The following is a 55923-nucleotide window of genomic DNA, read 5'->3' as shown; positions in this document are numbered from 1 at the left end:
GCCGGGGCCTTTTCCACCCGCGACGTGCTGGCACTGATTGTGGCCGGCCTGCGCGGTGGCGGCTGGCAGGGGCGGCCCGAGGACCTGATGCAGGCCGAGATCGAGGGCGGGCCGATGCAGGCCGCGCGCAAGGCGGCCGAACTGATGGCCCGTGCCTTTGCCCTGCCGGAGGGCGCGGGGTGAGCGGGTTGGACTGGCCCGCCTTGATGCAGGCCGGTCTGCGCGGCCTGGGTCTGCGCCCGGCAGAGTTCTGGGCACTGACGCCTGCCGAGTTGCGCCTGATGCTGGGAGAGCGGCAAGGGGCGGCCGCAGCCTTGGGCCGGTCGCGTCTGGACGAATTGCTGGCCGCCTATCCGGATGGCACGTCCGCCATGGGCAAGGGAGAGCGAGATGAGTGATCAACTGAACGGACTGGAGGCGCTGCAGGCGCAGGTGGACAGTCTGGACGACAGCCTGGGCGGTGCCGCCGACATGGCGGCCGGGTTCGACAGTGAGCTGCGCCGGATGCGTGCCGCCCTGGCCGAGACCGGCAAGGATGTGCAGACCCTGGAGCGGGGCCTCAGCCGGGGGCTGCGCCGGGCGCTGGACGGCGTGCTGTTCGACGGGATGAAGCTATCGGACGCCATGCGGACCGTCGCCATGTCGATGTCGAATGCGGCCTATTCGGCGGCTGTGAAACCGGTCACGGACCACTTCGGGGGAATGATCGCCCAGGGGGTCGGCAGTCTGGTGCAGGGCGTGCTGCCCTTTGCGAAGGGCGGCGTCGTTTCTTCCCCCACCTATTTCCCAATGCGCGGGGCCACCGGCCTGATGGGCGAGGCGGGGCCGGAGGCGATCATGCCGCTGTCGCGCGGAACTGACGGGTCGCTCGGCGTGCGGATGGAAGGTGGCGGGCGCCCGGTGAACGTGGTGATCAACGTGACCACCCCGGATGTCGAGGGCTTCCGCCGGTCCCAGAGCCAGATCGCCGCACAGATGGGCCGGGCGCTGTCGCGCGGCCAGCGCAACCGCTGAGGAGGTCGCCATGTCCTTTCACGAGGTCCGCTTTCCCGCCAACCTGTCCTTCGGATCCACCGGGGGGCCTGAGCGGCGCACCGAGGTGGTGACGCTTGCCAACGGCTTCGAGGAGCGCAACACCCCCTGGGCCCATTCCCGGCGGCGCTATGATGCCGGGGTTTCCATGCGTTCGCTCGACGATGTCGAGGTGTTGATTGCCTTTTTCGAGGCGCGTCAGGGCCAGCTGCATGGGTTCCGCTGGAAGGACTGGGCGGATTTCCGGTCCTGCCTGCCGAGTGCGGAAGTGGATTTCCGCGACCAGGTCATTGCCCTGGGCGACGGCGAGACGCGGGCCTTTCCGCTGATGAAGGTCTATCGTTCGGGCGCGCAGAGTTACGCCCGGCCGATCACCAAGCCGGTGGCCGGGACGGTGCGCGCGGGCGTCGAGGACGACGAACTGCAGGAGGGGATCCACTACGAGGTCGACACGACGACCGGGAGCGTGACCTTCGCCGAGCCGCCCAAGCTGGGCATGGAGGTCACCGCCGGGTTCGAGTTCGACGTGCCGGTGCGGTTCGACACCGACCGCATCCAGACCTCGGTCGCCTCCTTCCGGGCAGGCGACGTGCCGAATGTGCCGGTGGTGGAGGTGCGGGTCTGATGTCCTTTGATGCTGCGCTTTCAGCCCATCTCCAAAGCGGTGCCACGACCACCTGCCACGCTTGGGCGATCACCCGGCGCGACGGCCCGGTGATGGGGTTCACCGACCATGACCGCGACCTGAGTTTCGATGGGATCGCCTTTCGTGCCGATACCGGGTTGTCGGCCTCCGCACTGCAACAGGGCACGGGCCTGTCGGTCGACAATAGCGAGGCCATCGGCGCGCTCAGCGACGCAGCCCTCAGCGAGGAGGACATCGAGGCGGGCCGGTTCGACGGCGCGGAGATCGTCGCCTGGCTGGTCAACTGGGCCGCCCCGGAGGAGCGCCAGCAGGTGTTTCGCGGGACGATCGGAGAGATAACCCGCGCCGCCGGTGCCTTCCGCGCCGAGCTTCGCGGGTTGTCGGAGGTGCTGAACCAACCGATGGGCCGGGTCTATCGCAAGCCCTGCGGAGCGGTGCTGGGCGGGGCGGGCTGCGCCGTGGATCTGGATCACCCCGGCTACCGCCTGGAGGTCGAAGCAGTGGAGGTCACGGACCTGTCGACCCTGCGCTTTCCGCCGCTGGCAGGGTATGCCGAGGGGTGGTTCACCCATGGGCGGCTGGAGGTCCGAAGCGGACCGGCCGCCGGGTTGATGGTGCCGATCAAGGGTGATCGTGACACCGGCGAGGGGCGGGAGATCGAGCTGTGGACCCCGCTGGCCACGTCCCCGGGCGACGGGGCGAGATATCTGCTGGAGGCGGGCTGCGACAAGCGGTTCGACACTTGCGGCGCCAAGTTCGACAACATTCTGAACTACCAGGGGTTTCCGGACATCCCGGGCGAGGACTGGCTGACCGTTCACCCCGCCCGTAGCGGCGGCTCCGGCGGCGGGTCGCGGCGATGAGCCGGGGGCAGGTTTTCGTGGCCGCCGCGCGCGGCTGGATCGGTACGCCTTACCGGCATCAGGGCTCCGTTCAAGGGGCGGGGACCGACTGCCTCGGCCTCCTGCGCGGGGTCTGGCGGGAGGTCCTGGGGGCGGAGCCGGAAGAGGTGCCGGCCTATACGCCCGACTGGTCCGAGCCGCAGCGGGACGAGCGCCTTTGGCGCGCGGCCCTGCGGCACCTGCACCCGTGCCCGGGCGTGCCGGAGCCTGGCGACGTGCTTCTGTTCCGGATGCGGGCGGATGCGGTCGCCAAACACCTCGGCATCCTGTCGCAGGACGGCAAGGCGCCCCGGTTCATCCACGCCTATTCCGGCCACGCGGTGGTCGAAAGCCCGCTGAGCGATCCCTGGCGCCGACGCATCGTGGCGGCCTTCCGCTTTCCCGACCCGATCTCCTGACGAGGTACTTTCATGGCAACGGTTCTTCTTTCCGCCGCCGGTGCGGCCATCGGCGGCTCTATCGGCGGCTCCGTCCTGGGGCTCTCGGCGGTGGCCGCCGGGCGGTTCGTCGGCGCGACCCTGGGGCGTGTCATCGACCAGCGGCTCATGGGGCAGGGCGCAGAGGCGGTGGAAACGGGCCGGGTGGAGCGGTTCCGCCTGACTGGCGTGGGCGAGGGCGATCCGATCGCGCGGCTTTACGGGCGGATGCGCGTGGCCGGTCAGGTCATCTGGGCTTCGGAGTTCCGTGAGACCGCCGAGACCTCTGGCGGGGGCGGCGGCAAGGGCGGGCGCCCGGCCAGCCCGAAGGTGACCCGCTATTCCTATTCTGTCAGCCTGGCTGTCGCGCTCTGCGAGGGTGAGATCTCGGGCGTGGGGCGGATCTGGGCCGACGGGGCCGAGGTCGCCCCGGCGGACCTGGGCATGCACGTCTACACGGGCAGCGCCGACCAGTTGCCGGACCCGAAGATGGAGGCGGTCGAGGGCGCCGGCAAGGTGCCGGCCTATCGTGGCACGGCCTATGTCGTCTTCGAGGACCTGGAGCTGGAGCAATTCGGCAACCGGGTGCCGCAGTTCACCTTCGAGGTGATCCGGCCCGCCCCGCTTTCGCTGCCCGAGGCGGAGGAGGAGGTGGCCCATGCTGTGCGGGCCGTGGCCCTGATGCCGGGCAGCGGCGAATATGCGCTGGCGACCCGCCATGTGACCTATGACTATGGCGCCGGGAACGTCGGCCAGGCCAATCTGAACTCCGCCTCCGGTCAAAGTGATCTGGCCACCGCGCTGGATCAGCTGGATGACAGCCTGACCGGCTGCGAGGCCGTGTCGCTGATCGTCAGCTGGTTCGGCGATGACCTGCGCTGTGGAGACTGCACGATCCGCCCCAAGGTCGAACAGCGCAAGTTCGACGGAAAGCAGATGCCCTGGCGCGTGGCCGGGCTGACCCGGGGAACGGCGGAACTGGTAGTGCGGGACGAGGCGGACGAACTGCTGTATGGCGGCACGCCCGCAGATGCCTCGGTGATCGAGTCGATCCAGGCGCTGCAGGCCCGTGGCAAGGCGGTGATGTTCTATCCCTTCATCCTGATGGACCAGGTCGCGGGCAACAGCTTGCCCGATCCCTACGGCGACGAGGAGGGGCAGGCGCATCTGCCCTGGCGGGGACGGATCACCGGATCACAGGGCCCCGGGCGGCCCGGTTCGCCCGATGGCACGGCCCTCGCCGCGCAGGAGGTCGCAGACTTCTTCGGCACCGCGTCAGCCTCGGATTTCAGCACCTGGGGCGGGCATGTCAGCTACAGCGGCCCGAACGAATGGGGCTTCCGCCGGTTCATCCTGCATTGCGCGGCCCTTTGCGCGGCAGCCGGCGGCGTCGACAGCTTCTGCATCGGGTCCGAGATGGTCGGGCTGACCCAACTGCGCGGGGCGGACAACACCTTCCCTGCCGTGGCCGAGCTGAGGGCGCTGGCGGCCGAGGTGCGGGCGATCCTCGGGCCGGAGGTGAAGATCGGCTATGCCGCCGACTGGAGCGAATATTTCGGCTACCAGCCGCAGGACGGCACCGGCGACAGGTTCTTCCACCTCGACCCGCTGTGGTCCGATCCGGAGATCGACTTCATCGGGATCGACAATTACCTGCCCCTGTCCGACTGGCGCGAGGGTGACGCGCACCTGGATGCCGCTGACCACGCCACGATCTACGATCCGGCCTACCTTGCGGGCAATATCGAGGGCGGGGAGCTTTACGACTGGTACTACCATTCGCCGGAGGCCCGGGCGGCGCAGATCCGCACGCCGATCACGGATGGCGCCCATGGGGAGCCCTGGGTCTGGCGGGTGAAGGACCTGCGGAACTGGTGGCTGAACGATCACCACGAAAGGATCGACGGGGTGCGGCAGGAGGTGCCGACCGACTGGGTGCCGCAGTCGAAACCGATCTGGTTCACCGAACTGGGCTGCGCGGCCGTCGACAAGGGCACCAACCAGCCGAACAAGTTCCTCGATCCGAAGAGCTCGGAAAGTGCCGTGCCGTACTACTCGACCGGCGCACGGGACGAGCTGATCCAGCAGCAGTACCTGCGGGTCATGCTCGACTACTGGACCGACCCGTCGCACAACCCGCTGTCGGTGGAATACGGCGGGCCGATGCTGGACATGACGCGCGCCTTCGTCTGGGCCTGGGACGCGCGGCCCTATCCCGTGTTCCCCAACAATCGCGAGCTGTGGAGCGACGGTGGCAACCATGCGGCGGGGCATTGGATCACCGGGCGGGCGTCGTCGCGCTCCCTGGCCTCGGTGGTCAGCGAAATATGCGAGGCGGCCGGGCTGCAGCATTACGACGTCAGCGGTCTCTACGGTGTTGTCAGCGGCTATCTGGACGATGAATTGCGCACGCCGCGCGCCGCGCTTCAGCCGCTGATGCTGCGCTATGGATTCGACGCGGTGGAACGCGACGGGGTGATCCGATTCATCATGCGCGACGGGCGCGTGGATGCGCGGGTTGAGCCGGAGGAACTTGCGGTCTCACCCGAGCTGGAGGGCACGCTGGAACGCCAGCGCGCGCCCGAGGCGGAGATGGCGGGCCGCGTGCGCCTGCGCTTCGTGGAGGCGGGTGGCGAGTTCGAGGCGATCACCGAGGAGGCGATCCTGCCCGATGACGACAGTCGCAGCGTCGCCGGGAGCGAGATTCCCCTGGCGATGAGCCGGGGCGAGGGCCGGCAGGTGGTCGAACGCTGGCTGGCGGAGGCGCGGGTGGCGCGGGACACGCTGCGCTTTGCGCTGCCGCCCTCGCGGCGGGAGATCGGGGCGGGAGATGTGGTCGAGGTGGCCGAGGAGACGGGCCATGCGCTCTACCGGATCGACCGGGCCGAACATGGCGTCCTGAGCCAGGTGGAGGCGGTGCGCATCGCCGCCGAGATCTACGAACCTGGAGCTCTGGTCGAAACCGTGCCCCGGGTCACGCCCTACACACCGCCGTTGCCGGTCCTGCCCCTGTGGCTGGACCTGCCGCTGATGCGCGGCGACGAGGTGCCCCATGCCCCGCATATCGCGGTGACGGCGGAGCCCTGGCCAGGGGCGGCGGCGGTCTATGCTTCGGCCTCTGACGCGGGATATCAGCTGGACCGGGTGCTGGAGGCGCGGGCAACCATCGGGGTGACCACGACCGACCTGGCGCGCGGCCCGGCAGGCCGGGTGGACCGGGGCGCCCCCCTGGGGGTCACGCTGACCTCCGGCGCGCTGGCTTCGGTTGTGGAGGAGGCCCTGCTGTCGGGGGCGAACCTCATGGCCATCGGGGACGGTCAGCCCGGCAACTGGGAGCTGTTCCAGTTCCGCGACGCCGTCTTGACCGGGGAACGCAGCTATCTGCTGAGCCACCGCCTGCGCGGGCAGTTGGGATCGGAGGCGCTGATGCCCGAGGTCTGGCCGGAAGGGTCCTGGGTGGTGCTGCTGAACGGGGTGCCGGAACAGATCACCCTGGCGCCCAGCCAGCGGCGATTGGCGCGGCACTATCGCATCGGCCCGGCGCAGCGCGGCCCCGATGACCCCAGTTACCTGCACGAGGTGTTGGCCTTCGACGGGATCGGGCTGAAACCCTATGCGCCCTGTCATTTGCGGGCGACACCGGCAGGGGGCGGCGACATCGCCTTCAGCTGGATGCGGCGCACGCGGATCGAGGGCGACAGCTGGGATCTGGCCGAGGTGCCCCTGGGCGAGGAAAGCCTGTCCTTCCTGCTGCGGATCCGCCAAGGCGGCGCCGTGATACGCGAGGAAACGGTCGAGGCGACGGGCTGGACCTACAGCGCCGCTGCCCAATCCGCCGATGGCCTCAGCGGGCTGGCGGAACTGGAGGTGGCGCAGGTCTCGGCCAGTTTCGGCCCTGGCGCAGGGGCGCGGCTGGCCTTCCAGGCGTAAAAGCTGTCATCAGCCAATCGAAAGATCCTCAGCCGTGGCATTCCCGTTCGTGATCGGGTGTGTCACGGCTTTGCATTTTCCCCGACGCGCCTATCTGCTATGGTCAAGACATATCCAGGGCCGTCCCCAGGCCCGCAACGGGAAAAGACCATGGCACATAGCAACCCCAAGCTGGCGGAGCTCGACCCCGTCTGGGACCGCATCCTGCGCGAGGCCGACGAGGCCGTGGCGGCTGAGCCGCTCCTGGGCGGGCTGGTCCACTCCACCATCCTGCACCACCCCTCCATCGAACGCGCGCTGGCCTTCCGCGTCGCGATGAAACTGGCCTCGGACGAGATGCCCGGCCAGCTTCTGCGCGAGATTTGCGATGAGGCGATCTCCTCCGATCCGGGCATCGCCCATGCGGCGCGGGCCGATATCGTGGCGATCCATGACCGCGACGCCGCCTGCCATCGCTTCATCCAGCCTCTGCTGTATTTCAAGGGCTTCCAGGCGGTGCAGGCGCATCGTATCGGGCACTGGCTGTGGAAGGAGGGGCGCAAGGACCTGGCCTACTTCTTCCAGATGCGCAATTCCGAGGTCTTCGGTATCGACATCCATCCCGCTGCCCGCATCGGCAAGGGGATCATGATCGACCACGCCCATTCCATCGTGGTGGGTGAAACCGCCGTGGTGGGCGACAACGTCTCGATGCTGCATTCGGTGACCTTGGGCGGCACCGGCAAGGAAGAGGAAGACCGCCACCCGAAGATCGAGGATGGTGTGCTGATCGGCGCGGGCGCCAAGGTGCTGGGCAACATCAGGGTCGGCCATTGCTCGCGCATTGCGGCCGGGTCGGTGGTGCTGCACGAGGTGCCGCCCTGCACGACCGTGGCCGGTGTGCCGGCAAAGATCGTCGGCAAGGCGGGTTGCGATCAGCCGGCGCTGAGCATGGACCAACTGCTGGGCAACAGCTGACCCCGGCCGGATCACGACAGCGAAGAGCAAAGGGCGCCCCGGGCGCCCTTTTTCACGCGCGATGGCCCGGCGGTATCAGTAGCCTGGCCGAAAGGTCAGGATGCGGCCCTCGGGCTTGCCCTCGGCGGCGGTATAGCTGACGCCATCGGCCTTCAGCCCGGCCGGATCCAGCAGGGTGATCGTGCCGCCGCGGTTCGACAGGCTGACACCCTTCATGGGCACCGTCAGCACCGCGCCCGGTGCCAGCCAGGCATCACCCGAAAGCACCCGGGCCTCGCCCATGGTGTTGACGATCGACCAGCCCGCCAGCGACAGCCCCTCGGCCGAGCGGTTCACCAAGTAGACGCTTTCGGGCTGATCCAGCTCCTCGGGGAAGATGTCGGACCCGCGCGGATTGACCAGCGCCCCCATGATCGCCACGCGGCGGTCGGGCAGGGCGGGCGGCGCCTCGGGCAGCCAGCCCGCGGTGCCGGCCTCAGGCGCGGCGGCCTGAAAACCCAGCAGATCGGCGAAGCTCTCGGCGCCGGGCAGGGGGTGGCCGGTACGGTCGTGGGTGTGCACGGCCTGGCTGACGAAGGCGAAGAAAAGCCCGGCATAGCGGTCTTCATGCGGGTAGTGCAGCAGCACGGCGCCGTCCTGCCACGGCCCGTTGTCCTTGCGAAAGCGGCCATGGCTGCCCTGGTTCATGTGCAGGTCGTGCAGCCCCTGAAGATCGTCATAGGGTTCCCCCAGCAGATGCACCCGGGCGCCCAGGGCGATGGCCGCGCGCAGCTCCGGCAGGACGAAGTCGATCAGGTCGTTGGGCTGCCGCCCGGGCAGGTCATGGGGCAACACGCGCCCGGCACTGAAATCGAGGATGTTCGAGCGGATGTAGTCGAGCGCCGCGCCCCCGGGCTTGCTGGTCAGCCGGCGAAAGCCATCGGGCAGTTCGGCCAGGGCCTGGGTCAGCGGGTGGCGCAGGTCGGGCAGGTGCCAGTAGACCAGTTCCGACACGGCGGTCAGCGATTTCACGTTGATCGCCGCCTGCTTGGCCCCGTCGAAACGCCCCGGCGTCCCATCCTCGAAGTAGAGGTGGATATGGGGGCTTTCGGCGTCCTGGTCGGCCCGTTCCGCATCCACCCGTACCGGTGTGCCGGTCCAGACGCCGTAGTGGGTGATGGGCATGCGGCCTCCGGGTCTTTGCGTGCCGGGCGACCCTAGGCCGCCCGGACGGGAACCGGAAGGGGGCACGGGCGAAAGCCCGCGAGGCAGCGGGGCCGCGCCGCAGGGCCCGGATCAGTCCGACAGGTCGTCCCAGGCGTCGATGGCATGACCCGCGTACATATAGGCCGGGCCGCCCCCCATCAGGACGGCGACGCCCAGGGTATCGACCAGTTCTTCGCGGGTGGCGCCGGCCTTGATCGCCGAGACGATGTGCGAGCCGATGCAATCGTTGCAGCGCATGGCGACGGCGATGGCAATCGCCTGCAGCTCCTTGTGCTTCACCGACAGCACGCCTTCGTCCAGAACCGCATTGTGCAGCGCGCCGAAGCCCTTCTGGATCTCCGGTTTCACCTTCTTGATCTCGCGCAGACCTTTGGTCGTGTCGCCGAGCATGTCATTCCAGTCCATCGTCTGTGTCCTTCGCTTGATGGGTCGCCGCCCGGGGCGGCGAAAGTCGGAGGATGGGGCGGTCAGCCCAGATCATCCCAGGCGTCGATCGCCTTGGCGCCGTACATGTAGGCGGGGCCGCCGCCCATCATCACGACGACGCCGATGGTGTCGATCAGTTCTTCGCGGGTGGCGCCGGCGCGCTGCGCGGCGCGGACGTGGAAGCCGATACAATCGGTGCAGCGTTGCGAGATGCCGATGGCCAGAGCCTGCAGCTCTTTCTCCTTCGTCGACAGGGCGCCGGGCGCCATGGTGGCCTTGTGCAGGGCGGTGAAGCCTTCGCCGATCTGGGGTTTGACCTTGCGGATACGGTTCAAAGCGTCCGACGTGTCGTCGAGGTAGTCTTTCCAGTCCATGACGGGTCCTTCGGTGCGGTTCTCCTCCCGCTGGACCGGTCTAGACCCGGGCGCGCGCCAGGGTCTGTGACTAGGTCACCAAACCGGCGTCCGGACATGAAAAAACGCCCGCAAGGATCTCTCCTCGCGGGCGTTTCATTGTTATTCGCGACGGGCGCCTGGCGTCAGGCCAGCATCACCATCGGGTTTTCCAGGTTCTCGACGATGGCCTTCAGCAGCTCGGCGCCGAGAGCCCCGTCGATGACGCGGTGATCGACCGACAGGGTGACGGACATCACCGTTGCCACTTCGATCTCGCCCTCGTCGTTCACGACCGGCTTCTTCACGCCCGAGCCGACGGCCAGGATGGCGCCATGCGGCGGGTTGATGACCGCGTCGAAGTTGTCGATGCCGAACATGCCGAGGTTGGAGACCGCGAAGGCCCCGCCCTGGTATTCATGCGGCGCCAGCTTGCGGTCGCGCGCACGGCCCGCCAGGTCCTTCATCTCTGCCGACAGGGACGAGAGCGACTTCATGTCCGCGTCCTTCAGCACCGGGGTGAACAGGCCCCCTTCGATCGCCACGGCCACGGCCACGTCCGACGGCTTCAGCTTCAGCACCCGGTCGCCGGCCCAGACGGCATTGGCATCCGGCACGGACTGCAGCGCCAGGGCGCAGGCCTTGATGATGAAGTCGTTGACCGACAGCTTCACGCCCCGGCCTTCCAGCTGCTTGTTCAGCTGGGCACGGAACTTCATCAGCGCGTCGAGCTTGATGTCGCGGCGCAGGTAGAAATGCGGGATGGTCTGCTTGGCCTCGGTCAGGCGGGCGGCGATGGTCTTGCGCATCCCGTCCAGCTTCACCTCCTCGAACTCGCGATCCTCGTACATCTTGAGGACGGCTTCGGTCGAAGGGCCGGTGCCGACAGCGGCCGGGGCCGCGGCTTCGGCCTTCGGCGCGGCGGCCTCGGACTTGGCGGTGGCGGGCTTGGCCTCCGCGGCCTCGACATCGGCCTTCACGATCCGCCCATGCGGGCCGGAGCCCTTCAGGCTGGCCAGGTCCAGACCCTTTTGCGCGGCGATGCGGCGCGCCAGGGGCGAAGCGAAGATGCGCTTGCCGTCGGCATCCTTGGGGGCTGCGGGGGCAGGGGTGTCCGGCGTCTTGCCGGTGCCTGCGGCCGCGCCGCCCTGGGTACCGGCGCCGGGAACCTTGTCCGTTGCCTTGGCACCGTCGTCGGCCTTGGCCTCGGATTTCGCTTCCGACTTGGGCGCCTCGGCGCTGTCGATGTCGTCAGCGCTTTCGCCCTCTTCCAGCAGCACGGCGATCGGGGTGTTCACCTTCACGCCTTCGCTGCCTTCGGAGACGAGGATCTTGCCGATGACACCTTCGTCGACGGCCTCGAATTCCATGGTCGCCTTGTCGGTCTCGATCTCGGCCAGCAGGTCGCCCGAGCTGACCGTATCGCCTTCCTTCACCAGCCACTTGGCCAGCGTGCCTTCTTCCATCGTCGGAGAGAGGGCGGGCATCAGGATTTCCGTGGGCATTGCTCTCTCTCCTTAGCGGTAGGTGACTTTCTTCACCGCCGCGATGACCTCATCCGTGGTCACCAGCGCCAGCTTCTCGAGGTTGGCGGCATAGGGCATGGGCACGTCCTTGCCGGTGCAGTTCAGCACGGGCGCGTCGAGGTAATCGAAGGCGCGTTCCATGATCGTGGCCGACAGGTGGTTGCCGATGGAGCCGACGGGGAAGCCTTCCTCGACGGTGACACAGCGGTTGGTCTTCATCACCGAGGCGATGACCGTGTCGTAGTCGATGGGACGCAGGGTGCGCAGGTCGATGACCTCGGCACTGATGCCATCCTCGGCCAGCTTGTCGGCGGCCTGCAGGGCATACTGCATGCCGATGCCGAAGGAGACGATGGTGACATCGCTGCCCTCGCGCCAGATGCGCGCCTTGCCGAAGGGAATGGTGAAATCATCCAGCACCGGCACCTCGAAGGAGCGGCCGTAGAGGATCTCGTTTTCCAGGAAGATCACCGGGTTCGGATCGCGGATCGCCTGTTTCAGCAGGCCCTTCGCATCCGAGGCGGAGTAGGGCATGACGACCTTCAGGCCCGGGATATGCGCGTACCAGGATGCGTAGTCCTGGCTGTGCTGGGCGGCCACGCGGGCGGCGGCGCCGTTCGGGCCGCGGAAGACCATGGGCGCGCCCATCTGGCCACCGGACATATAGAGCGTCTTGGCGGCGGAGTTGATGATCTGGTCCATCGCCTGCATGGCGAAGTTGAAGGTCATGAACTCGACGATGGGTTTCAGGCCACCGAAGGCGGCACCGACTGCTAGACCGGCAAAGCCGTGCTCGGTGATCGGCGTGTCGACGACGCGGTTCGAACCGAACTCGTCCAGCAGGCCCTGGGTGACCTTGTAGGCGCCTTCGTATTCGGCCACCTCTTCACCCATGACATAGACCAGCTCATCGGCGCGCATCTCTTCGGCCATGGCGTCGCGCAGGGCCTCGCGGACGGTCTGTTCCTTCATCTCCGTGCCTTCGGGCCAGTCGGGTGAGGCGTTGGATTTGACCTCGGCCGGGGCGCTGGCGGCGGCGGGCGCCTTGGCGGGGGCCGGGGCCTCCTCCTCGTCGCTGTCGTCGGAGCTGTCGGCGGAGGGAGCGGCGGAGACCTCGCCGATGTCGTCGGCGCTTTCGCCTTCTTCCAGCAGCACGGCGATCGGGGTGTTGACCTTTACGCCCTCGGTGCCTTCCTCGATGAGGATCTTGCCGATGGTGCCTTCGTCGACGGCTTCAAACTCCATCGTCGCCTTGTCGGTCTCGATCTCGGCCAGGATGTCGCCGGACGACACGGTGTCGCCTTCCTTGACCATCCATTTGGCCAGGGTGCCTTCTTCCATCGTCGGAGAGAGGGCGGGCATCAGAACTTCAGTAGGCATTTGCGATCCTCCCTCAGGCGTCGTGCTGCGGAATTTCATCCGCGTAGATGTCGCTCCACAGCTCCTCGAGCGCGGGCTCGGGGCTTTCCTTGGCGAAATCGGCAGAGTTGTTGACGATGTCCTTGATCGTCTTGTCGATCGACTTCAGGTCGTCCTCGGTGGCGTGCTTTCCGTCGATCAGCATCTGGCGGATGTGCTCGATCGGGTCATGCTTCTCGCGCATGTTCTGCACTTCCTCGCGGGTCCGGTATTTCGCCGGGTCCGACATGGAGTGGCCGCGATAGCGGTAGGTCTTGATTTCCAGGATGTAGGGGCCTTCGCCCGAGCGGCAGTGCGCCACGGCCTTCTCGCCCGCTTCCTTGACCGCCAGCACGTCCATGCCGTCGACCAGCTGGCCGGGGATGCCGAAGGGTTCGCCGCGCTTGTAGATCTCGGCCGAGGAGGTCGAGCGTTTCTGCGCGGTCCCCATGGCGTACTGGTTGTTCTCGATCACGAAGATCACCGGCAGCTTCCAGACGGCCGCCATGTTGAAGCTCTCGTAGACCTGGCCCTGGTTGGCCGCGCCGTCGCCAAAGTAGGCGAAGGAGACGCGGTCGTTGCCCAGGTACTTGTCGGCGAAGGCCAGGCCGGTGCCGATCGGCACCTGGGCGCCAACGATGCCGTGGCCGCCGTAGAAGTCCTTCTCCTTGGAGAACATGTGCATGGAGCCGCCCTTGCCCTTGGAATACCCGCCTTCGCGGCCCGTGAGCTCGGCCATGACGCCGTTGGGATCCATGCCGCAGGCCAGCATGTGGCCGTGGTCACGGTAGGAGGTGACGCGCTTGTCGCCTTCCTTCGCCGCGGCTTCCAGGCCGACCACAACGGCTTCCTGGCCGATGTAGAGGTGACAGAAGCCACCGATCAGCCCCATGCCGTAAAGCTGGCCCGCCTTCTCTTCGAAGCGCCGGATCAGCAGCATGTCGTGGTAATATTTCTTCAGCTCATCCGCCGAAACATTCGGCTTGGCTGCGGATTTGCGGGTCGCCATGCGGTGTCCTCCCCGTGAGTCGAAATGCAAATCTTGGATAGTTTAACGCTAAACTATCTCCTACAGCATAACCGCCCGTGATGCGAGGGTCAAAATCACCGCAGTTGGCCGGGTTGCCGTCAGTGCAAGACTAGAGGGGTTTTCGCCCTTGTCCATGGGCCTTTCGCCTCGGGCGCCGATCTGGCCGTCCGGCGCCGCGCCACTGCGCGCGTAATCTCTGAGCGCGCACGGGCGCAGGCGCGGACCCATGAGTTCTCTTTGGTAGGAGTGTCCCGGGGGGGTGTTGAACCGCAGGCTCTAGGGGCAGAGCCCCGTGGCCGTCCGATCCGGACAGCACATCAATCATGTCGATGGAGGGGAGGGCGCCTCAGCGCAGGACGAACTCGTCCACGCGCACCAGGCCCAGAACATCGCGGGCCTGCTGGTCGAGAAGGTCGAGATCCAGGTAGTCATCGGAAAGACGGGCGGTCTTGTTCGCCATCTCCTCGATGCGACTGTCGAGCCGCGCCAGCTCCGCGCTGAGATCTTCATTCGCGGCCACCACCTCTGCCCGTCGGAACAGACCGTATTCCCCCTGCACGGCGGCAAAGGTGAAATACATCCCCAACATCAGGATGGCGCCGAAATAAAGAAACAGCCCGAATGCCGGGCGCGACTCGTTGCTCATGCTTGCCTCAATGACCCGCCTCTGTCGGGCGGTGTAGGCGAATCATGCCACAGGTGATTCGCGATGTGAATCCCCAATCGTGACGATCACGCAAAAAGATTCGTGAGAGGGCCAGACAAAAGGGGCGCCCGGTGGACGCCCCTGAAATCCTTCTGGAAACCCGGGGTTAGCCGGCGACGGAGGCGTCGTAGATCGAGATGATCGAGGTGGCCAGGGTCTGGTCGAATTCCTCGTCCGACTGATCCGCCGACAGGCCTTCGGTCAGGGCGCGGCTGAAGGAGGCGATCATGCCGGTTTGGCGCGACAGCCGCTCGTTCGCCTCGTCGCGGGCATAGCCGCCCGACAGCGCGACGACACGCATCACGGCCGGATGGTCGACCAGAGGCTTGTACTGGTTGTCCTTCTCCGGAAGCGTCAGCTTCAGCATCACCTGGGTGCCCTGGGGCAGGGCGTCGAGCTGGGCCAGGATGGCATCGCGAAGCAGATCCTCGGCCTCGGCCTTGTCGGGGATGCTGATCGTCACCTCCGGCTCGATGATCGGGATCAGCCCGTGCGACAGGATCTGCTTGCCCACCTCGAACTGCTGGGCGACCACGGCCTTGATCCCCTCGGGCGCGGCGGCGCTGACCACCGAGCGCATCTTGGTGCCGAAGATCCCCTTGGCCACGGCGCGTTCGCACAGCGCGTCCAGGTCGGGCATTGGCTTCATCAGCTGCACGCCGCCCTCCTCGGCGGCCAGGCCCTTGTCGACCTTCAGCAGCGGCACCACGCGGCATTCCTTCCACAGGTATTCGGCAACCGGCGTGCCGTCGATCTCGCCGTCCATGGTGCGCTCGAACAGGATCGCCGCGATCACCTTGTTGCCGTTGAAGGCCGGCGACTTGATGATCCGGGCGCGCATCTCGTGGACCAGGGCGAACATCTCGGCGTCGTTGGAATAGGCATCCTCGCTCACGCCATAGAGCTTCAGCGCCTTCGGGGTCGAACCGCCGCTCTGGTCGAGCGCGGCGATGAACCCGTCGCCGGAGCGCATCTGTTCCGCCATAGCGGGATCGGATTTGACCATCTCGGCCTGCATCGTGTCGGACATGTGTTTCGCCTGAAATTCTTGGGTTACACCAATCGGGTCCGCGCGGTGCGGTCCCCCTCTGCCCCCTTCCTAGGCGAGCTGTGTAACGCTGGCAATTCAGGTTGCGCTAACGTGCCCGCGGCCCCCGTCCGGCGGGCGGATCACCGCGGAAAAGGACGGCGAAACGCGAAACGCCGCCCCCCGAGGGGACGGCGCTTCTGCGTGTTTCGATCGGCCCGTCTGTCGCGGATCAGGCTTCCAGCGCGGCCACCCCGGGCAGGGTCTTGCCCTCCATCCATTCCAGGAAGGCGCCGCCTGCGGTGGAGATATAGGTGAAATCATCGGCGGCGCCCGAGGCGTTCAGCGCGGCCACGGTATCCCCGCCGCCGGCGACCGATTTCAGCTTTCCCGCCTTGGTCAGCTCGGCCGCCTTCAGGGCGGCGGCATCGGTGGCGGCGTTGAAGGGCTCGATCTCGAAGGCGCCCAGGGGGCCGTTCCAGATCAGCGTATGGGCGGTCTCGAAGGCGGCGCCGATCCGGGCCACTGCGTCGGGGCCGGCGTCCAAGATCATCGCGTCGGCCGGGCAGTCGGTGACCGAGACGGTCTCGTTCTCGGCGCCCGCCTTTAATTCGCGCGCCACGACGACGTCGGAGGGCAGGATCACCTCGCAGCCCACGTCGAGGCCCTTCAGCATGATTTTCTTGGCGGTGGTGATCAGGTCGTGTTCACACAGCGACTTGCCCACGTCGATGCCCTGGGCGGCAAGAAAGGTGTTGGCCATGCCGCCGCCGATCACCAGGCGGTCGACCTTCTCGACCAGGTTGCCCAGCAGATCCAGCTTGGTGGACACCTTGGCGCCGCCGACCACGGCCACCACCGGGCGCTGCGGCTTGCCGAGCGCGCTTTCCAGCGTTTCCAGCTCGGTCTGCATCAGGCGACCGGCGCAGCAGGGCAGTTCATGCGCCAGCGCCTCGGTCGAGGCGTGCGCCCGGTGCGCGGCGCTGAAGGCGTCGTTGCAGTAGACATCGCCCAGCGAGGCCAGTTCCTTGGCCAGGTCGGGGTCGTTCTTCTCCTCGCCCGGGTGGAAGCGGATGTTTTCCAGCAGCAGCACCTCGGCCTTGTCCTGTTCGTTGGTGTGGGCCTTGGCGGCCTCCAGCGTCTCGATGAAGACGACCTTGCGGCCCAGGGCCTCTTCCAGGGCGGGCAGGGTGACGCGCAGCGACATCTCGGGCACGACCTTGCCCTTCGGGCGGCCGAAGTGGGCGATCAGCACGGGCTGTCCCCCCTTTTCCAGGATCGCCTCGACCGTGGGAACGATTCGCTCGATCCGGGTCGCGTCGGTCACTTTTCCGTTTTCCACGGGCACGTTGATGTCGACCCGGGTCAGCACCCGCTTGCCGTCAAGGTCCATGTCATCAAGCGTTTTCCAGCCCATAGAGGTTCTCCCGGATGCGTTTGGCGTCTTGGTCGGACCAGTGATGGCCGCTTCCCGGCCCATGGTCAACCAGCCCGCCTTGGCAATCGGGTCACATCTGCATAATGCTGGCGCAAACACCGGAAGGAGACTGGCACATGGCCGAGATCAAGGACCCCGAGAACACCATCGTGATGGAGCTGAAGAACGGCACCGTCACCATCGAGCTGCTGCCCGACGTGGCGCCCCAGCATTCCGAACGCATGAAGGAACTGGCCCGCGCCGGTGCCTATGACGGCGTTGTCTTCCACCGCGTGATCGACGGTTTCATGGCCCAGACCGGCGACGTGAAGAACGGCAACAAGAACGAGGGCTTCGACCTGCGCATGGCGGGCACCGGCGGGTCCGACCTGCCGAACCTGCCGGCCGAGTTCTCCAAGCTGCCCCACGATCGCGGCACCCTGGGCGCGGCGCGCAGCCAGAACCCGAACTCTGCCAACTCGCAGTTCTTCATCAACTTCAAGGACAACCACTTCCTCAACGGCCAGTACACCGTCTACGGCCGCGTGATCGAGGGAATGGAGCACGTCGACGCGATCACCAAGGGCGAGCCGCCGGCGGATCCCGACATGATGATCTCCGTGAAGGTGGCCGCCGATGCGTAAGCTGGCCCTTTCCGCGGCCCTGGTGGCGCTGGCGGGACCGGCGCTGGCCACCGGTCTGGACATTCAGATCGCGGGCCAGGCCAATGGCACCGTCCATGTGGAGCTGTTCGACGATGTTGCCCCGCAGCACGTGGAACGGATCACCACCCTGGCCGAAGAAGGCGCCTATGACGGCGTCTACTTCCACCGCGTGATCGAGAGCTTCATGGCCCAAACCGGCGACGTGCAATACGCGCGCAACCCCTCCGAGGGGGGCGACATGCGCCGCGCCGGCACCGGCGGCTCCGACTATGCGGATCTGCCGGCCGAGTTCTCCGACATCCCCTTCACCCGGGGTGTCGTCGGCATGGCGCGGTCTTCGGACCCCGACAGCGCCAACTCGCAGTTCTTCATCATGTTCACCGAGTATCCCTCGCTGAACGGCCAGTACACGGTCGTCGGCGAAGTGACCTCGGGCATGGAGGTCGTCGACCAGATCAAGCGCGGCCAGGGCCGCAGCGGGGCGGTCGCGGGCGAGCCCGACATGATGCAGACGGTCACCGTCACCGACTGAGGCGCCTGCGGGCGTGACACAGCGGCCCCGGTGGAAACGCCGGGGCCGTTCTTCATTCCGGTGTCGGCCTGTGGCCCGGTTGGGCTGCGGGGTCGGTCGGGCGGGCGCGCGTGGTCTGGCCTGGGGCGCGCGGATATGCTCTATCACGCGCGGATTTGCTGCGGAGTGCCCCCATGATCGACCTGCTGGTCTTCATCCCTGCCTGTTTCGCCCTGAACCTGGCGTTCGGGCCGAACAACCTGCTGTCGCTGACCCACGGCGCGGAACGCGGCGTGGCATTCGCCCTGACCGCCGCGATGGCCCGGCTGGCGGCCTTCGTGCCGATGATTGCCGCCAGCGCCCTTGGGCTTGGCGTGCTGATGTCGACCTCGGCGCTTCTGTTCGGGGTGGTGAAGGTGGCGGGCGCGCTCTACCTGCTGTGGCTGGGCGTGAAACTGCTGCGGACCCGTCCGACGGTGGATGCGCAGGGGCAGGGCCATGTGCCCGCCAGCCTGCGTCAGGCGGCCCGGCGCGAGGGGCTGGCGGCGGTCAGCAACCCCAAGGCGATCCTGATCTTCGCCGCCTTCTTCCCGCAGTTCGTGGACACGCAGGCCTACTGGACCAGCTACGCCACCCTCGGGGCCCTGTTTCTGGGGCTGGAGGCCTGCGCGATCACCATTTACGCCCTGGCAGGCCGTTTCGCCGCGCGCTTCGCCTCTCGTCGCATGCACTGGTTCCAGCGCGCCTCGGGCGGCGGCATGGTGCTGTTCGGCCTGCTGCTGCTGGCCAGCCGTCAGCCGGGCCAGGCCTGAGGGCGCGTCTCAGTCGGGGCGCGCGCCTTTCAGCAGCAGCGCGTCGACCACGTCGCCCGCCACGGATTTCTTTAGCTTGGAGAAGCTGCCGTCCTCGTAAAGCTCCTGCATGGCGTCGATGATGACGCGATGCGTCGCCCGCGCCAGGGCCGAGCCGAGGGAGATGCGCGCCACGCCGATACGGGCGAAATCCTCGGCCGCGTAGCTGGCCAGGTGGCCGGCGGCCAGGGCGTTGACGGGCAGGTCGGTGCTTTCGACCAGGGCCTGCAGATCCTCGAAACTGGGCGGGCCAGGCACGTAGAGGACATCGGCGCCGGCGGCCTCGTAGCCCGCGCAGCGGGCCCGCGCCTCCGCCATGTCGTAGGTGCCGTTCATCACCCCGTCGGCCCGCGCCGCCAGCACGAAGTCACCGGGCAGGGCGCGCGCCGCCGCTGCGCCCGCGCGGATCCGTTCCACCGCCAGGTCGTGATCGTAGGAGGTCGCGCCGCCCGGCGGATTGTCCTCGATCGAGATGCCGGCCAGCCCCGCCTCGGCCGCCAGGCGCACGGTTTCGGCCACCGTGTCGGGGTCGTCGCCATAGCCGTTCTCGAAATCGCCCGAGACGGGCAGGGGCGTGGCGGCCACCAGCGCCTCGGCATGGGCCAGGGCCTCGTCCCGGGTGACGTTGCCGTCGGGCCGGCCCAAAGTGAAGCCGAAGGCGGCGGAGGAGGTGCCGATGGCCTGGGCGCCAAGCGCGGCCAGCATCCGGGCCGATCCGGCGTCCCAGGCGTTGGCCAGGACGAAGGGCTGTCCCTTGCGGTGCAGGGCGCGGAAGGCGGGGGCGGGGTCGTGCATCGGGCTCTCCTGTCGGCTCTTGGGCGGAGCGTCGGGCAGAGCGGGCCGTGGTGCAAGGGTTTTTGCGCTTGTCTCGGACCGGGTCCGCGGGTCAGGCTGCTGACATGACCGGCCCGCTTCTTTCCCTGGAACCCCGCCCCGCGCTGCCCGACCGCTTCGCGGTGCTGGCCGATGTGCACGGCAACAGCGACGCCCTGCGCGCGGTGCTGGCGGATCTGCGGCTGGTGCTGCCGGCCTCGGCGGCGCTGCTGGTGCTGGGCGACCATTTCTCCGGCCCGCTGGATGCGGCCGGCACGGCCGAGCTGCTGCTGCCGCTGGACTGTCACGCCCTGCGTGGCAACCATGATCGTTACCTTCTGGAAGGGCCAGCTTCCGCCCTGGGGCCGTCGGACCGGGTCGCCCATGCGGCGCTCGACGCCGCCGCCTTCCGCTGGCTGGCCGGGCTGCCCGAGGGGCTGGATTTCGGTGACGTGCAGGCCTGGCACGCCACGCCCCGCGCCGATGACCGCTACTGGACCCATGGGGTGGATGACGACGGTCAGGTGCAGCTGCGCGCGCCGCAGGACATGGCCGAGGAGGCCCGCGGCACCACCGCGCCCCTGCTGATCTGCGCCCATACCCATCTGCCCGGTCTTTGGGCATTGTCCACGGGCCAGATGCTCCTGAACCCCGGCTCGGTCGGCTGCCCGGCCTACAACGACACGGCGCCCGTGCCCCATGTGGTGGCCGCCGGGCACCCGCTGGCCAGCTATGCCCTGGTCGAACGCCGGGCTGAAGGGTGGCAGGTCAGCCATCGCCATGTCCCCTACGACAGCACTGCCATGGCCGCCCGTGCCCGCGCCGAGGGGCGCGAGGACTGGGCCCGCGCCGTCACCCTGGGGCATCTCTGACCGCGCGGGGTGCATCATCCCCCTTGGCAGGCCCGGCCCGACAGGCTAAGGATCGGCGCATGAAGCACATGATCGCCATCATTACCGGCTGCATCATTCCCTGCTGAGAATTCTCTCGCGGGCCGCTTCCTCGTTTCCTGATCCGGAACATCCTGATAAGCCGCCCGCGGGCAAACCCCGTCACGGGACCGTCGAGGAGCGAGACATGGTCGAGATCAGGCTGCACAATTCGAAGACGCGCAAGAAGGAGCCGTTCGAGCCGATCGACGCGGCCGACGTCCGGATGTATGTCTGTGGTCCCACGGTCTATGACCGCGCCCACCTGGGCAACGCCCGTCCCGTGGTGGTCTTCGACGCGCTCTATCGCCTGCTGCGCCATGTTTACGGGCCCGAGCATGTGACCTATGTGCGCAACTTCACCGACGTCGACGACAAGATCAACGCCAAGGCCGAGACCACGGGCCGCAAGATCCGCGATATCACGGATGAGACCATCGCCTGGTATCACGAGGACATGGACGCCCTCGGCACCCTGCGCCCCACCCATGAGCCGCGCGCGACCGAATACATCGGCCAGATGATCGCCATGATCGAGATGCTGATCGCCCAGGGCCACGCCTATGCCGCCGAGGGCCACGTGCTCTTCTCCGTCGACAGCTACAAGGCCTACGGTGGGCTGTCGGGCCGCTCGGTCGAGGACATGATCGCCGGCGCCCGGGTCGAGGTCGCGCCCTACAAGCGCGATCCGATGGATTTCGTGCTGTGGAAACCCTCGGACGAGGGTACGCCGGGCTGGGCCAGCCCCTGGGGCCGGGGGCGTCCGGGTTGGCACATCGAATGCTCCGCCATGAGCTATGAGCTTCTGGGCGACAGTTTCGACATCCACGGCGGCGGCATCGACCTGCAGTTCCCGCACCACGAAAACGAGATCGCCCAGAGCTGCTGCGCCCATCCGAAGGGGAAGTTCGCCAACTACTGGCTGCACAACGAGATGCTGCAGGTCGAGGGCAAGAAGATGTCCAAGTCGCTGGGCAACTTCTTTACCGTGCGGGATCTGCTGGATCAGGGCGTGCCGGGAGAGGTGATCCGGATGGTGTTCCTCGGGACGCACTACGGCAAGCCGATGGACTGGACCGAGAAGAAGCGCGCCGAGGCGGAGGCCACGTTGCGCAAGTGGCGTGGTCTGGTCGCGGGCGTCGAGGCGGGCGAGGTTTCGGAGGCCGTCGTGGCGGCGCTGGCCGACGACCTGAACACCGCCGGCGCCGTGGCCGAGCTGCACAAGCTGGCAGGCGCAGGCGATGCGGCGGAGCTGAAGGCCTCGGCGCAGTTCCTCGGGCTGCTGACGGAGGAGCTGGGAAGCTGGGCCGAGGCGCCGCAGGCGGACCTTTCGACCTACGCTGAGGCACTGGCCGCGACCCGCGAAGAGGCCTTGCAGACCAAGGATTTCTCCAAGGTCGACGCGATGAAACAGGCGCTGATTGCCGCCGGGGTCGAGGTGCGCATGTCAAAGGCTGGGGTGGAGCTTCTGCCCGGCGCCGATTTCGACGCGGCCAAGCTGGAAGGTTTGCTGTGATGTGGCCCTGCTCAACAGAGGGCAGCGCCCGGCCCGAGGGGGGGCGTGTAGCGCCCGCCCTGGGGGGCGGCGGGTCGGGCGCTGCCCGTGATGCAGGCATCACGGGCGTTCCAATGGATGCAGGGCAAACCACCCGGGGGGGCGGCCGGGCGCGGCCCGAGCCGCTGCGCGCCTCGGTTGGGTCCTCGAAACCTGACCTCACCACTCAAAGACACCCGAGCTTCGCTCGCCAACGGGCCGGAGGAGGGCTCTGATGGAACGTCTCTATCTCTACGACACGACCCTGCGCGACGGGCAGCAGACCCAAGGGGTGCAGTTCTCCACCCCCGAGAAGATCCGCATCGCGGAAATGCTGGACGAGCTGGGGGTCGACTACATCGAGGGCGGCTGGCCCGGGGCCAACCCGACTGACAGCGCCTTCTTCGAGGCCGCACCCGAAACCCGCGCCACCATGACCGCCTTCGGCATGACCAAGCGCGCGGGCGTCTCGGCGGAAAACGACGACGTGCTGGCCGCCGTGATGAACGCCCGCACGCCCGCCGTCTGCCTGGTGGGCAAGACCCATGATTTCCACGTCTCCACCGCGCTCGGCATCACGCTGGAGGAGAACCTCGACAACATCTCCCGCTCCGTCGGGCACATGGTGGCCGAGGGGCGCGAGGCGCTGTTCGACGCCGAACACTTCTTCGACGGCTGGAAGGCCAACCGGGAGTATGCGCTGGAATGTGTCCATGCGGCGCTGAACGCCGGCGCTCGCTGGGTGGTGCTGTGCGATACCAACGGCGGCACCCTGCCGGTGGAGATCGGGGACATCGTGCGCGACGTCATCGCCTCCGGTGCGCCGGGCGACCGGCTGGGCATCCACACCCACAACGACACCGCCAATGCGGTGGCGGGCAGCCTGGCCGCCGTCGATGCGGGCGTGCGCCAGATCCAGGGCACGCTGAACGGCCTTGGCGAACGCTGCGGCAATGCCAACCTGGTAACGCTGATCCCGACGCTGCTGCTGAAGGAGCCCTATGCGTCGACCTACGAGACGCAGGTGAAGCGCGAGGCGCTGGTGAACCTGACGCCGATCTCGCGCCAGCTGGATGACATCCTGAACCGCGTGCCGGTGAAACAGGCGCCCTTCGTCGGGGCCTCCGCCTTCGCCCACAAGGCTGGCCTGCATGCCAGCGCGATCCTGAAGGACCCCTCGACCTACGAACACGTGGATCCTTCGGTGATCGGCAACGAACGCATCATCCCCATGTCCAACCAGGCCGGGCAGTCGAACCTGCGCCGCCGGCTGGAGGAGACGGGGATCACCGTGGAAAAGGGTAACCCGGCGTTGCCGGAGATGCTCTCCGAGGTGAAGGCGCGGGAGGATCGCGGCTATACCTACGACAGCGCTCAGGCCAGTTTCGAACTGCTGGCGCGCCACGTGCTGGGTCAGCTGCCCGCTTTCTTCGAGGTCGACCGCTACCGCGTCAGCATAGAACGGCGCCGCAACGCGCGCGGCGAAAGCGTGACCGTGTCGGAGGCCGTGGTCGCCACCATCGTCGACGGGCAGAAGATCCTGTCGGTGTCGGAAAGCCTGGACGAGGACGGCAATGACCGCGGCCCCGTGAACGCCCTGTGGAAGGCGCTGGCCAAGGATCTGGGCAAGTACCAGTGCCAGATCGACGACATGCGGCTGGTCGATTTTAAGGTGCGTATCACGCAAGGCGGCACCGAGGCCGTCACCCGCGTCATCATCGACAGCGAGGATGGTGAGGGCCGCCGCTGGTCCACCGTGGGCGTGTCGGCCAACATAGTCGATGCCAGTTTCGAGGCTCTGGTGGATGCCGTCACCTGGCGGTTGATGCAGGCGCCGCCCGCCCAGGCGCGGGCCGGGGAGTGATCCGTTTGGGGGACGAGAGGGCAGGGGGCTGGGCAGCCGCCTGCCGCTCTGATACCTCCCGCCGCAACGCGGCGTGCGCGCCCCGACTCCCCTGCGCCGCCGCCCGCCTGACCGGAGACCGCCCGTGACCTCTTCCTCCCCCGCCGCCCCTTGGTCCGACGACCTGACCGCCTGTGCCGAACTGGTGGAACGCGGTGACGTGCCCCGCTTCCGCGCCACCATGGCCGCGCCGGTGTCGGCCCGCCCGGCGCTTTTCGCGCTCTATGCCTTCAACATCGAGGTCAGCCGCGCCCCCTGGGTCACGCAGGAGCCGATGATCGCCGAGATGCGCCTGCAATGGTGGCGCGACGCGCTGGAGGAGATCGGCAAGGGCGAGGGCATTCGGCGGCACGAGGTGGTGACGCCCCTGTCGCATTACCTGACGCCGGAGGGAGCCGGGGTGCTGGATGGGCTGATCGAGGCGCGTCGCTGGGACATCTGGAAGGAACCCTTCGAGGATGACGCCCATTTCCGCCGCTACCTGGATGCGACCTCTGCCGGTCTGCTGCGCGCCGGGGCCGGCATGCTGGGCGGTGACCTGCCCGAAGCCGTGGCCGCCGACGCGGGCTTTGCCCTGGGCCTGGCCGCCTGGTTCCGCGCCATCCCCGAGCTGGAGAATGCACAGCGGATGCCGCTGCCTGACGGGCGCGAAAGCACGGTGCGGGATCTGGCGGACGAGGCCCTGACGCGACTGGCCGCCGCGCGGGCGCAGCGGGGGGCGGTCGGCAAGGCGGCGGCGCCGCTCTTGTCCCTCGCGCCCGAGGCGGCGATGGTGCTGAAACTGGCACGCAAGGAACCGGCGCGGGTGAAACATGCGGCGCTCGATCCAGCGCCGCTGGCGGCCCGGCTGGGCCTGCTGCGGGCCAGCCTCGGGCGCTGGTGATCCCGCGCGGGACAGGGGGCCGTCAGGCCTCGCGCGTCTCCGCGAGGACCCAGGCCTCGTAGCCCGCATTGGCCTGCACCTCATGGCGCAGCACCGCGGGCAGCTCGTAGGGATGCAACTCCACGATCGCCGCCTCGACCGCATCCGCAAGCTCGATCCGGGTCTTCACGCGCAGGGAATATTCCTCCTCCGCGCGGACCTCGCCTTCCCAGCGATAGAGGCTGACCACGGTGCGCGAGCGGTTGGCGCAGGCGATCAGCCGCGCCTCCAGCAGATGCGCGGCGATCCGGTCGGCCACGCCGCGGGCGGGACAGAGTGTTTCAACCTCTAAGATCATCCGGTCCTCCTCGCAGGGCTCGGGTTCGGGCTCGGGCGGGGCGCTCAGGCCTCCGCTTCATCCTTCGGTCGTAGCACCAGCCAGATCAGCGCGCCACCGGCAAGCGCCAGAAGTGGTGCCATGGCCAGGTTGACCGCGCTCCAACCGGCCTGGGCCGAGGCACCGGAGCAGTTCATCAGCCCGCCCGAGGCAAAGGAGGCCGCGGTCACGCCGCCGAAGACGATCAGGTCGTTGAGGCCCTGCATGCGGCCGCGCTCTTCCTTCGTGTGGCTTTGTGCCAGCATCGTCGTTGCCCCGATGAAACCGAAGTTCCAGCCGATGCCCAGCAGGATCAGCGCGCCGAAGAAGTTCTCCAGCTGCACGCCCTGAAGGGCGACGGCCCCTGCGGCGGCCAGGATCACCAGCCCCGCGCCCACGACCTTTTCCACCCCGAAGCGGGCGATCACGTGGCCGGTGAAGAAGCTGGGCACATACATGGCCAGCACGTGGGCGCTGACCACGTCGGCGGCATTAGTGGTCTCAAATCCGCAGCCGACGACGGCCAGCGGGGTGGAGGTCATCACCAGGTTCATCAGCGCGTAGGAGACCATGGCGCAGATCACAGCCACCAGGATGCGCGGCGTGGTGATCAGCTCCCACCGGCTGCGACCCGGGGCAGGGGCGGCGGTGCCGGGGGGATGCGCCTCGGGGCGCGGAATGTCGAGGAAGCTGAAGAGGACCGGGCCCAGCAGGTTCAGCCCCATCACCAGAAGGTAGGTGCCCATGAAGGGCACGATCAGCGCGTCATTGGTCAGCTTACCCAGCTGTGGCCCGATCAGCGCCGCCAGCAGCCCGCCCGCCATCACGTAGGAGATCGCCTTGGGCTGAAACTCCGGGCTGGCGGTGTCGGAGGCGGCGAAGCGGAAGAAGCCCTGCGTCGACATGTAGGTGCCGGTCAGCAGCGAGCCCAGCAGGAAGATGACGAAGCTCTGTTGGAACAATCCGAAGGCTGCGACCAGCGCGCCCAGGGCGCCGATGACGGTGCCGACCGAGAAGCCGAAGCGGCGCCCGCGTTTCTGCATCAGCGCCGACATCGGCGTGGCCGAGAGCATGGACCCCAGCACGATCATCGAGATCGGCATGGTCGCCAGGCAGGGGTTGGGCGCCAGGCTCTGCCCGGCCAGCCCCCCGATGGTGAAGATCATCGGCATCTGCGCGCCCAGGATGGCCTGGGCCGCCACCAGCACCACCACGTTGCGGCGGGCGCGGGCATCGGTATCGGGGGAGTATGTCGTCTCGGTCATGGACGAAGCCGTAGCCCGGCTTCGCGCGTGCGGCAAGTGCCAGCATGACGCGGGCCATGCGGGATCGTGTGGATGATTGTGCGCGGCGCGCGGCCGCTATCGTGCTCCGCCGTCTACGCTCGCACCCTGACGGGCCGAAGGGCACCGCCGGTGCGGATCCGGGTCAGGCGCCTTGGGTCTTGACGCCCAGCGGGTCCAGCGAGCGCGGCGCGGCGCCCTCGGCCAGCGCCTGCCAGTCCAGCGCCTCGCGCATCTTCACGTTGTGACCGATGCACAGGATCGCCGGCGGCTGCAGGTCCGACGCCTCGATGTCGTCGGCCAGGTTCTCAAGGGTCGTTTCCAGCACCTGCTGGTCCGGCGTGGTGGCGTTGCAGACCACGGCGGCCGGCTCATCACCCGGGCGGCCCGCGGCCATCAGCTCATTGGCGATATGGCGGGCGTGCTTCATGCCCATGTAGATCACCAGCACCTGCGCGCCTTCCGCCAGCGCCCGCCAGTTCAGCGAGCCGGGCGCCTGGCCGGTGTGGTCATGGCCGGTGACGAAGGTCACCGACTGGTTCACGTCGCGGTGCGTGACGGGAATGCCCGCATAGGCCAGCCCGCCGATGCCGGCGCTGATGCCCGGCACGATGCGGAAGTTGACCCCATGGGCCAGCAGCGTCTGCGCCTCTTCCCCGCCGCGCCCGAAGACGAAGGGATCGCCCCCCTTCAGCCGCAACACCCGCTTGCCGGCCTTGGCCAGTTCTACCAGCTTCAGCGAGATGTCCTGCTGCTTGGCCGAGGGCTTGCCGCCGCGCTTGCCGGCATAGACCAGCTCGGCGTTCATCGCCCAGTCGAGGATCTCGGGGCTGACCAGCGCGTCATAGACCACCACGTCGGCCTGGCGCAGCGCGTTCAGCGCATGCAGGGTCAGCAGCCCGGGATCACCGGGGCCGGCGCCGCAGAGCCAGACCCATCCGGGTTCCATGTCAGGCCAGTTCGAGGGGGGGAGCGCGATGTCTTTCATGCGCCCAATATACGCGCGCGCCCCGGCACCGGCCTAGGGGCATGCGGCAATAAGAACCCCGTCGCGCGCGCCCCTTGGCCCCCCGAACCGGCGTTCCATGGCGCGCCCGCAGACCCAAATATCGTTCCGCGCTCCTCCCCCGCCACAGGCCGCCATCGCGGCGCCAGGCAGGGCGCCGGGCGCGCTGCCGGGGCATTGCGCCGCGTTCCCGTCTTCTCTTTGCGGGGAAGATCCCGGGGGAGTCGCCCGCAGGGCGGCGGGGGCAGAGCCCCCTTTCCCTTCGCCCGGTGGACCCTATGCTGTGCCGCGAACGGGGGTGACATGGCCGAGATCCTGGAAAGCGAAGAAGTGCTGGCGCGGGGCGTGGACTGGCTGGCGGCCCGTGACGAGGGGCTGGCGCAGGTCGCCGCCAGCGGCCCGTTGCCGCCCATGAGACGCAGGCCGCCGGGCTTTGCCACGCTCTTGCTGGCGATCGTCGGGCAGCAGGTCTCGACCGCCTCGGCCGCCGCGATCTGGGCACGGCTGGAGGCGGCCGGGCTGACCGAGCCGGCCCCGATCCTGGCCGCGGGCGAGGAGGGGCTGCGCGCCTGCGGGCTGTCGCGGCCGAAGATCCGCTATGCCCTGGCCCTGGCGGGCGCGGGCATCGACTTCGACGGGCTGGCCGCGCTGGACGATCTGGCGCTGATTGACCGGCTGGTGGCCCTGCCGGGCATCGGCCGCTGGACGGCAGAGATCTACGGCACCACGGCGCTTGGCCGTGCCGATCTGATCCCGGCGGGCGATCTGGCCTTGCAGGAGGCCACGCGCCTCCTCTACGGATTGTCCGAGCGGCCGAGCGAGGCCGCGTTGCGCGCGCGGGCCGCCCCCTGGGCACCCTGGCGCGGAGTTGCCGCCAGGCTCCTGTGGAGCCACTACGCGCGAGAGAAGAAACGGGAAGGGGTCACATGACACGGGTTCTGAATGCCGAGCGGCGCGCGCCGCTCTCGGGGGATACGCGATCTGCGGTGGTGTTCCTGCATGGCTATGGCGCCAATGGCGCTGATCTGCTGGGGCTGGCCGATCCGCTGTCGGAACATCTGCCCGACACCTTGTTCGTGGCTCCCGATGCCCCCGAGGAGATGGCGGTGAACCCCGGCGGGTTCCAGTGGTTCCCGATCCCCTGGATGGACGGATCTTCCGACGAGGAAGCGGAACGCTCGATGATGGCTTCGGTCGATGACCTGAACGCCTTCCTCGATGCGCTGATGGTGGATGAGGACCTGCTGCCGGAACAGGTCTGTCTCTTTGGCTTCTCCCAGGGCACGATGATGGCCCTGCACGTGGCGCCCCGGCGCGAAGATCCGGTCGCGGGCGTCGTCGGCTTCTCGGGCCGGATCCTGAACCCGGAGCTGCTGGCGGATGAGACAGTGTCGCGGATGCCGGTGCTGCTGGTGCATGGCGATCAGGACGACGTGGTGCCGCCGCAATCCCTGCCGCTGGCTGCCGAGGCCCTGCAAGAGGCGAAGTTCCGCGAGGTCTTTGCCCATATCATGGAAGGCACCGCCCATGGCATTGCCCCCGACGGCCTGTCGGTGGCGCTGGCCTTCATGCGCGACAAATGCGGGTTCTGAGGGGCCAAGCCTGAGCCCGGACGGGGCGGCCAAGCCGCCCCGGCGCCAGCTCAGACCTCATCGAACCACAGGCGCGGTTCGGCGAACTCCAGCGAATTGCCGGCCGGGTCGCGGAAATAGATCGACCGGGCGCCGTTCGGCCAGTGGAAGTCGGCCTCGACCGGCACACCCGCGGCCTCCAGCCGCTCCTGCCAGGCGTGGATCTCGGCGGCGGAGGCGGAAAAGCACAGGTGCCCTTCACCGCGGCAACCATGGGGCGGCACCGGCAGCTCGGGGTTGCTGCCCCCGGCGGCGGTGGCCAGCGGCTGGAACAGCAGCAGCACCATGTTTCCCACGCGGAAGAAGACATGCCGGTCCTCGACCCGGGCGATTTCGGGCAGGCCTAACACATCGGCGTAGAAGCGGGCGGTGGTGTCGAGGTCCTCTGCGTAAAGCGCAGCTTCCAGCAGGGCCTCGGGCGGGGCGGGGGGAAGGGGCGTTTCGTCTTGCATGCCCCAAAGATAGCCCCCGCCGCGCCGCCGGCCAGTGCCCCAGGGCCTGCCCTGTGGATAACCGCCGATGGTTGTCATTTCAGCGTTACGCAATCCCGGTAGAGCAGAGGCAGGTCAATTGCAGATCGTGGGGCTTGCCAGGTTCTGGACGCGATATATAGTTGACTCATGGCTGGGGCGGGTCTCCCCGCTCTGGTGCTGAAGACGGCAGGCAGGGCGGGAGCACTTGTGACGATGGACGGAGACTTCAGACGCGAATTCGTACGGGAACCGGCGTTCCTGAAACAGCACCCGGCGCTGGTGCTGAATGCGGATTACAGACCCCTTTCCTATTACCCGCTGTCGCTGTGGCCCTGGCAGGAGGCGGTGAAGGCGGCCTGGCTTAACCGGGTCGATATCGTGGCCGAATACGACACCTGGGTGCACAGCCCCAGTACCGAGATACGGATCCCCTCGGTCGTCGTCCTCAAAGATTACGTGAAACCTCAGAAGCGCGTGGCCTTCACGCGCTTCAATCTTTTTCTGCGGGATGAATTCTGCTGCCAGTACTGCGGGGCGAAGGGGGATCTGACCTTCGATCACGTGGTGCCGCGCGCCTCGGGCGGGATCACCAGCTGGGAAAACGTGGTGGCCGCCTGTGCGCCCTGCAACCTGCGCAAGGGGTCCAAGTCGCTGCGCCGCGCGGGGATGAGCCTGCGCAAGCCGCCGCGCCCGCCCTCGGCGGAGGAACTGCGCAACATGGGCCGCCGGTTCCCGCCCAACCACCTGCACGACAGCTGGCTGGACTTCCTCTACTGGGACGCCGAGCTGGAAGCCTGATCCCCTGAACTCCAGGGCCGTGACCTGCGAAGACCGAGCGTACCGGCGGCCTAGTAGCTGGCCAGGCAGCCCTCGAAGGTTTCCAGCAGGACCTCCAGATCGGCGCCCAGGACCATGCCCCGCGGACGGATGATGGCCAGGCGGAAAGGCGGCGTGCCCTGGAAGGGCCGCACGACGCCGCCGTGATCGGCATGCACCCGCGCCGTGAAGGGGTCGACCAGTGACACCCCCAGCCCGCGCAGCACCAGCGCGGAGACGATCGTCGACAGGTGCGAACGTGCGACGATATCGGGGCTCTGCTTCATCTGGGCGAAGGCGCGGTTCATCATGCTGCCCGTCGCGGTATTGTCGGCAAAGGCCACGACCGAATGCCCGAGGAAGTCATCGAAACTGAGCTGGTCATGGGCCGCCAGCGGATGGTCGGCCGACAGGATGCACAGGTAGGGCAGTTCGATCGTCCGGATCAGGTCAATGTCATGCTCGTGCCGCGTGGGGGAGGTGAAGCCCAGCTGGCTCTGCCGCGTGGCAACGCGCCGGATCACGTTGTGGGTCTGCATGGATTCCAGCGAGATGCGGAAATCGGGCCGCTTGGCCAGCAAGTCCACCATCGTGTCGGGCAGGATCGAGTGGGCCAGGGCGGGCATGGCGGCGATGGACACCGTGCTTTGCTTGCCCAGCCGGATGTCGCGGGCCGTCTTCTCGATCGCCGAGAGGCCGACGAAGGCGCGTTCGACCTCCACCGCCAGCTGCCGCGCCTCGGTCGTCGGCACGATCCGGCCGCCGAAGCGGGTGAACAGACGCAGGCCCGTCCGGGTCTCCAGGTCGCGGATCAGACGGCTGACTGCGGGTTGCGACACATGCATGATCTCTGCCGCGCCGGAGACGCTGCCGCATTCAAGGACGGTGTGAAAGGCTTCGAGCGCGCGCTGCGACAACATCTGTATAACTTTCCTGCATGCTGATCGGTGCTATTGTTATTTGATTTATAGGGTGGCTTGCAAGGAAACTGGCCCGGAACCGACAGTTTCCCGACCACAACGAAGAGCCAGCCACCTGCAATGTATACGCGTAGCGAACCAGTCACGGCGCCGGTCCAGTTCACTTTCGAAGGAAGGCCGATGCAGGCGCAGGCGGGGGAGACGGTGGCCGCGGCCCTGCTGGCCGGCAACGTCGGATCGTTCCGCAGCACGCCGGTCAGCGGTGACAGCCGTGCCCCCTATTGCATGATGGGCGCCTGCTTTGACTGCCTGGTCACCATCGACGGGCTGCCGAACCGTCAGGCCTGCATGACCGAGATCCGGGACGGCATGGTGGTTCAGCGCCAGAAGGGTGCCGCATGACACGTCAGGACCTTTGCATCGTCGGGGCCGGCCCCGCCGGCATGGCCGCCGCCGTCGCCGCCACCGAGGCCGGGCTGCGCGTGACGTTGCTGGACGAAGCGCCGCGCCCGGGCGGTCAGATCTACCGCGATGTCACCCGCGCCCCCGCGGCCCGGCAGACCCTGCTTGGCCCCGACTACCAGGCCGGGGCGGATCTCGCCCGGGCCTTCGGCGCCAGTGAAGCCGTGCATCTGGCGGGTGCCACGGTCTGGCATATCGAGGAGATCGAGGCCGGGTTTGCCCTGTCCTATTCCCACGACGGGCGGTCGCATGTGATCGAGGCTGATGCGCTGGTGGTGGCCACCGGCGCGCTGGAGCGGCCGATGCCGCTGCCGGGCTGGACCCTTCCGGGGGTGACGACGACCGGGGCGCTTCAGATCCTGATGAAAAGTGCGGGGGTGCTGGCCGAGGATCCGGTGCTGGTCGGCTGCGGCCCGCTGCAACTGTTGCTGGCGGCGCAGCTGGTCGCGGCCGGGCGCCCGCCCAGGGCGATCGTGGAAACCGTGCCCATGGCGAACTACGCCCGGGCGATGAAACACCTGCCGCGCGCGCTGCGCGGGCTGGGCTACCTGACCAAGGGCGCCGGGCTGCTGGCCAAGTTGCGCCGCGCCGGCGTGCCGATCTATCGCGATGCCCGCGACATCGAGCTGGAGGGCCGCGAGCGGCTGGAGGCCGTCTCCTTCACCTCGCGGGGCAAGACGCACCGGATCGAGACGGCAAGTGCGGGCCTGCACCACGGGGTCGTTCCGAACCAGCAGGTCACCCGGCTGATGCGCTGCGCGCACCGCTGGGACGGGCGGCAGAAGGCCTTCGTGCCAGTCTGCGACAGCTACGGCGAAAGCTCGGTGCCCGGTCTCTACGTGGCCGGCGACGGGGCGGGGATCCGCGGGGCGCGCTCCGCCGCACTGGCGGGTCGGCTGACGGGTCTGCGGGTGGCCGAGAAGGCCGGTCGCCGGGCCTCGCCTGAAATCACGTCGCTGCAACGCGCCCTGGCCCGGGACGCGGCCGTGCGGCCCTTCCTGGAAACGCTCTATGCACCGTCGGCGCAAGCCCTGGCGCCCTCGGATGACACGACGATCTGTCGCTGCGAGGAGGTGACTGCGGGCCAGATCCGTGCGGCGGCCCGCGCCAATGCGCCGGGACCGAACCAGGTGAAATCCTTCCTGCGCACAGGCATGGGGCCCTGCCAGGGCCGGGTCTGCGGGCTCGCCGTGACGGGGCTGGTGGCCGAAAGCAGCGGGCGCAGCCCGGGCGACACCGGTTATTTCCGCATCCGTCCGCCGCTGAAACCGCTGCCGCTGAGCGAACTTGCCGCCTTCACGCCGGACGACGAATGACGACCAACCCGGCGTCCGACCTCCTGGTGATCGGTGGCGGCCTGCATGGCTGCGCCGCGGCGCTTTTTGCCGCCAAGGCGGGGTTGCGCGTGACGCTGCTGGAAAAGGACAGCGTGGCGCGCCATGCCTCGGGCGTGAATGCCGGCGGCGTGCGGCGCCTGTGGCGTGACCTGGCGGAGGTGCCTCTGTCGGAGCGGTCCATGCGCATGTGGCATCGTATTTCCGACATCACTGGCGAGGACTGCGGCTTTCAGCCCGTCCCGCAGGTTAAGGTGGCCGAAAGCGAGGCGGACATGGCCGTTCTCGCTGCCCGCGTGGCGCGGATGCACGCCGCCGGCTTCAGCCATGAGCGGTTGATCGACCGGGCCGAGCTGCGGGCCCTGCTGCCTGCGGTGGCCGCGCATTGCATCGGGGCGCTGGTGTCGGAGGATGGCTTTGCGCAGCCCTTCCAGACCACCCGCGTCTTCGCCCGCCAGGCCCGCGCGGCCGGCGTGCGGATCCACGAGGGCCAGCCGGTGCGCCGCTTGCGGCACGAGGCCGGGCTGTGGCGCGCCGAGACCGACGAGGCCACCTGGACCGCCGGGCGCGTGCTGAACTGTGCCGGCGCCTGGGGCGGAGAGATCGCGGCCCGCATCGGCGATGATGTGCCCCTCGAACCCGTCGCGCCGCTGATGCTGGTCACGCAGCGCATGCGCCCCTTCTGCACGGCGGTGGTCGGCACCGCGCAGCGGCCGCTGTCGTTCAAGCAGATGCCGAACGGCACCGTGGTGATCGGCGGCGGGCGCCTGGGCCGGGCCGACCCGGCCCGCAATCGCACCGACATCAATTTCCGCGAGATGACCCAGACCGCGCGGACCGCGCGGGAGATCTTCCCGATCATGGCCGGTGCCGTGATCCAGCGCAGCTGGTCCGGCATCGAGGGGCGCACCCCCGATCGCCTGCCGGTGATCGGCCGATCCGCGCGCCACGATACGGCCTTTCACGCCTTCGGCTTCTCGACCCATGGTTTCCAGCTCGGCCCGGCGACGGGCGCGCTGATGGCCGAACTGATCGCGACCGGGCGCATGCCGCCCGAGATCGCGCCCTTTACCCTCACCCGCTTCGCGATCCCCGACGAAGCCCGAACTCAGAACAGGAGAGTTTCATGATCACCCGTCACATCCCCGGCAAGATCCACCACCGCGTCGTCGAACACGGGGATACCGTCTACATCGGTGGCCTGGTCGCCAGCGACAAGAGCAAGGACATGAAGGGCCAGGCCGAGGAGATCTTCGGCAAGCTCGATGAGCTGCTGGCGATGGCCGGCACCTCGAAGGACAAGCTGCTGCAGGTGATGATCTATTCCGCCGCCTACGACCAGAAGGCCGGCTTCAACGAGGCCTGGACGGCATGGCTGGACGCCGAGAACTTCCCCGTCCGCGCCTACATCGGTGGCGCCGAGCTGTCTGAGGGCACCCTGGTCGAGGTCACCACGATCGCGGCCAAGTAAGGCGCAGACCCCTCTCCCCGACGGGCCCCCCGCATGCGCGGGGGGCTTTTTTCGTGGGCGCTTCGTATCAGGATGGCCGAGGGGGAGGGGGCTCCTGCAGGCAACGGAACGGCACAAACAGAAACGTCCGCCGCGAGACTGCGGCGGGCGTTTCCATGTTCTCTGGGGCGGGCTGGTCGGATCAGACCTGGGCCAGCGCCTCCTCCAGCTTGGCCTTGCCGTAAAGCGTCTCGGCACGCTCGCGGCTCATCCGGCCGTCGCGCAGATCGCCCGCCAGGGCCGCCGCGTCGCGCGCCGCCACGTCGCCGTAGCCGCCGCCGCCCGGGGTCTCCAGCCGGACGTTCTCGCCTGCGTCCAGCGACAGGTTGGCGATCATCGGGCTCAGCTCCTCGGCGTGGTCGCCGCCGGCGTTCTTCACCAGGCGCGCCGGGCGGCCCTCGGTGCCGCCCTTGGCGCCGGGGGCGCCTTCACGGTGGCCGTCGGAGCGGGCGGTGAAGATCACCCCGCCATTGGGCGCCGAGATCTGCCGCGCGATCCCCATGCCGCCGCGATAGCGACCGGCACCGGAGCTGTCCTCGACCAGGGCATATTCATCGACGAGGAGGTCATATTCGATCTCCAGCGGTTCGATGGGCAGGTTGGAGGAGTTGGTGACATGCACGTGCACCCCGTCCATGCCGTTGCCCAGGGCGCGGGCCCCGGCGCCGCCGCCGATGGATTCCAGGTAGACGTAGCCCTCGTCGCGTCCGCGCCGCTTGCCGGCGAAGACCATGACCGGGACGATGTCCTGGCCGGCGGCCTGGCCGCGTTCCTCGGGCAGCAGCTGCGAGAAGGCCCCGATCAACGCGCGCACCACCTTGTTGCAGGTGATCGAGCGGGCGCCGGTCGCTGCCGGCTGCCGCGGGTTCAGCAGGCTGCCCTCGGGGGCGGAGATTTCCACCCCGTCGAACATGCCGGAGTTGGGCAGCAGGTAGGGGTCCAGCAGCGTCTTCACCACGTAGTAGACCGAGGCGTTGAGCGCCGAGGCCACCACGTTCAGACCACCGCGGGCCTGCGGGCCGGTGCCTTCGAAATCGACGATCAGGCGGTCGCCCTTCACGGTGACATTGGCCTGGATCGGTACCTCGACCGGGCCTAGGCCGTCGCTTTCAATCTTGGAATGGAAGGTGGCGGTGCCGTCCTCCATCTCCGCGATGCGGTTGCGCAGTCGCTGCGCGGTATAGGTGAAGAGGTCCTCGACCAGCGCGTCGACCTTGTCGGCGCCCAGGGTGTCGGCCAGTTCGCGCATCAGCCGCGCGCCACGTTCGTTCGCCGCCGCCTGCACCTTGATGTCCAGCCAGCGTTCCTCGGAGGAGCGCGAGTTGAGCGAGATCATCCGCAGCAGGTCCTCGTCGAGGACGCCTTCGCGGAATAGCTTCATCACCGGCAGGCGAAGGCCTTCCTCGAAGATCGAGGTGGCGCCGCCGTGGATCGAGCCGGGGACGGTGCCGCCCACGTCCGAATGGTGGCCGATGTTGGCAGTGAAGTAGCGCAGCCGCCCGTCGGCGAAGACCGGGGTCACCACAGAGATGTCGGGGGTGTGCGTGCCACCCGCGACATAGGGGTCGTTGCAGATGAAGACATCGCCTTCGCGCATCGTCTCGGCAGGGTAGGCCTTCAGCACCGCACCGACAGACCCCATGAGCGAGCCCAGGTGCAGCGGGATGTGGCTGGCCTGTGCAATCAGCCGCCCGTCGGCGGAGAACAGGGCCACCGAACAGTCCTTCCGCTCCTTGATGTTGGAGGAGAAGGAGGCGCGGATCATCGAGGTGCCGATCTCGTCGGCCACGGCCAGCAGCCGGTTGGTGAAGACCTCCATCGCGATGGGATCGGAGAGGGCGGGTTTGCTTGTGTCAGTCATGGCTCAGACCTCGATAATCATGGTGCCCGACGCATCCACGCGCAGCCGCTGGCCCGGCTCCACGATGGTGGTCGAGGACATTTCCTGGATGATGGCGGGGCCTTCGACGTAGGGCCCGACGGGCAGGCAGGCGCGTTCGTAGATGCTGGTCTCGTACCAGCCGCCATCGAAATAGACCTGGCGCGACCCGACCACTGGGTCGCGGTCTTCGGGGGTGTGATCGTTGTCGGCCGAGGCCGCCGAGGCGCCCTTCACCGACAGGCGCAGGTTGACGATCTCGACCGCGCGGTCCTCGATGTCGTAGCCGTATTCCTGGCGGTGCGCGGCGCGGAACCCGTCGAGGAAGGTGTCGTAGCTGGCCTCGGGGCCATCCAGCGGCACCTGCACCTCGTGGTTCTGCCCGTCATAGCGCGCATCGACCACGTAGAGCATGGAGCGGCGGTCGGCCGGCACGCCCTCGTTTTCCAGCCAGGCGTCGCCCTGGCCCGTCATCTCGTGGAAGGCGGCGCCGATCTCGGGCCAGCTGTCCCGCGACGCGGTGGAGACGCCGGTGCGCACGAAGTCGAAGCCGACGTCCGACAGCAGGATGCCGCGGGCACACATGGTGCCCGGCTGGGCCGGCACGATCACCGACTTCATGCCGGTTTCCACGGCCACGGCAGCGGCATGCAGCGGACCCGCGCCGCCATAGGCGAAGAGGGCGAAGTCCTGCAGTCGGTGGCCCTTCTCGGTGGAGACGGCACGGATCGCACGGCCCATGTTGGCCACTGCAATGCGCAGGATACCCAGGGCGGCCTCTTCCACGGTCAGGCCCAGCGGGGTGGCGATGCCCTCTTCGATGGACTTGCGTGCGGCCTCGGTATCGACCTGCATCCGGCCCGACAGCAGGGTGTCGGAGGCCAGGCGGCCCAGCACCAGGTTGGCGTCGGTGGTCGTCGGCTCGGTGCCGCCCTGGCCATAGGCCACGGGGCCGGGGTAGGCGCCGGCAGAGCGGGGGCCGACCTTCAGCGCGCCGGCATCGTCCAGCGCCGCGATGGAGCCGCCACCGGCGCCGATCACGTTGATGTCCAGCATCGGGCAGCGCACGGGGTAGTCCGCCACCAGCCGCGAGGTGGTGAAGGCCGGGCGACCGCCTTCGACCAGCGACACGTCGGTGGAGGTGCCGCCCACGTCATAGGTGACGATGTTGGGATAGCCGGAGACGCCGGCCACCTTGGCCGCGCCCACGACGCCGGCCGCGGGGCCGGACAGGCAGGTGCGGACGGGGAAGCTGCGCACCGACTCGACCGACATCAGGCCGCCGTTGGAATGGATCGTGCGCGGGGCGCTTTCGATGCCGATGTCCGCCAGGCGCTGCAGGAAACGTTGCAGGTAGCGGTCCATGCGGGGGCCGACATAGGCGTTGATGACGGTGGTGGAGAACCGCTCGAACTCGCGGAACTCGGGCAGGACCTCGGAGGAGATGGAGACATAGGCCTCGGGCATCACCTCGCGCACGATCTCGGCGGCGCGGCGTTCGTGGCGCCCGTCGCGGTAGGCGTGCAGGAAGCAGACGGCGACCGCTTCGGCGCCCGCGTCGCGCAGGGTTTCGGCGGCGGCACGAACCTCGTCCTCGTTCAGCGCCTCCAGCACCTCGCCATCGGCGTTCAGCCGTTCGCTGACCTCCAGCGCCATGTAGCGTTCGACCAGCGGCTCGGGCTTGGTGATCGCGTAGTCGAAGAGATGCGGGCGGGTCTGGCGCCCGATCTCCAGAACGTCCCGCGCGCCCTTGGTGGTGATCAGCCCGGTCGGCACGCCGCGCCGTTCGATCACCATGTTGGTGGCCACCGTGGTGCCATGGCCGACAAACTCGAACGCGTCGGGGGCGACGCCCAGCTCTTCGACATAGTGACGCAGGCCGGTCTCGATCGCCTCGGAGGGATCATGCGGCGTGGAGGACGTCTTGAAGTGAATGGCGCGGCCACTGCCGGCCTCGAGGGCCGTGAAGTCGGTGAATGTGCCACCCACGTCGAAACCAATACGGTACATAGTACTTGGGTCCCTTTGGATCGGTTGATTATCTGGTTACTGAGCGGTCGGCATCAGCAGGTTCGGAAGGAAAAGCGTGATCTGCGGAATGAAGGCGACCAGCAGGGCGACGATGACCATCGCCAGGTAGAAGGGCGCCAGGGAGCGGGTCAGCTCGCCCATGCGCACGCCCGAGACCGACATCACCGTATAGAGGACGAGGCCGACGGGCGGGGTGATGGTGCCGATCATCATGGTCACGACCACGGTCACGCCCAGGTGCACGGTGTCGATGTCGAAGCTGGCGGCGATGGCCAGCAGCGTCGGCACCAGCAGCACCAGCGCGGCCAGAACCTCCATGAACATGCCGACGACCAGCAGGATCACGATGATCACGGCGATGGCGGCGGCCTTGGACACGAAGAGGTCTTCCATCAGCGTCACCAGTTCGACCGGCAGGCGCTGGATCGAGATGATCCAGCCGAAGACGGCGGAGACGGCGATGATGAACAGCGTCGAGGAGGCCGTGCGCACGGTACCCAGCAGGGCGTTGCGGATCTGCGGCAGGCTGAAGCCCATCGAGATGGTGCCGATGATGAGGATGTAGACCACGACGACCACGGAGGCCTCGGTGGGGGTGAAGACACCGCCCAGGATACCGCCCAGCAGGATGACCGGGGCCATCAGCGCGGGCAGGGCGCGCCAGAAGGCCCGGCAGACCTCGTGACGGCTGGCACGCGGCAGGCGCGGGGCGGTTTCGTGGCCGCTTTTCACCAGCAGGTAGACGATGACCATCAGGCCGAAGCCCGACAGCAGGCCCGGCAGGGCACCGCCGAGGAACAGGCGCCCGACGGATTCCTCGGCGAGGAAGCCATAGACGACCAGGGTGATCGAGGGCGGGATGATCGGGCCCATGGTGGCGGAGGCGGCGGTGACGGCGGCCGAGAACCGCTTGGAATAGCCCGCGTTCTCCATCGCCTTGATCTCGACCGAGCCGAGGCCGCCGGCGTCGGCCACGGCCGAGCCGGACATGCCGGCGAAGAGGATCGAGGCAACAACGTTGACGTGGCCCAGGCCGCCGGTGATGTGGCGCACCAGGACGCCGGCGAAGTTGAAGATCCGCTCGGTCACGCCCATGCCGTTCATCAGGTTGCCGGCCAGCAGGAACATCGGGATCGCCAGCAGCGAGAAGCTCTCGATGCCGCCCGCGGCGCGCATGGTCAGCTGGATCTCGGGCAGGCCGGTCATCAGGATGTAGATCGCCGAGGTCACCAGCATGGTATAGGCGACCGGCAGGCCGAGGATCAGCAGGCCGAAGAAGAGGATCAGGAAGATGGCAGTGGTCATTGGACGGCCTTGTTGGTGCCGGGCGTATCGTTGCGGCCGCGCAATTCGTTGACGATGGCCTCGATGGCGAAGATCACGGTCAGCCCGGCTCCGATGCCGTAGGGCAGGACGATCAGCGCGAACTTCGAGGTGAAGGGGCTGCGGGGCAGGGTGCCGAAGTCGAGCCGGGACATCAGTGGTTTCAGCGCCTGGACCTGGGTCAGCGCGTAGAGCAGGACGCCGATCACACACAGGTGCAGGAAGATCTGCAGACCGCGACGCAGGGCCTGGTTCTTCAGGTCGCTCATCAGGTCGAGGCCGATATGGCCGCCTTCGCGATAGACCACGGCGGCCCCCAGGAACGTCAGCCAGATCAGCGACACCTCGGCGATGTCATCGGTCATGTGGACGGGCGCGTTGAAGACGTAGCGCGAGGTGATCTGGACGGTCAGGGCGCAGATGATCACGACGGCAAGGGCCGTGCACAGCCAGAGGGTCAGGCGATGCAGACCGGTGAGCAGATGGGTCATGGTCAGGTGTTCCGGCTAGCAGAAAAGGGGGCGTGCCGGCACAGGGCCGGCACGCCGGGGGGATCAGGCGAGTGCCGCGATCACTTCATGGCCTGGATTTCGTCCCACCATCCTTCGGGCAGCAGGCCTTCTTCCTCGAAGTGCGGTACGGATTGCGACACCAGTTCGCTGAATTCGGCGCGGGTCTCGTCCGACATCTCGCAGAAGGTCACGCCCTCGGCTTCCATGGTGGCGCGGTTCGGCGCGGTCTGTTCGGTCACCAGCTCGACGAAGTAGTCGCCCGCGTCCTCGGCGGCCTGGGTGACAATCTCCTTGTCTTCGTCCGACAGCATCTGGAAGGCGCTTTCGGCCACGTAGACGGAGTTCTGCGGGAACATCATGCGCGCGTCGGTGACGTAGGGCAGGACCTCGTAGAACTTGGAGGAATAGATCTGTTCGCCGGCGCTTTCCGCCATGTCGGCCACGCCCTGGCTGAGGCCCATGTAGGTCTCGCCGTAGGAGATGGTGACGGGCACGGTGCCGATGGCTTCCCAGCCAGCGATGAACATCGGCAGACCCGGCGCGCGGGCGCGCTTGCCGGCGATGTCCTCGGGGCCGGTGACGCAGTCATCCTTGGTCAGGAATACGCGCGGCAGGCGGAACCAGTTGGTGGCCAAGATACGCACGTTGAAATCGTCGCGCAGCGTGTCCTTCAGCTCGCTCGCCAGGTCGCTTTCCATGAAGTTCAGGAAGTGCTCCTGGCTTTCGAAGACGAAGGGAATGTCGACGACGCCGAACTCGGGCACCAGGTTCGACGCGTTGGAACCGGAAGATATGTAGCCTTCCTGCGCGCCGACGGCCATGGCCTCGATCTGGGCCGGGCCGGAGCCCAGTTGCGAGCCTTCGTAGAAATCGACCGTCACGCGGCCTTCGGTGCGTTCGGTGACCAGCTCCGCGAAGCGCTTGGAGGCCTGGGTGACCGGCGCGCCGGGCGGGTTGATGCCGCCGAAGGTCCAGCTGACCTGGGCGCTGGCCGGTGCGGCGGAGAGCAGGCCGGCGGCGGCGAGGGCCACGAGGGAGAGATGGGTCTGTTTCATTGCTTTCATCCTGTTGGTGCTTCGGTTTCTTGTTGAAAACGCTGGGCCGTGAAACTGGAAAACTCGGGCGGCTTCTGCCCGTTGAGGATCCATTGGGCCAGGGGGCCACGGTGCGCCGGGGCGAGCGTCACCCCGGAATGGGTCGTGGCCACGAATACCCCCGGGTGGGTCGGGGATTCATCGTAGACGGGGAAGCCGTCAGGCGTCAGGACCCGCAGGGCCGCCCAGCTCCGGACGATCCGCAGCTTGCCGATGGCCGGGAACAGCCGCGCGGCGCGGCGGGCCAGCTGGCTCATGCCGGCGCCGGTGGAACGGTCCTCGTCCGTTTCTTCTTTCGTGTCTCCGATCAGGATCGTGCCTTCGGGGGTCTGCCGGATACCGGAGGTCACGACGGGCACGACCGGATCGGCGCGCTCGGTCACCAGGATCTGCCCCTTCTGCGGCTTGACGATCTTCGGGAAGCCGAAGGGTTCGGCCAGGGCGTTGGTCGCCAGTCCGGCGGCAATTAGCACGCGGTCGGCACGGGCGCAAAGCTCGGCCGCCTCCACCAGATAGCCCGCATCCTGCGGCTTGATGGCGGTGACCGCCACGTTGGAGATCAGGGTCGCCCCGGCCGCCTGCGCCGCGAGGCTGAGGCCACGGTAGAGCGACAGAGAGTGGCAGGCCCCGTCGAGAGAGGAGACGGAGGCGCCGGTGACCTCTGGGCCGATGCCGGGCAGGATCTCGGCCACCTCGTCGTGGTCGATCATGTGCACGTCGTCGCCCGGCAGGTCATGCGCCGCGACCTTGCCGATCATCGCGGCGCGCTTGTCGTATTCGGCCTCGCCCAGGCACAGGTGCAGGCCCATGCCGGTCTGGTAATGGGTGTCGACCCCGGAGAGCTCGCGCAGCTCATCCTGAAGGGCGGTCCAGTCGCGCACGGCGCTGCGGGTCCAGGTGGCATAGTCGCGGCTGCCCGCGCCCTTGCTCTGCGCCCAGACCAGTCCGAAATTGCCGCGGCTGGCGCGGAAGCTGGTGTCGGCGGCGTCGAGGATCAGCACCCGCGCCCCGTCGCGCGCCATGCCAAGCGCCGTGGCCGTGCCGACAAGCCCGCCGCCAATCACCACGATATCCCATTCGCCCAGATCTTTCACCTTGCTCGCACCGTCGCTGGAAAACTTTGGGCGATTAGGCGGTTTCGGTTGCCATAACGCAAATATCAATGCCTTCTTTGATTATGCGCACATGTTATGAGGTGCGCCCGGACTGCCGCTGCGGCATCTGTTTTGCTGCGTTGTCAGGGGGCTGTGCCACGGGACAGCGGGGCCGGTCCCGGGCCGCTGCCGGTGATCGGACGCGCCATCGACGGCAAGAAGTGATCTAAAATTAGGCAGGATGAGACCGCTGTAGGTCAGTTCCTCAGCGAGATCACCCCCGGTTGGGGCGCAGGGCATCGAGGAAGGCGGTGTCGTGACTGATCGCGACCACCGCGCCGTCGTAGCTCTCCAGCATCTGCAGCCCCGGACGGTCCAGTTGGTTCGTCCAGCAACAGGAGCTGTGGCACCGGGCAGCCGGGCGGCGGTCGCGGCGAGGGGGAACCGGCGCAACCGAGGTGTCGGACAGCAAAAAGCCCCGGTCGCGGCGCGCCGGGGCTTTCGGGATCTGGGGGCCATCCGGGCCTTGCGGGGGTCAGCCCTCGGAGGCCGGTGCGGCGGGCTTGCGGGCCGGGGCCTGCTGCTGCTTGGTGCCGGAGGACAGCGGATCGTCCTGACGCTGCACGGAGCCTTCGAAATGGGCGCCGCTTTCGATCGCGATGGTCTTGTGGATGATGTCGCCTTCGACACGGGCGGTCGAGGTCAGGCGCACCTTCAGGCCACGCACGCGACCGATGATGCGGCCGTTGATGACCACGTCGTCGGCGGTCACCTCACCGCGGATCGTGGCGCTTTCGCCGACGGTCAGCAGATGCGCGCGAATGTCGCCTTCGACGGTGCCCTCGACCTGGATGTCACCGGTGGTCTTCAGGTTGCCGGTGATGTGCAGATCCGAGGACAGAACCGACGCCGGCGGCTTCGCCTTGGGGGCGGAGGGCTTGAAATCGGGCGCGGGCTTGGACTTCGGAGCCGCATCGGCCGTTGCTGCCGGGGCGCTGTTCTCTGCGGTCTTGGGACCCGGTTCGTTGATTTTGCTCTTAGAAAACATCTCTTGCCGCCTTGATATAATTCATGGGGTTCACGGGTTTGCCACCCACACGGATTTCATAGTGAAGGTGGGGGCCGGTCACGCGTCCCGAAGCTCCCATATCACCGATACGTTCCCCGCGCGAGACTCTTTCTCCCACGCTCACGCCGAGGCGCGACATATGGGCGTAGCGGGTCTCGATGCCGAAGTCATGCTTGATCTTCACCAGGCGGCCATAGCCCGAGGACCAGCCGGCATGGGTCACGACGCCATCGGCGGCGGCGTAAAGGGGCGTGCCCACCGGGGCGGCCATGTCGGTGCCGTAGTGCTGGCGGATGCCGCCGGTCTTCGGGTCGCGACGGGTGCCGAACTGCGAGGAGTAGCGGAAGCGACCATGCACCGGCATCGCGAAGGGCGCCTTCTCGGCGGCGATGCGGTAGAGGTCCAGCTCTTCCAGTCGTTCGAGGATGGCGTTGGCGCGCTCGGTGTCGGGCGAGGAGACCTCGCCCATGGTCGAGAAGGAGATGGGCGTCAGCGGACCGCCGCGCCCGGTATAGCCACGGCGCACCTGGTCGATCAGGGTGTCGGTGTTCATACCGGCGGCGCGGAACATCTTGTCCAGCGGCTCCACCGAAACGGTCATCGCCTCTTCCAGCTGGCGGAAGATCGCGTCGTTCTGGTCTTCCATCAGCGCGATGCGCTCGGCCATCTCGTCGGCCTGGGCCAGGGCGTCCTGGGCGCCGCGTTCGGTGGCGTCGCGTTCCTCGGCGGTTTCCGACAGGGCGGCGGTCAGCACGTTCAGCGTGTCTTCGGCATAGGCCGGCAGCGCCTCGCGCTCACCGTTTTCCGAAGGTGCCTGCAGGGCCGCCAGTTCCGCGCGAACCTCGTCGCGTTCGTCCAGCGTCTTGCGCAGGGTGGACTGGATCACGTCGATGCCGGTCTCCAGCTCGCCGCGGCGCGCCTCCGATTGCAGCAGTTCGGTCTGCATGACCGAGATCCGCTCCAGCGCGGTGTTGAACCGGTCCTGTGCCGCCAGCGCCTCCTGCTCGCGCAGGTCGCGTTCGGCGGCCATGGCGTTCAGACTTTCGCGGAAGGTCTGCTGGTCGCGCATCGCCTGTTCGCGGTAGTTGCCCGATCCGATGCTGTCCATCAGCAGGATCGCGGTGGCGATGATCGTCCAGGAGACGATCATGGTCCCGCCCGCCGCGGCGATGATCTGGGTCATCGGCTGAAGCCGGATGAACCGTGTGTCCGCGTCGGAGCGGAGAAAAACCCTGCGTTCCGGAAAATGCTTTTCCAGAAACGCTCTCATGCGGATCTCTAGCCTGGTTCTCACGAGGTCCCGTATCCCTCTTTGTCCCGTCCTTTTGCGCCCGTCGCGAGGTCCCCACCTCAGGCGCCTGAACCCAGTTACCCGCGCGTCTGCCGTCGGGCAAGGTGTTTGGGTCCCCCCCCCGCCGAAGCAGGGAAAATCCGCCGATCTTGGCGGGAAGTTGCCGAAAAATGCTCATTTGCAAGGGTCTGGCAGGCGATCGAGACTGTCCGCGCGCCCGGGTTTGCACCTGTTTCGGGGGTGTGCCGGGTCAGAGCTGATCCGCCAGTGGCCAGTAGAAGTCCGGCGGCAGCCCCGCCTCGGCGCGCTTTTCCTCGTTGAAGGGCGGCTTCAGCGCGCCATGGAAATAGTGGCGGACCAGCTCGTGGAATTTCGGCTTCGGGTCCAGCCCGTCGCGACCACAGAGGAAGTTGAACCATTTCGACCCATAGGCGACGTGACCCACTTCCTCGGCATAGATCACCTCCAGCGCGTCGATGACGTTCTGCAGCTGCGCCTTGCGGAAGACCTCGATCATGTTGGGCGTCACATCCAGGCCGCGCGCCTCCAGCACCATGGGCACCACGGCCAGGCGGCCGTAGATGTCGTCGACGGTATCCTCGGCGGCGCGCCACATGCCGGCATGGGCAGGCAGGGCGCCGTAGTGGCTGTCGAGGCTTTCCAGGCAGTCACAGATCAGGTTGAAGTGCTTCGATTCCTCATCCGCCGATTTCACCCAGTCGTCGTAGAACCCGATGGGAAAGGGGACGTGGGTGAAGCGCGCGACCATGTCCCAGTGCAGATCCACGGCGTTCAGCTCGATATGGGCCACCGCATGCAGGATGGCGATGCGCCCCTGCGGGCTGCCGGGGCGGCGGCGGGGCACCTCGCGCGGGTCCAGCAGCTCAGGCTTTTCGGGCCGGGCCGGGCGCAGCGGTGGCGCGGCCTGACCGATCGGGATCTCCTCACCGGCGGCGCGCGCGGCAAACCAGGTGGCGGCGTGCCGGTGCGACAGCGCAGTCTTTTCCCGGCCATCGGCGGTGGTCAGCACCTCGACCGCCATCTCTGCAAGAGTTTTCATCGTCCTGTCCCATCCTGCGCTCCGGCCCGCGGCCGGGACCGGCGCCCCTGTCATTTGTTGGCCGGAAATATCCCGGGGGTGCGGGGGCTGGCCCCCGCGTCAGCTCGTCTCCCGGCTCACAGTGCCTTGGCCGCGGCCAGCACCTCCTCGGCGTGGCCCGCGACCTTCACCTTGGGCCAGACGCGCACCACGGTGCCTTCGCCGTCGATCAGCACGGTGGTCCGCTCGATCCCCATGAAGGTCTTGCCGTACATCTTCTTTTCCTTCCAGACGCCGTAGTCCTCGCAGACCGTGCCCTCGGCGTCCGACAGCAGTTCGGTCGCCAGCTCATGCTTGGCCTGGAACTTCTCGTGCTTGGCCACCGGGTCCTTGCTGACGCCCAGGACCTTTACGCCCGCGGCCTCGAACTGATCCGCCAGTGTGGTGAAATCCTTGTTCTCGGTGGTGCAGCCCGGCGTGTCGTCCTTGGGGTAGAAGAACAGCACCACCGGCGCGGGGCGCAGCGCCGACAGGGTCACCTCGCCGCCACCGGCGCGGGGAAGGGTGAAATCCGGCGCTTTCTTGCCGTCGAGTTCTTGAGACATGGCCTGGCCTTTCTTGTCGTGTCGGGCTGCCTTCCCTATTACCGGCAGGCAGAGCAGAATGAAACGTGCCGGGTGCGAAAACCCGGCCCCGATCCGCCCGTCACCCGAACCCGGCCGATCCACCAAGAGGCGCAGGACCCTGATGCACAAGCTGAAGCCGCAGCCGCAGGCTCTGGCAGCCAGGCCGAGGCACCATCGCGTGCTGAGCCGGCTGGCACGGGTGCTGCTGTTGCTGGTGCTGCTGGCGGGGCTGGGCGCGGGGCTCGGCGGGTTGCGCTTCCTTCTGCGGGGAGAGCCGCTGGTGGCACCGCCCTGGCTGCGCGAGCGGATCGAGACCCGGCTGGAGGCCCAGGTGCCGGGGCTTGAGATCGCCTTCAGCGAGCTGTCGGTGGTTTTCGAGGAGGCCTGGCATCCGCGCCTTCGGGTGCGCGACCTGAACATGATCCTGCCCGAGACCGGCTCGCGCGTGGTGCTGAACCAGGCGACGACGCGGCTGGCGCCCGGCCCGCTGCTGCGGGGGCGGTTGCAGCCGCAGGAGATCGCGGTGGAGGGCGCGCAGCTGCGGGTGCGGCGCAATGCCGACGGTCGCTTCGACCTGATGTCGCCGGACCAGGGCGCCGAGGCACGTGAACGCGACATCGCCCTGGTGCTGGCCGAGCTGAAGGCCTCGCTGGCGACACGCGATCTGGCCGCGCTGGACCGGATCGAGGGGCTGGGCCTGACCCTGGTCTACGAGGATCTGCGCGCCGACCGGTCCTGGTCGGTCGACGGCGGGCGCATCGTGCTGGACCGGGACGGCGCCGCGCTGGTGATCCGGGGTGACTTCTCCCTGCTGGGCGGGCGCAGCTATGCCACCCTGATCGAGACCAGCTATACCACGCGTCTCGACAGCAATTCGGGCGAGTTCCAGCTGTCGGTGGAGGACATGCCGGCCGAGGACCTGGCGACCCAGAGCCCGGCGCTGGCCTGGCTGGGGGTGCTGCGCGCGCCGCTGTCGGGCGCGCTGCGCCTGTCGCTGGAGGAGGACGGCGCGGTCGGCCCGCTCTACGCCACGCTGCAGATCGGGCGCGGGGTGGTGCGCCCCTCGGAAGGCACGCGGCCGATCCCCTTCGACAGTGCGCGCAGCTACTTCTCCTTCGATCCGGCGACGCAGATGCTGCGGTTCAGCGAGCTGTCGGTGGCCAGCCCGGTCGTGTCGCTGCTGGCCGAGGGCGCCTTCCGCCTGGGCACGGCGCCCGACGGCGGGGTGCAGATGACGGGACAGCTGGCCGCGAGCGAAATCGTCGCGGACCCCGCCGACATCTTCGCCGCGCCCCTGCGGCTGGAACGGGCGGAGGCGGACCTGCGCCTGCGCTTCGATCCCTTCGAGTTGTCCCTCGGCGAGTTGATCCTGACCGAAGGCGAGCATGTGATGCGGGCTGACGGGCAGTTGGTGGCGGACGACACGGGCTGGAGCCTGGGGCTGGAAGGGGCGCTGACCGCTGCGGGTCAGGACGCGGAGGGGGGCGGGGGACCCGGCGCCACGCTGTCGCCCGACGATGTGCTGGGCTTCTGGCCGCCGGCGGTGGCGGTCAAGAGCCGCGACTGGGTGGCGCGCAACCTGCTGGAGGCGCGGCTGACGAACCTGCAGTTCGGCCTGCGCGCGGCGCAGGACGCCCCGCCGCAGATCCAGCTTGGGTTCGATTTCGACGACACCACGCTGATCTTCATGAAAACCATGCCGCCGTTGCAGCAGGCCCGGGGGCGCGCGGTCCTGTCGAACCGCCGTTTCGCCGTGCAGGCCGATGCCGGCCATGCCGAGGTGCCGGGGGGCGGGCGCATCGACGCCGCGGGCAGCACGTTTGTGGTGCCGAACGTGCGCCAGAAACCCGCCGATGGCGAGCTGGGTCTGCGGCTGACCGGGGCCCTGGGTGACATGCTGACCCTGCTCGACCGCGATCCGCTGAACCTGCTGAGCAAGTCGGGGCGCAGCCCGGACCTGGCGCAGGGGCAGGCCCGGCTTGCTGCGTCTCTAAAACTGCCGCTGATGAAGAAGGTGCCGCTGGAGGCGATTTCGCTGAGCTACGCGGGTGAGGTGCGCGACGTGGAAAGCGACACCCTGGCGCCGGGCCATGTGCTGCGCGCGCCACTGTTGCAGGTGACGGGGGGCAACGATCATCTGCGGGTGGCTGGGCAGGGCACGCTGGACGGCGTGGGCTTCGACGGGGCGTGGCAGACGGACATCGGCCCCGGCTCGGGGCCGTCGACGGTCGCGGCACGGCTGCGGCTGGATGCCGAGGGCGCCGAAGGGCTGGGCCTTGCCCTGCCGCCCGGCACCCTGCGCGGCGCGTCGCAGGCGGACCTGTCGCTGGAACTGCCACGCGATGCGCCGATGCGCTTCGAGATCGAAAGCGACCTGGCGGGGTTGGGCCTGTCGGTGCCGTCGCTGGGCTGGTCGCTGTCGCAGGCCGCCACGGGCACGGTCCGCGCCGAGGGCGAGATGGGCCCCGATGGTGTCCGGGTGGAGGCGATGCGGCTGGAGGCCCCGGGGCTGGCTCTGTCGGGGGCTCTGACCGCCACCCAGGGCGGTACGCTGGGGACGGTTCGCCTGGACCGGCTGGCGGCTGGCCGCTGGCTGGACGTGTCCGCACAGGTGACGCCGCGCGGCGCCGGCCAGGCCCCGGGGCTGGCGCTGACCGGCGGGCGGGTCGACCTGACGCAGATGCCCGACCTGCCGCAGGAGGGGGGATCAGGCGCGCTGGACGTGGCGCTGGACCGGCTGCAGATCACCGACACGCTGGCGGTCACCGGGCTGCGCGGGGCGCTGTCGGCGGGCGGTACGGCGCGCGGGCAGGGCCGTTTCCGCGGGCGCATCAACGGTGGCGCCGAGGTTGTCGCGCAGCTGGATGGCGGGCGTATCCGCATCGAGGCGGCGGATGCCAGCGCCGCGCTGGCCGACGCGGGGTATCTCAAACGCGGCAACGGTGGCGCCCTGGTGCTGGATCTCGTGCCCACGGGCGCGCCGGGCACCTACGACGGCAGCCTGCGCATCACCGACATCCGCATCCAGGAGGCCGGTGCGGTGGCCGAGCTGCTGAACGCGCTGAGCATCGTCGGGCTGCTGGAACAGCTTTCGGGCCCCGGCATCCTCTTCGGCACGGTAGAGGCCGAGTTCCGCCTGTCTCCCGACCGGCTGACCGTGACCCGCGCCAGCGCGGTCGGTGCCTCCATGGGGGTGTCGCTTGACGGGGTCTACGACATGGCGGCGGACCAGCTGCGGATGCAGGGGGTGGTCTCCCCTCTCTACATGCTCAACGGTATCGGCGCGCTGCTGACCCGCAAGGGCGAGGGGCTGATCGGGTTCAACTTCGACATCGACGGCCCGGCGTCGGCGCCGCGCGTGCGGGTGAACCCGCTGTCGATCTTCACCCCGGCGATGTTCCGCGAAATCTTCCGCCGTCCGCCGCCCGACCCGGGCGGGCAGTGACGCGGCGCGGCGGCGCCATTGCGCCCGGCGGGCCGAGGGTGTAGCGGACGCCGCGACAGCCTTCTGCGCGAGGCCCGCAAACCCAACCGAGACCACCACAGGAGCGCCAGGTGCAGCTTTCCGATTTCGACTTCGACCTGCCCGAAGAGCTGATCGCGACACGTCCCGCGCGCCCGCGCTCCTCCGCGCGGCTGCTGGTGGCCGAGGGCGACCGGATCACCGACGCCATCGTGCGCGATCTGGGCGATTACCTGCGTCCCGGCGACCGGCTGGTGCTGAACGACACCAAGGTGATCCCGGCGCGTCTGTCGGGCACCCGCAAGCGCAGCTCGGACCAGGGCGAGACCGAGGCGCGGATCGAGGTGACCCTGCTGGAGCCGCGCGCCGAGGGCACCTGGGCGGCGCTGCTGAAACCGCTGAAGAAGATCCGTGAAGGCGAGGTCATCCGATTTACCCCGCGCCTTTCCGCCCGGCTGGAGGCCAAGGAGGAGGGCCAGGGCATCCTGGCCTTCGAGGCCGAGGGTGATTTCGATGCGGCCTTGGCCGAGGCCGGCCAGATGCCCCTGCCACCTTATATCGCCGCTCTGCGCGCCCCCGATGCCCAGGACAAGCAGGACTATCAGACCGTCTGGGCCCGCAACACCGGAGCCGTCGCCGCGCCGACCGCTTCGCTGCATTTCGATGACGAGTTGCTGGCGCGGCTGAAGGAGAAGGGCGTGGAGCTGACCTATGTCACCCTGCATGTCGGCGCGGGCACCTTCCTGCCGGTGAAGGTCGAGGACGTGGAAAAGCACCGCATGCACGCCGAATGGGGGCATGTCAGCGAAGCTGCGGCGGCGGAAATCGCCGCGACCAGGGCCGCCGGCGGGCGGGTGATCCCGGTGGGCACCACGGCCCTGCGCCTGATCGAGAGCGCGGCACGGGAGAGTGGCGCCATCGCCCCCTGGCGCGGCGAGACGGACATCTTCATTTACCCAGGTTTCACCTTCGCCGTGGCAGATGCCCTCATGACCAACTTCCACCTGCCGAAATCCACTCTGATGATGCTGGTCTCGGCCCTGATGGGCACGGACCGGGTGCGGGCGATCTACGACCATGCCATTGCGCGGAACTACCGGTTTTTCTCTTACGGCGATGCCTCGCTGTTGATCCCCGCGTCCTGACGTGAAATCCATGGGCCACGGGACCTGATCCCCGTGCCCGCCGCCGCCGCGAAGCGTCCAGAGGAGACACGCGAATGATTCAGGTTCTGGGAACCTCCTGGGCTCTTTTGCTGGGCCTCATGCTGCTGATGCTGGGCAACGGCCTGCAGGGGACACTGCTGGGTGTGCGTGGCGAGATCGAGGGCTTCTCGACCTTCGAGATGTCGCTGGTCATGTCGGCCTACTTCGCCGGCTTCCTGGGCGGGTCGCGCATGGCGCCGGAGATGATCCGCCGCGTCGGCCACGTGCGGGTCTTCGCCGCGCTGGCCTCGTTCATTTCCGCCGTGCTGATCCTCTACCCCGCGTTCCCCAATCCCTGGGCCTGGGCGGTGGAACGGGTCATCATCGGTTTCTGCTTCTCGGGCGTTTACGTGGTCGCCGAAAGCTGGCTGAACAACGCCGCCACGAACGAGACGCGGGGCCAGTCGCTGGCGCTTTACATGTTCGTGCAGGTGGCCGGGATCATGGCCGCGCAGGGGATCCTGCTGTTGGGCGACCCGGCCGGGTTCATCCTGTTCATCGTACCCTCGATCCTCGTTTCGATCTCCTTTGCGCCGATTCTGCTGTCCATCTCGCCCACGCCGGCCTTCGACAGTACCAGGCCGATGTCGCTGAAAGAGCTGTTCCAGACCTCGCCGCTCAGTTTCGTGGGCGTCTTCCTGGTGGGCGGCGCCTTCTCGGCGCAGTTCGGCATGGCGGCGGTTTTCGGCACCCAGGCCGGGCTGCAACTGCCGCAGATCTCCCTGTTTATCGCCATGTTCTACGTTGGCGCCATGGTCACCCTCTATCCGCTGGGCTGGCTGTCGGACCGGCTGGACCGGCGTCTGCTGATCGCGATCGAGGCGATCATCGGTGGCACCGGCGCCTTCCTCGGCTTCATCTTCGGCGGCAGCTACGTGGCACTGCTGATCGCGGCCTTCTTCATCGGCGGCATGACCAACCCGCTCTATTCGCTGCTTCTGGCCTATCTCAATGACCTGCTGGAGCATGACCAGATGGCGGCGGGCAGCGCGGGCATGATGTTCGTCAACGGCCTGGGCGCCATCGGTGGTCCGCTGCTGACCGGTTACGCCATGACCCTGGCCGGGCCCGGGGGGTTCTTCCTGTTCATCGCGGTGCTGCTGTTGGCGACCGCCGGCTATGCCTTCTACCGCATGACGCAACGCCCCTCGGTGGGCGTGGACGAGGCGGGCGCCTACGCGCCGGTGCTGATGTCGGCCACCTCCGTGGCCGTCGAGGCGGCGCAGGAATGGGCATATGAGGCCGCGGAAGAGGCGGCCGAAGAGGCCGCGCGTGACGAAAATGGCGCGTGAGCGCTCACATCCCGTAACGGCGAAAATCTCCCGTTCCAATATTGTGAAAACTTTGTAACGCTGGACGAAATGGCGCAATCGCGAAAGAGGAGATAGCCATGATTGCCCCCGAAGACGTGTTGTCCTACTGGCTGGATGAGGTCGGCCCCAAGGGCTGGTATCAGTCCACCGACGAGATGGATGCCGAGATCCGCAGCCGGTTCGGCGCGGCCTGGGCCCATGCCTGCGAAGGCGCCTATGGTCTGTGGCTGACCTATCCCAGCGGGGCCCTGGCCTATGTCATCCTGATGGACCAGTTCCCGCGCAACATGTTCCGGGGCCAGGGCCGGGCCTTCGACAGCGACAAGGTGGCGCTGGCGGCGGCCAAGGTGGCGATCGATCATGGCTTCGACATGCGGATCGACGAACCGGCGCGGCAGTTCTTCTACCTGCCGATGATGCATTCGGAAAACCTCTGCGACCAGGAACGCTGCGTGCGCCTGATGCTGGACCGGATGCCCGAAACCGGCGAGGCGAACCTGAAGCATGCCAAGGCGCACCGCGAGGTGATCCGCACCTTCGGTCGCTTCCCCTATCGCAACGAGGCGCTGCAACGGCACAGCACCGCTTCGGAAACCGCCTATCTGTCGAAAGGCGGCTACGGCGAGACCGTGCGCAGTGTCGAGGCCGCGGCCGGCTGAGGCCTCAGGACGGGTTGATGAAAAGGCGCCGCTCCGGTCCACCGGGGCGGCGTTCTTGCATTCGGGGGCAGGCCGTCCTCCGCCCGCGCGCCGGGCCGCGACCTTCGCTCGGTTTGACAGGGCGCCGCGACCCGCTAGGTTCGGCGTGAGGGCGATCCGGGTTTCGCCGGACGCATAGCGGCCTTTCGGCGCAAACCTTGCCGGAGGTTCCGCGCATGCTTGTCGCCTGCTGGCAGATAGTTTAACGTCAAACTATCTGGAAACCGAAGGTGCAGCGGAGGGGCATATGGCAGCCAAGTCTTTCGATTTCGTGGTGATCGGGGCCGGCCCGGGGGGCTATGTGGCCGCCATTCGGGCCGCGCAACTGGGCCTCAGCGTGGCCGTGGTCGAGCGCGAGCACCTGGGCGGTATCTGCCTGAACTGGGGCTGTATCCCCACCAAGGCACTGCTGCGCAGCTCCGAGGTCTTCCACCTGATGGAGCGGGCCAAGGACTACGGCCTGACCGCCGACAAGATCGGCTATGACCTCGACGCGGTGGTCGACCGCTCGCGCGGGGTGGCAAAGCAGATGGAAGGCGGCGTGCGCGGCCTGCTGAAGAAGAACAAGGTCACCGTCGTCATGGGCGAGGCCAAGCTGGCCGGCAAGGGCAAGGTCAGCGTCAAGACCAAGGACGGCACCGAAGAGCTGACCGGCAAGACCGTGGTCCTGGCCACCGGCGCCCGGGCCCGCGAACTGCCGGGGCTTGAGGCCGACGGCGACCTGGTCTGGACCTACCGCCACGCGCTGAAACCCGCGCGCATGCCGAAGAAGCTTCTGGTCATCGGATCGGGCGCCATCGGCATCGAATTCGCCAGCTTCTACAACACCCTGGGCGCCGACACGACCGTGGTCGAGGTCATGGACCGCGTGCTGCCGGTGGAGGACGAGGAAATCTCGAAGTTCGCCAAGAAGCAGTTCGAGAAGCAGGGCATGAAGATCATGCAGAAGGCCATGGTCAAGCAGCTGGACCGCGCCAAGGGCAAGGTCACGGCCCATATCGAGGTCGGCGGCAAGGTCGAGAAGCACGAGTTCGACACCGTGATCTCTGCCGTGGGCATCGTCGGCAACGTCGAGAACCTTGGCCTGGAAGAGCAGGGCATCAAGGTCGACCGCACCCACGTGGTGGTCGATGAATATTGCCGCACCGGGGTCGAGGGCGTCTATGCCATCGGCGACATCGCCGGGGCCCCCTGGCTGGCGCACAAGGCCAGCCACGAAGGCGTCATGGTGGCCGAACTGGCGGCCGGCAACAAGCCGCACCCTGTTCGTCCCGAAAGCATCGCGGGCTGCACCTATTGCCACCCGCAGGTTGCCTCCGTCGGTCTGACCGAGGCGCAGGCGAAAGAAGCCGGGTATGAGCTGAAGGTGGGGCGCTTCCCCTTCATCGGCAACGGCAAGGCCGTGGCCCTGGGCGAACAGGAAGGCCTGGTGAAGACCGTCTTCGACGCCAAGACCGGCGAGTTGCTGGGCGCCCACATGGTCGGTGCCGAGGTGACCGAGCTGATCCAGGGCTACGTGGTCGGCCAGGCGCTGGAGACCACCGAAGAGGACCTGATGAACACAGTCTTCCCGCACCCGACCCTGTCGGAGATGCTGCATGAATCGGTGCTGCAGGCCTACGGGCGCGCGATTCACATCTGATCGCTGCTGATTATTGTCACGCAAAAGGGGCGCCGGTTGATCCGGCGCCCCTTCGCATGTCCGGGCCCTGCAATCAGTGGGCCAGCATCTCCTCGACGATCTCGTCGCCGCTCAGATCGGTGGGGTAGTAGGTCGGCCAGTTGGTGACCTCCTCCAGCAGGGCCGCCCGGTCGTCGCCCCAGTAGAGGTGATAGTGGCCCGCATCGGTGGGCGAGACCGCGTGGTCGCTGAACTGCACGTAGCCCGGCGCGGCGTCGTCGCCTTCGACCTTGCGGAAGATGTAGCGCACGCCGCGGTTGCCCTTGGCGTAGGTCAGAACCTCGTAGCCGTTGTTGACGTAGTCGGCGGTCAAGGCGCCCTCGGGGCCGTGGAAGGTGAAGCTGTTGCCCGCGATCTCGATCCGGTCCACGTCGGTGGCATAGCCGGTATCGTAGTAGGCGGTGTACTCTTCCGCTGACATCTCGCCATGGGCGGCCTTGTCTTCCATCACCGGCGCCAGGGTGCCGTCCTGCAGCAGCGGGTAGACCGACTGCCAGTCGCCATGCCAGTCGGACAGCGGGCGCGGCTGGATTTCCGCGTCGGTGAAATAGCCATCGTAGATCCGCTGTGCGTCTTCGTCGTGGGCATGGTCATGGTCGTGATCATGGGTCTCATCGTGGGCGTGCTCATGATCGTGGTCGTGGCTTTCGGCCCAGGCGGGCAGGGCGGTGATGGTCAGGGCGCCAAGGGCCAGCGCCGCCAGGGCGCGGGAGGT

General features: G+C 67.9%; 53 protein-coding genes (2 of these 53 cut by a window edge). 27 read left to right on the top strand and 26 right to left on the bottom strand.

Annotated features, from left to right (window positions below; all coding sequences use genetic code 11):
* The 8 genes from LC066_RS03375 to cysE form a co-directional block, all read left to right on the top strand.
* Positions 1-183: the 3' portion of a gene transfer agent family protein gene (locus LC066_RS03375; protein ID WP_222474677.1), read on the top strand. Its footprint begins 141 nt before the window's first position; only the last 183 of its 324 coding nucleotides appear in the window; its start codon lies beyond the left edge, outside the window; its stop codon occupies positions 181-183.
* Positions 180-398 carry a rcc01693 family protein gene (locus tag LC066_RS03370; RefSeq protein WP_222474676.1) on the top strand — a complete coding sequence of 73 codons (219 nt, stop codon included), beginning with the start codon at positions 180-182 and terminating at the stop codon, positions 396-398. Before LC066_RS03375 ends, LC066_RS03370 begins: the two co-directional genes overlap by 4 nt.
* Positions 391-1014: a phage tail tape measure protein gene (locus LC066_RS03365; protein WP_224896535.1), complete on the top strand. Its 624-nt coding sequence runs from the start codon at positions 391-393 to the stop codon at positions 1012-1014. The genes LC066_RS03370 and LC066_RS03365 overlap by 8 nt, the downstream gene beginning before the upstream one ends.
* Positions 1015-1024: 10 nt before the next feature.
* On the top strand, positions 1025-1657 hold the full coding sequence (locus LC066_RS03360; protein WP_224896534.1) for a DUF2460 domain-containing protein: 633 nt from the start codon (positions 1025-1027) through the stop codon (positions 1655-1657).
* Positions 1657-2541, top strand: coding sequence for a DUF2163 domain-containing protein (locus LC066_RS03355; RefSeq protein ID WP_224896533.1), 885 nt, complete (start codon positions 1657-1659; stop codon positions 2539-2541). The genes LC066_RS03360 and LC066_RS03355 overlap by 1 nt, the downstream gene beginning before the upstream one ends.
* Positions 2538-2978 carry an NlpC/P60 family protein gene (locus tag LC066_RS03350; protein ID WP_224896532.1) on the top strand — a complete coding sequence of 147 codons (441 nt, stop codon included), beginning with the start codon at positions 2538-2540 and terminating at the stop codon, positions 2976-2978. The genes LC066_RS03355 and LC066_RS03350 overlap by 4 nt, the downstream gene beginning before the upstream one ends.
* A gap of 12 nt (positions 2979-2990) precedes the next feature.
* Positions 2991-6926: a glycoside hydrolase/phage tail family protein gene (locus LC066_RS03345; RefSeq protein WP_224896531.1), complete on the top strand. Its 3936-nt coding sequence runs from the start codon at positions 2991-2993 to the stop codon at positions 6924-6926.
* 150 nt (positions 6927-7076) lie between these two features.
* The gene (cysE, locus tag LC066_RS03340) at positions 7077-7883 is read left to right on the top strand and encodes a serine O-acetyltransferase (RefSeq protein WP_085886974.1); all 807 of its coding nucleotides are present in this window, start codon (positions 7077-7079) and stop codon (positions 7881-7883) included.
* Positions 7884-7958: 75 nt separating this feature from the next.
* On the opposite strand, the gene LC066_RS03335 is transcribed toward cysE, so the two are convergent.
* The 9 genes from LC066_RS03335 to LC066_RS03295 all read right to left on the bottom strand — a co-directional run bounded on the left by LC066_RS03335 (position 7959) and on the right by LC066_RS03295 (position 17011).
* A complete protein-coding gene (locus LC066_RS03335) occupies positions 7959-9047 on the bottom strand; it encodes a DUF2278 family protein (protein WP_224896530.1) in 1089 nt (362 codons plus the stop codon).
* 111 nt (positions 9048-9158) lie between these two features.
* Positions 9159-9494, bottom strand: coding sequence for a carboxymuconolactone decarboxylase family protein (locus LC066_RS03330; protein WP_224896529.1), 336 nt, complete (start codon positions 9492-9494; stop codon positions 9159-9161).
* A gap of 62 nt (positions 9495-9556) precedes the next feature.
* The gene (locus tag LC066_RS03325; RefSeq protein ID WP_224896528.1) at positions 9557-9889 is read right to left on the bottom strand and encodes a carboxymuconolactone decarboxylase family protein; all 333 of its coding nucleotides are present in this window, start codon (positions 9887-9889) and stop codon (positions 9557-9559) included.
* A gap of 164 nt (positions 9890-10053) precedes the next feature.
* Positions 10054-11412, bottom strand: a complete 1359-nt coding sequence (locus LC066_RS03320) for a pyruvate dehydrogenase complex dihydrolipoamide acetyltransferase (RefSeq protein WP_224896527.1) — start codon at positions 11410-11412, stop codon at positions 10054-10056.
* A 12-nt stretch (positions 11413-11424) separates the two neighbouring features.
* Positions 11425-12813: a pyruvate dehydrogenase complex E1 component subunit beta gene (locus LC066_RS03315; protein ID WP_224896526.1), complete on the bottom strand. Its 1389-nt coding sequence runs from the start codon at positions 12811-12813 to the stop codon at positions 11425-11427.
* A 13-nt stretch (positions 12814-12826) separates the two neighbouring features.
* Positions 12827-13840 carry a pyruvate dehydrogenase (acetyl-transferring) E1 component subunit alpha gene (pdhA, locus tag LC066_RS03310; RefSeq protein ID WP_224896525.1) on the bottom strand — a complete coding sequence of 338 codons (1014 nt, stop codon included), beginning with the start codon at positions 13838-13840 and terminating at the stop codon, positions 12827-12829.
* A gap of 367 nt (positions 13841-14207) precedes the next feature.
* The gene (locus LC066_RS03305; protein WP_222474666.1) at positions 14208-14507 is read right to left on the bottom strand and encodes an FtsB family cell division protein; all 300 of its coding nucleotides are present in this window, start codon (positions 14505-14507) and stop codon (positions 14208-14210) included.
* Positions 14508-14673: 166 nt separating this feature from the next.
* The gene (locus LC066_RS03300; protein ID WP_224896524.1) at positions 14674-15597 is read right to left on the bottom strand and encodes a fructose bisphosphate aldolase; all 924 of its coding nucleotides are present in this window, start codon (positions 15595-15597) and stop codon (positions 14674-14676) included.
* 229 nt (positions 15598-15826) lie between these two features.
* Positions 15827-17011 (bottom strand): phosphoglycerate kinase, encoded by a 1185-nt coding sequence (locus LC066_RS03295; protein WP_224896523.1) that lies wholly within the window; start codon positions 17009-17011, stop codon positions 15827-15829.
* A 137-nt stretch (positions 17012-17148) separates the two neighbouring features.
* Here LC066_RS03295 and LC066_RS03290 point away from each other — a divergent pair, with 137 nt between their 5' ends.
* The 3 genes from LC066_RS03290 to LC066_RS03280 all read left to right on the top strand — a co-directional run bounded on the left by LC066_RS03290 (position 17149) and on the right by LC066_RS03280 (position 18999).
* Positions 17149-17655 carry a peptidylprolyl isomerase gene (locus tag LC066_RS03290; RefSeq protein WP_222474663.1) on the top strand — a complete coding sequence of 169 codons (507 nt, stop codon included), beginning with the start codon at positions 17149-17151 and terminating at the stop codon, positions 17653-17655.
* Positions 17648-18208 (top strand): peptidylprolyl isomerase, encoded by a 561-nt coding sequence (locus LC066_RS03285; RefSeq protein ID WP_224896522.1) that lies wholly within the window; start codon positions 17648-17650, stop codon positions 18206-18208. The genes LC066_RS03290 and LC066_RS03285 overlap by 8 nt, the downstream gene beginning before the upstream one ends.
* A 173-nt stretch (positions 18209-18381) precedes the next feature.
* Complete coding sequence (locus LC066_RS03280; RefSeq protein ID WP_224896521.1) at positions 18382-18999, top strand: LysE family translocator; 618 nt, start codon at positions 18382-18384, stop codon at positions 18997-18999.
* Between the two features lie 9 nt (positions 19000-19008).
* Here the strand turns inward: LC066_RS03280 and LC066_RS03275 are convergent, their stop codons facing one another.
* The gene (locus tag LC066_RS03275; protein ID WP_224896520.1) at positions 19009-19833 is read right to left on the bottom strand and encodes an isocitrate lyase/PEP mutase family protein; all 825 of its coding nucleotides are present in this window, start codon (positions 19831-19833) and stop codon (positions 19009-19011) included.
* Between the two features lie 104 nt (positions 19834-19937).
* Between LC066_RS03275 and LC066_RS03270 the strand changes: the two genes are divergently transcribed.
* The 4 genes from LC066_RS03270 (at position 19938) to LC066_RS03255 (ending at position 25100) form a co-directional block, all read left to right on the top strand.
* Positions 19938-20723: a metallophosphoesterase family protein gene (locus LC066_RS03270; RefSeq protein ID WP_224896519.1), complete on the top strand. Its 786-nt coding sequence runs from the start codon at positions 19938-19940 to the stop codon at positions 20721-20723.
* A 205-nt stretch (positions 20724-20928) separates the two neighbouring features.
* Complete coding sequence (gene cysS, locus LC066_RS03265; protein ID WP_224896518.1) at positions 20929-22296, top strand: cysteine--tRNA ligase; 1368 nt, start codon at positions 20929-20931, stop codon at positions 22294-22296.
* 253 nt (positions 22297-22549) lie between these two features.
* On the top strand, positions 22550-24178 hold the full coding sequence (gene cimA, locus LC066_RS03260; RefSeq protein WP_224896517.1) for a citramalate synthase: 1629 nt from the start codon (positions 22550-22552) through the stop codon (positions 24176-24178).
* A 124-nt stretch (positions 24179-24302) separates the two neighbouring features.
* Complete coding sequence (locus LC066_RS03255) at positions 24303-25100, top strand: squalene/phytoene synthase family protein (protein ID WP_224896516.1); 798 nt, start codon at positions 24303-24305, stop codon at positions 25098-25100.
* 22 nt (positions 25101-25122) lie between these two features.
* On the opposite strand, the gene cutA is transcribed toward LC066_RS03255, so the two are convergent.
* The 3 genes from cutA to cobA form a co-directional block, all read right to left on the bottom strand.
* Positions 25123-25437, bottom strand: coding sequence for a divalent-cation tolerance protein CutA (gene cutA, locus LC066_RS03250; protein WP_224896515.1), 315 nt, complete (start codon positions 25435-25437; stop codon positions 25123-25125).
* A gap of 44 nt (positions 25438-25481) precedes the next feature.
* Positions 25482-26720, bottom strand: coding sequence for an MFS transporter (locus LC066_RS03245; RefSeq protein WP_224896514.1), 1239 nt, complete (start codon positions 26718-26720; stop codon positions 25482-25484).
* A 163-nt stretch (positions 26721-26883) separates the two neighbouring features.
* Positions 26884-27726, bottom strand: a complete 843-nt coding sequence (cobA, locus tag LC066_RS03240; RefSeq protein WP_222474653.1) for a uroporphyrinogen-III C-methyltransferase — start codon at positions 27724-27726, stop codon at positions 26884-26886.
* 321 nt (positions 27727-28047) lie between these two features.
* Between cobA and LC066_RS03235 the strand changes: the two genes are divergently transcribed.
* Both LC066_RS03235 and LC066_RS03230 read left to right on the top strand, forming a co-directional pair.
* Positions 28048-28674 carry a DNA-3-methyladenine glycosylase family protein gene (locus LC066_RS03235; protein ID WP_224896513.1) on the top strand — a complete coding sequence of 209 codons (627 nt, stop codon included), beginning with the start codon at positions 28048-28050 and terminating at the stop codon, positions 28672-28674.
* Positions 28671-29336 (top strand): alpha/beta hydrolase, encoded by a 666-nt coding sequence (locus LC066_RS03230; RefSeq protein ID WP_224896512.1) that lies wholly within the window; start codon positions 28671-28673, stop codon positions 29334-29336. The genes LC066_RS03235 and LC066_RS03230 overlap by 4 nt, the downstream gene beginning before the upstream one ends.
* A gap of 50 nt (positions 29337-29386) precedes the next feature.
* Here the strand turns inward: LC066_RS03230 and LC066_RS03225 are convergent, their stop codons facing one another.
* Positions 29387-29827, bottom strand: a complete 441-nt coding sequence (locus LC066_RS03225) for a VOC family protein (RefSeq protein ID WP_222474650.1) — start codon at positions 29825-29827, stop codon at positions 29387-29389.
* A 234-nt stretch (positions 29828-30061) separates the two neighbouring features.
* On the opposite strand from LC066_RS03225, the gene LC066_RS03220 reads away from it, so the two are divergent.
* Positions 30062-30646, top strand: a complete 585-nt coding sequence (locus tag LC066_RS03220) for an HNH endonuclease (RefSeq protein ID WP_224896511.1) — start codon at positions 30062-30064, stop codon at positions 30644-30646.
* A 50-nt stretch (positions 30647-30696) separates the two neighbouring features.
* Here the strand turns inward: LC066_RS03220 and LC066_RS03215 are convergent, their stop codons facing one another.
* Positions 30697-31584 carry a LysR substrate-binding domain-containing protein gene (locus tag LC066_RS03215; RefSeq protein ID WP_224896510.1) on the bottom strand — a complete coding sequence of 296 codons (888 nt, stop codon included), beginning with the start codon at positions 31582-31584 and terminating at the stop codon, positions 30697-30699.
* 120 nt (positions 31585-31704) lie between these two features.
* On the opposite strand from LC066_RS03215, the gene LC066_RS03210 reads away from it, so the two are divergent.
* Genes LC066_RS03210 through LC066_RS03195 form a run of 4 tightly spaced genes read left to right on the top strand, consistent with a single transcriptional unit; the run spans position 31705 to position 34851 of the window.
* Complete coding sequence (locus tag LC066_RS03210; RefSeq protein WP_224896509.1) at positions 31705-31986, top strand: (2Fe-2S)-binding protein; 282 nt, start codon at positions 31705-31707, stop codon at positions 31984-31986.
* Positions 31983-33362, top strand: coding sequence for an NAD(P)/FAD-dependent oxidoreductase (locus LC066_RS03205; protein WP_224896508.1), 1380 nt, complete (start codon positions 31983-31985; stop codon positions 33360-33362). The genes LC066_RS03210 and LC066_RS03205 overlap by 4 nt, the downstream gene beginning before the upstream one ends.
* Entirely contained in the window at positions 33359-34510 is a 1152-nt protein-coding gene (locus LC066_RS03200) for an NAD(P)/FAD-dependent oxidoreductase (protein WP_224896507.1), read from the top strand. The genes LC066_RS03205 and LC066_RS03200 overlap by 4 nt, the downstream gene beginning before the upstream one ends.
* A complete protein-coding gene (locus tag LC066_RS03195; protein WP_222474644.1) occupies positions 34507-34851 on the top strand; it encodes a RidA family protein in 345 nt (114 codons plus the stop codon). Before LC066_RS03200 ends, LC066_RS03195 begins: the two co-directional genes overlap by 4 nt.
* A 181-nt stretch (positions 34852-35032) precedes the next feature.
* Here LC066_RS03195 and LC066_RS03190 read toward each other — a convergent pair whose 3' ends face one another.
* The 10 genes from LC066_RS03190 to LC066_RS03145 all read right to left on the bottom strand — a co-directional run bounded on the left by LC066_RS03190 (position 35033) and on the right by LC066_RS03145 (position 46827).
* Entirely contained in the window at positions 35033-36751 is a 1719-nt protein-coding gene (locus tag LC066_RS03190; RefSeq protein ID WP_224896506.1) for a hydantoinase B/oxoprolinase family protein, read from the bottom strand.
* Positions 36752-36754: 3 nt separating this feature from the next.
* Positions 36755-38779 carry a hydantoinase/oxoprolinase family protein gene (locus LC066_RS03185; RefSeq protein ID WP_224896505.1) on the bottom strand — a complete coding sequence of 675 codons (2025 nt, stop codon included), beginning with the start codon at positions 38777-38779 and terminating at the stop codon, positions 36755-36757.
* A gap of 36 nt (positions 38780-38815) precedes the next feature.
* Positions 38816-40105 carry a TRAP transporter large permease gene (locus LC066_RS03180; protein ID WP_224896504.1) on the bottom strand — a complete coding sequence of 430 codons (1290 nt, stop codon included), beginning with the start codon at positions 40103-40105 and terminating at the stop codon, positions 38816-38818.
* Positions 40102-40614, bottom strand: a complete 513-nt coding sequence (locus LC066_RS03175; RefSeq protein WP_224896503.1) for a TRAP transporter small permease — start codon at positions 40612-40614, stop codon at positions 40102-40104. Before LC066_RS03175 ends, LC066_RS03180 begins: the two co-directional genes overlap by 4 nt.
* Before the next feature lie 80 nt (positions 40615-40694).
* A complete protein-coding gene (locus tag LC066_RS03170) occupies positions 40695-41690 on the bottom strand; it encodes a TRAP transporter substrate-binding protein (protein WP_224896502.1) in 996 nt (331 codons plus the stop codon).
* A 5-nt stretch (positions 41691-41695) separates the two neighbouring features.
* Positions 41696-42823, bottom strand: coding sequence for an NAD(P)/FAD-dependent oxidoreductase (locus LC066_RS03165; protein WP_222474638.1), 1128 nt, complete (start codon positions 42821-42823; stop codon positions 41696-41698).
* Between the two features lie 535 nt (positions 42824-43358).
* Positions 43359-43871 carry a bactofilin family protein gene (locus LC066_RS03160; protein ID WP_222474637.1) on the bottom strand — a complete coding sequence of 171 codons (513 nt, stop codon included), beginning with the start codon at positions 43869-43871 and terminating at the stop codon, positions 43359-43361.
* Entirely contained in the window at positions 43861-45186 is a 1326-nt protein-coding gene (locus LC066_RS03155) for a DUF5930 domain-containing protein (RefSeq protein ID WP_224896501.1), read from the bottom strand. The genes LC066_RS03160 and LC066_RS03155 overlap by 11 nt, the downstream gene beginning before the upstream one ends.
* Positions 45187-45433: 247 nt before the next feature.
* Positions 45434-46243: a ferritin-like domain-containing protein gene (locus LC066_RS03150; protein WP_224896500.1), complete on the bottom strand. Its 810-nt coding sequence runs from the start codon at positions 46241-46243 to the stop codon at positions 45434-45436.
* Between the two features lie 116 nt (positions 46244-46359).
* Entirely contained in the window at positions 46360-46827 is a 468-nt protein-coding gene (locus LC066_RS03145; RefSeq protein ID WP_224896499.1) for a peroxiredoxin, read from the bottom strand.
* A gap of 142 nt (positions 46828-46969) precedes the next feature.
* Here LC066_RS03145 and LC066_RS03140 point away from each other — a divergent pair, with 142 nt between their 5' ends.
* From LC066_RS03140 to lpdA, 5 genes are all read left to right on the top strand, one after another.
* Positions 46970-50293 carry a DUF3971 domain-containing protein gene (locus LC066_RS03140; RefSeq protein WP_224896498.1) on the top strand — a complete coding sequence of 1108 codons (3324 nt, stop codon included), beginning with the start codon at positions 46970-46972 and terminating at the stop codon, positions 50291-50293.
* A gap of 110 nt (positions 50294-50403) precedes the next feature.
* Positions 50404-51456, top strand: coding sequence for a tRNA preQ1(34) S-adenosylmethionine ribosyltransferase-isomerase QueA (gene queA / locus LC066_RS03135; RefSeq protein ID WP_224896497.1), 1053 nt, complete (start codon positions 50404-50406; stop codon positions 51454-51456).
* A gap of 74 nt (positions 51457-51530) precedes the next feature.
* Positions 51531-52808 (top strand): MFS transporter, encoded by a 1278-nt coding sequence (locus LC066_RS03130; RefSeq protein WP_224896496.1) that lies wholly within the window; start codon positions 51531-51533, stop codon positions 52806-52808.
* 98 nt (positions 52809-52906) lie between these two features.
* On the top strand, positions 52907-53488 hold the full coding sequence (locus LC066_RS03125; RefSeq protein ID WP_224896495.1) for a DUF924 family protein: 582 nt from the start codon (positions 52907-52909) through the stop codon (positions 53486-53488).
* A gap of 286 nt (positions 53489-53774) precedes the next feature.
* Complete coding sequence (lpdA, locus tag LC066_RS03120; protein ID WP_085886943.1) at positions 53775-55169, top strand: dihydrolipoyl dehydrogenase; 1395 nt, start codon at positions 53775-53777, stop codon at positions 55167-55169.
* Positions 55170-55242: 73 nt separating this feature from the next.
* On the opposite strand, the gene LC066_RS03115 is transcribed toward lpdA, so the two are convergent.
* Positions 55243-55923, bottom strand: the 3' portion of a protein-coding gene (locus LC066_RS03115; protein ID WP_224896494.1) for a ZinT family metal-binding protein. Its footprint extends 18 nt past the window's final position; 681 of the gene's 699 nt are visible here — the last part of the coding sequence; the start codon falls outside the window, past its right edge; the stop codon is at positions 55243-55245.

Source organism: Pseudooceanicola marinus (genome assembly GCF_020177265.1).
Classification (GTDB): domain Bacteria; phylum Pseudomonadota; class Alphaproteobacteria; order Rhodobacterales; family Rhodobacteraceae; genus Pseudooceanicola; species Pseudooceanicola marinus_A.
The sequence above is the reverse complement of the archived record's forward strand: the minus strand, read 5'-3'. Positions and strand labels throughout refer to the sequence as shown.

Coding starts and splice junctions, on each gene's coding strand:
- LC066_RS03160 (WP_222474637.1), bottom strand. CDS start 43,871: ATGTTTTCTAAGAGCAAAATCAACGAACCGGGTCCCAAGACCGCAGAG.
- LC066_RS03365 (WP_224896535.1), top strand. CDS start 391: ATGAGTGATCAACTGAACGGACTGGAGGCGCTGCAGGCGCAGGTGGAC.
- LC066_RS03190 (WP_224896506.1), bottom strand. CDS start 36,751: ATGACTGACACAAGCAAACCCGCCCTCTCCGATCCCATCGCGATGGAG.
- LC066_RS03235 (WP_224896513.1), top strand. CDS start 28,048: ATGGCCGAGATCCTGGAAAGCGAAGAAGTGCTGGCGCGGGGCGTGGAC.
- LC066_RS03140 (WP_224896498.1), top strand. CDS start 46,970: ATGCACAAGCTGAAGCCGCAGCCGCAGGCTCTGGCAGCCAGGCCGAGG.
- LC066_RS03315 (WP_224896526.1), bottom strand. CDS start 12,813: ATGCCTACTGAAGTTCTGATGCCCGCCCTCTCTCCGACGATGGAAGAA.
- LC066_RS03195 (WP_222474644.1), top strand. CDS start 34,507: ATGATCACCCGTCACATCCCCGGCAAGATCCACCACCGCGTCGTCGAA.
- LC066_RS03220 (WP_224896511.1), top strand. CDS start 30,062: ATGGACGGAGACTTCAGACGCGAATTCGTACGGGAACCGGCGTTCCTG.
- LC066_RS03330 (WP_224896529.1), bottom strand. CDS start 9,494: ATGGACTGGAATGACATGCTCGGCGACACGACCAAAGGTCTGCGCGAG.
- LC066_RS03325 (WP_224896528.1), bottom strand. CDS start 9,889: ATGGACTGGAAAGACTACCTCGACGACACGTCGGACGCTTTGAACCGT.
- LC066_RS03350 (WP_224896532.1), top strand. CDS start 2,538: ATGAGCCGGGGGCAGGTTTTCGTGGCCGCCGCGCGCGGCTGGATCGGT.
- LC066_RS03230 (WP_224896512.1), top strand. CDS start 28,671: ATGACACGGGTTCTGAATGCCGAGCGGCGCGCGCCGCTCTCGGGGGAT.
- LC066_RS03285 (WP_224896522.1), top strand. CDS start 17,648: ATGCGTAAGCTGGCCCTTTCCGCGGCCCTGGTGGCGCTGGCGGGACCG.
- cysE (WP_085886974.1), top strand. CDS start 7,077: ATGGCACATAGCAACCCCAAGCTGGCGGAGCTCGACCCCGTCTGGGAC.
- LC066_RS03270 (WP_224896519.1), top strand. CDS start 19,938: ATGACCGGCCCGCTTCTTTCCCTGGAACCCCGCCCCGCGCTGCCCGAC.
- LC066_RS03300 (WP_224896524.1), bottom strand. CDS start 15,597: ATGTCCGACACGATGCAGGCCGAGATGGTCAAATCCGATCCCGCTATG.
- LC066_RS03345 (WP_224896531.1), top strand. CDS start 2,991: ATGGCAACGGTTCTTCTTTCCGCCGCCGGTGCGGCCATCGGCGGCTCT.
- LC066_RS03180 (WP_224896504.1), bottom strand. CDS start 40,105: ATGACCACTGCCATCTTCCTGATCCTCTTCTTCGGCCTGCTGATCCTC.
- LC066_RS03280 (WP_224896521.1), top strand. CDS start 18,382: ATGATCGACCTGCTGGTCTTCATCCCTGCCTGTTTCGCCCTGAACCTG.
- cobA (WP_222474653.1), bottom strand. CDS start 27,726: ATGAAAGACATCGCGCTCCCCCCCTCGAACTGGCCTGACATGGAACCC.
- LC066_RS03150 (WP_224896500.1), bottom strand. CDS start 46,243: ATGAAAACTCTTGCAGAGATGGCGGTCGAGGTGCTGACCACCGCCGAT.
- LC066_RS03170 (WP_224896502.1), bottom strand. CDS start 41,690: ATGAAACAGACCCATCTCTCCCTCGTGGCCCTCGCCGCCGCCGGCCTG.
- cimA (WP_224896517.1), top strand. CDS start 22,550: ATGGAACGTCTCTATCTCTACGACACGACCCTGCGCGACGGGCAGCAG.
- LC066_RS03245 (WP_224896514.1), bottom strand. CDS start 26,720: ATGACCGAGACGACATACTCCCCCGATACCGATGCCCGCGCCCGCCGC.
- LC066_RS03360 (WP_224896534.1), top strand. CDS start 1,025: ATGTCCTTTCACGAGGTCCGCTTTCCCGCCAACCTGTCCTTCGGATCC.
- LC066_RS03355 (WP_224896533.1), top strand. CDS start 1,657: ATGTCCTTTGATGCTGCGCTTTCAGCCCATCTCCAAAGCGGTGCCACG.
- LC066_RS03210 (WP_224896509.1), top strand. CDS start 31,705: ATGTATACGCGTAGCGAACCAGTCACGGCGCCGGTCCAGTTCACTTTC.
- pdhA (WP_224896525.1), bottom strand. CDS start 13,840: ATGGCGACCCGCAAATCCGCAGCCAAGCCGAATGTTTCGGCGGATGAG.
- LC066_RS03225 (WP_222474650.1), bottom strand. CDS start 29,827: ATGCAAGACGAAACGCCCCTTCCCCCCGCCCCGCCCGAGGCCCTGCTG.
- lpdA (WP_085886943.1), top strand. CDS start 53,775: ATGGCAGCCAAGTCTTTCGATTTCGTGGTGATCGGGGCCGGCCCGGGG.
- LC066_RS03335 (WP_224896530.1), bottom strand. CDS start 9,047: ATGCCCATCACCCACTACGGCGTCTGGACCGGCACACCGGTACGGGTG.
- LC066_RS03205 (WP_224896508.1), top strand. CDS start 31,983: ATGACACGTCAGGACCTTTGCATCGTCGGGGCCGGCCCCGCCGGCATG.
- LC066_RS03145 (WP_224896499.1), bottom strand. CDS start 46,827: ATGTCTCAAGAACTCGACGGCAAGAAAGCGCCGGATTTCACCCTTCCC.
- cysS (WP_224896518.1), top strand. CDS start 20,929: ATGGTCGAGATCAGGCTGCACAATTCGAAGACGCGCAAGAAGGAGCCG.
- LC066_RS03305 (WP_222474666.1), bottom strand. CDS start 14,507: ATGAGCAACGAGTCGCGCCCGGCATTCGGGCTGTTTCTTTATTTCGGC.
- LC066_RS03185 (WP_224896505.1), bottom strand. CDS start 38,779: ATGTACCGTATTGGTTTCGACGTGGGTGGCACATTCACCGACTTCACG.
- LC066_RS03130 (WP_224896496.1), top strand. CDS start 51,531: ATGATTCAGGTTCTGGGAACCTCCTGGGCTCTTTTGCTGGGCCTCATG.
- LC066_RS03295 (WP_224896523.1), bottom strand. CDS start 17,011: ATGGGCTGGAAAACGCTTGATGACATGGACCTTGACGGCAAGCGGGTG.
- LC066_RS03175 (WP_224896503.1), bottom strand. CDS start 40,614: ATGACCCATCTGCTCACCGGTCTGCATCGCCTGACCCTCTGGCTGTGC.
- LC066_RS03275 (WP_224896520.1), bottom strand. CDS start 19,833: ATGCACGACCCCGCCCCCGCCTTCCGCGCCCTGCACCGCAAGGGACAG.
- LC066_RS03200 (WP_224896507.1), top strand. CDS start 33,359: ATGACGACCAACCCGGCGTCCGACCTCCTGGTGATCGGTGGCGGCCTG.
- LC066_RS03290 (WP_222474663.1), top strand. CDS start 17,149: ATGGCCGAGATCAAGGACCCCGAGAACACCATCGTGATGGAGCTGAAG.
- LC066_RS03320 (WP_224896527.1), bottom strand. CDS start 11,412: ATGCCCACGGAAATCCTGATGCCCGCCCTCTCTCCGACGATGGAAGAA.
- LC066_RS03215 (WP_224896510.1), bottom strand. CDS start 31,584: ATGTTGTCGCAGCGCGCGCTCGAAGCCTTTCACACCGTCCTTGAATGC.
- cutA (WP_224896515.1), bottom strand. CDS start 25,437: ATGATCTTAGAGGTTGAAACACTCTGTCCCGCCCGCGGCGTGGCCGAC.
- LC066_RS03125 (WP_224896495.1), top strand. CDS start 52,907: ATGATTGCCCCCGAAGACGTGTTGTCCTACTGGCTGGATGAGGTCGGC.